Source organism: Paenarthrobacter sp. NPDC057981, from assembly GCF_042886835.1.
Taxonomy (GTDB): Bacteria; Actinomycetota; Actinomycetes; order Actinomycetales; family Micrococcaceae; genus Arthrobacter.
The window spans coordinates 1-47,552 of sequence record NZ_JBHVQI010000031.1 but is presented as its reverse complement, the minus strand read 5'-3'; the positions used below and the strand labels follow the sequence as shown (position 1 = coordinate 47,552).

The window sequence follows — 47,552 nt, the reverse complement described above, 5'->3', positions numbered from 1 at the left end:
CGACGACGGGGGGCGGGGCTGGGTGCCCCGCCCGCCGTCGTGTTTTAACCGGGCCGTCGTGGTTTAACCGGGCCGTCGTGGTTTGACGGCGCTGTGGTGGCGCGAAGGCTTCCGCGGGTTAACCGGCCGGGTCTCCCGGTGCCGTGGCTCGGGGGCTTTCGTTACGAGGCTGAGGACACGGCGTGTCGGGCTGTTTCAGGACCCCGGCGGCTGATTGGCTGGAGGCAGCCCGGCTGGAACGCGCGGCCGGATGAACACGCCACCAAACAAAACAATGTGAGGAGCGGAGCACCATGAAGCTCCTGTTGGTCAGGCACGGACAAACCCCCGGCAACGTGGCAGGCGAGCTGGACACGGCCTTTCCCGGCCCAGGGTTGACTGCGCTCGGGGAACGCCAGGCGGCCGCTCTGCCGGAAGCGCTGGCAGATGAAACCATCGATGCCCTGTACACCTCCACCCTCCTCCGCACCCAGCGCACCGTGGTTCCGCTGGCGAAAGCCACAGGCCTGCATCCGACGGTTCTGGCCGGCGTCCACGAGATCGAGGCCGGAAGCCTGGAGAAGAAGACAGATCACGAGTCGCACCTGCGCTATATGAGCACGGTGTTCGCCTGGACGGACGGTGACTTGGACGTTCGCATGCCCGGAGCGTTCAACGGACACGACTTCTTTGCCCGGTTCGACGCATCGGTGGAGGAAGTGGTCGCTGCCGGACATCAGACAGCAGTGATCGTCAGTCACGGTGCGGCGATACGTTGCTGGGCCGGGCGCAGAGCAACTGACATCGACACCGTGTTCGCGCAAACGCACCAGTTGCCCAACACCGGAATTGTGGCTTTGGAAGGCGATCCGGAAAACGGCTGGAAGGTACTGCACTGGGACCAGATCCCTGTCGGAGGCCTGGCTTTGGCGGACCAAACCGCGGAGGACCCGACAGGCGAGGCCCTCTAGAGACGTTGCGGGGCCCGCTGTGCGCCCCAAAGGCTCCGGAAAGCGCGCAGAGCGGGCCTCACAACGCAAGGAACGGGCCCGCATTTCTCCGGACGCTTACGCGAAGGAAACACCACGGTAACCCCGCCTCCCTAGGGTTAAGACGCATAGACACCTCCCAGAAACCGGCGAATCGAGGCGCAAATGCAGACCAACCCCCGGCTCAATATCCGGCAGGTCACGTGGGCCAACCCCGTGGGCGCCGACCTCCGGGCCGCGCAGCAGGCAGAACTGGATACGCGCTTCGGAAGCACTGACCATGAGCCCGGGCCGCCGCCGTCGGAAGCTGACACCGCAGTATTTGTGGTGGCGTACGAAAAATGCTCGGGCCAGCCACTCGGCTGTGGCGGGCTGAGGATGCTCGATGAAAAGACGGCAGAGATCAAGCGCTTGTATGTGGTGCCGTATGCCCGTGGATCGGGAGTCGCGAGCTCGATCCTGGCTGCGCTTGAAGCCCAGGCGCATTCACACGGGTTCAGCGTGATCGCGGCAGAGGCGGGTTCGGCCCAGTCGGACGGCCGCAGCTTCTATGAGAGCGCGGGCTTTGCTGCGGTGCCCAACTTTGGTCCTTACGTCGGCGTCGAGGAATCGTATTGCTATTCGAAGCGACTCGATTCACACAGCGCGGCACACACTGCCATGGCCTAGGAGGGATCTCCGGCGCAACATCCAGCAGGGGGTTGCGCCGGTTCGATAATCTCGGATTATGGAAAAAGCAGACATCACCTTCCGCACGCGCAAATGGGTGCGGCCCGAGGACCTCAACGCCAATGGCACGCTCTTCGGCGGCAGCCTGCTGAAGTGGATCGATGAGGAGGCCGCGATCTACGCCATCCTCCAATTGGGCAACGGCCGCGCGGTCACCAAGTACATCTCCGAAATCAACTTTGTCAGCTCGGCCGTCCAGGGTGACCTCATTGAGATGGGATTGACCGCGAAGCGATTCGGCCGGACGTCCCTGACGATGCGTGCCGAGGTCCGGAACATGATCACCCGGCAGGCCATCCTGACCATTGACGAGATCGTGTTCGTCAACCTCGGCACCGACGGGCGTCCGCAGCCCCACGGTTACACCGAAATCACGTATGACCGCGACCGGATCCCCACTCATCACTTGACCGAAACGCTCGACGAGGACTGAACCACCCGCCGTCGTAAACGTCCGGGAAATACACGTTAAAACGGGTGCTGGCGGCCGCGAATACGCGGCCGCCAGCTTGTATTTCCGGCGACGGGAGTGAGTGCCGCCGGAACCTAGGGGGCGCTGGACTGAACCAGGGTCAGCGCCGGTCGAACACCAAGCCGCCGGGGACCTGGAACGTCGGCATGAGTTCGAGCATTCCGACATTGACGTGCCGCGGGGTTTCGATCGCGTAGTCCAGGGCGTTGACGATGTCGTCGGTGGTGAGCGATTCGTAGCCTTCGTAATACGTCTTCCAGGCTTCTTCCATGGCCTCCGGCGTGCCGCCGAGGTTGCGGCCAAAGATTTCGGTCTCCACGCGGCCAGGGCAGATCTCCGTGACACGGATCCGCTTGCCGACTGTGTCGTTGCGGAGCTGGCGGGAAATCTGGTGCACGGCAGCCTTGGTGGCGTGGTAGACCGTGTGGCCGTAGAAGTTGTACACACCAGCAATCGAGCTGATGTTGATGACGTGGCCAAGGTCGCGCTCCACCATCCCGGGAAGGACCAGCCGGGTGAGCTGGAGGAGCCCGCGGAGGTTCACGTCCACCAGCTCGTCAATGTCGGCTTCCGATGAATCCAGGATGTTGCCCGGGCGGGAAACACCGGCACAGTTCACCAGGACGTCCACCTTCAGTTCACTGACGACGGCGGCCAGCGCGGCGGTGTCGGTCAGGTCCACCACGTGCGGGACTGCTCCGGTACGGTCGGCAAGTTCAGCGAGGCGTTCCTCGTTGCGGGCTACTGCGTGGACGGTGAGGCCGCGCTTTGCCAGGCGCTCCGCGATGGCTGCACCCATTCCGGTGGAAGCTCCGGTGACGAGGGCGGTGGTGTAGTCGGAAAAAGACATTGGGTCCTCCAAAGGCGGGGAAGGGGCGGGCGCCATCAGTAAGACGGCACCCGCCGGTGGTAAGAACTTAGGCGTCGCGGAGCGGTTCGTGGGCACGGTCCTTGACGGTACTCACTGCGATGAGCGTGCCGAGGGCTGTGATGACTGCGTAGAACGCCGGCATGTAGATGTTGTTGGTGCTGCTGATCAGCCAGGTCATGAGCAGCGGGGCGGTACCGCCGAACAGGGCCGAGGAGATGTTGTAGCCCAGGCCGTAGGCCGAGTAACGGACGCGGGTGGGGAAGAGCTCGACGATCAAAATGTGGATCACCGCGGTGTGTCCGGCGAAGACGATGGCCATGATGCTGGCGCCGAGGATGGCCAAGCCCATCTCACCGGTGGCGATGAGGGCGTAGGAAGGAATTCCAAGAACAGCCATGGCGATGGCGGAACCGGCGATGACCTTCTTTCGGCCAATTCGATCAGACAGGGCGCCCATGAAGGGGATGGCGATGCAGATGACAACCAGGCTGCAGGCCGTGACAAGCAGCGCCTCGCCGATGGTGAAGTTGAGTTGCTTGCCCTTGAGGAACGTGGGCATGTACGAGAACAGGACGTAGTAGCCCGAGCCGTTCATCAGCGGGATGAAGAGGGCCAGCAGCATGGCGCGGCGGTGTTCCTTGGACTGGAAGGCTTCCTTGAGCGGGTTCTTGGAGAGGCCGCCCTCTTCTTTCAGCTTTTCGAAGTTGGGAGTATCGCTGATGGCTTTGCGGATGTACCAGCCGATAATGCCCATGGGGATGGCGACCAGGAACGGGATGCGCCAAGCGAACGAACCGAAGCCGCCGCCGTCGATCGCTGCCTGGGTCAGCCACGGCGACATGGAATAGGCCACCAAAGTACCGGTCAGCAGCGCCGCGAACGAGGCGATCTGTGCATAGGAGGTGATGATGCCGCGCTTGCCTTCGGGAGCGTGCTCAGCGAGGAACGTCATGGCACCGGCAGCTTCACCGCCGACGGAGAAGCCCTGCAAGAGCCGCAGGAGGACCAGGAGAATGGGGGCGGCAACGCCAATTGCGGCGTACGGGGGCAGCAGACCGATACCGGCCGTGGCAACGCTGATCAGCAGGATCACAAAGACCAGTAGTTTTTGCCTGCCAATCCGGTCACCGAGATAGCCGCAGACCACGGCACCCAGCGGGCGGACGAAGAACGAGACCGCATACCCTGCGAACACGAAAAGCAGGGCGTTGTCCGGGTTTCCGGGGGCCAGGAAGACGAGTGCCAGCGTTCCCGCCATGAAGGCGAAAATGCCGTTGTCGTACAGTTCCACGAAGATGCCCACACAACCCGCGGTGACAACCTTGCGGGTTTGGCGGCCCGTGAGCCGCTCATGCTGCGTTGGCGCAGCGTTGGTGCTTGCGGTCATGACTTTTCCTTACTGGGATGAGCGTAGCAACGCCTACGAGGTATTACGACAGGTTCCTTAGCTGCATGCCGCAACTGGCAGGTCCTGCCACTGGGGACGGCATCCGATGCCAAGGAGTCCGAAGACGGTGTTGACGGATTCGCGGAGGGTTTCAAGCTGGGTCCGCGAGCGCCGGTGGGCGGCAGTTGCTTCTGCCACTGTGGTTTTCCGAAAACGGACTTTGTCCCCTGGCCGCGCTTGGGCCAGGACATCCAGTCCGGTGCTGGTAACCACTGCGAGAACGGGATACCCGGCGGTGACGCCGCGTCCCCGGTGCAGTACCAGCAGCTCTTCCCTTGATGGGACCTCGACGGCGCCCACTGGCACGCCGCGGGAAAGCACCTCACCGCTGGAGGTTCTTTCCGGTAGTTCCCCACCGAGCCGCAGGCCGATGTGGTTGCTGCGTCCGCTGACGGTGTACTCGGAAGTGAAGAGCAGATCACCGGAGGCGCCGAACTCGGCAACGTCCGGCCCGTCGGTCACATCGACCGACAAGTCTGAGCCCATGCTTGGCCGTTCGAGGCCAAGCCGGAAAAGGGGAAGGTCGAAGTACGGCTGGCGTACGGGACCGATGCTGCGCCGGGTGGCCAGCGCGGTGCCTTCCCTCAGCTGAAGCCCGAAGCCCACAACGGTATCCGGGGCAGCGCTGCCAAGGAGCGTCTCTGCCTCGAGGGAACCATGGACGGCCAGGTAGGCACGAAGGCCGCGGTTGATTCCACGGATGGAAACCGACTCGCCTGCGCGAACCGAGACGGGCTCCCACTGGCTGCAGGGGCGTCCACCCACTGTCAGGGTAAGTGGCGCACCCGTCACGGCGATCAGGAGGTCGGTGTTGGCTTTCATGCGGAAATCGAGCGCCGTGATCTCCACCAGGGGATCGTTGTCCAGGTTTCCAGCCAGGATGTTCGCTGCCCTTGCAGAGTATTGATCGAGGGCGCCGTTGACGGGGAGGCCGAAGCGTGGGCCACGGGTCCTGCCGAGGTCCGTGACCACGGAGTTGCCAGGCTGCTGAACCAGGATCCCGGCGCTCACGGCTGCGGCTCCAGGTTTTCCAAGGCCAGTGGCTCCAGATCCCGGCCGGCGTAGGCATTGAAGTCCTCGGCGCTGATCTGCCTGAACCTGAGGATGTCGCCTGGCTTGTAAGGGACCAAGGGTTCACGCCGGATGTTCAGAACGGACAGGGGCGTCTGGCCAATGACGCACCAGCCGCCGGGGGCGGTCGCGGGTGCGATCACTGCCTGCCGGCCGGCAACTGACACCGCACCTGCAGGAACGCTGAGGCGCGGATCCTTCAGCCGTGGTACGGGCTTGGGGAAGGCAGGTCCGTCCATCATGGGTGAGCCCGCGGGCGCGCCAAGGCAGCGCACGGTGTAGGTCTTTTCGCTATGGAGGCGGATGACCTCCTCGACGGAGATTCCCTGGTGCTCTGCGACGCGTTCCAGGTCCGGGCCGTACCCGCCTCCGTAGACGACGGGAACGTCGAACTCACGAGGTGCCTTGAGTGATTCGTCGGCGTGGGCAAGTTCCAGGAGTCCGAGTTTGACGAAGGCGCGCACCTGGCGGGCCGATACCAGGACTGGATCGAACTCCACCAGGACGGAGTCGTAGGTTGGCACGGCACCGTGAAGACCTTCGGCGCCGCAGCCTTCGAGCCAATCAGCCAGGCGGTGGACCGTCAGCCAATTGTCTTCGCTGGCCTCGGAAATGGCCACCACACGCAGTGCTGAGTCACCGGATTCGTAGACCTCGGTGGGGGCCGTTGATAGCACGGACATATCAGGCCGCCTTCTTCTTTGCGTCCATGACCTGGGCAAGGGGGGCGACACGCACACCGGCGGAGGTAAGTTCCGTTCGGATCCGACGGGCCAGTTCAACAGCCCCCGGGTTGTCTCCGTGCAGAAGGAGGGTGTCGACGTCGATATCCATATCCACGCCGTTGGCACAGCGGAGCTTGCCGTCGACGACCATGCGGAGGGTACGGTCGATGATTTCCGCGGGATCGTGCAGAACCGCGCCGGGCTGGCTGCGGGGAACCAGCGTGCCATCTTCCTGGTAGGCGCGGTCCACTATCCCCACGATCGCTACGTCCAGCCCTGCCTCCCGCGAGGCCGAAGCCAGTTCGCCGTCCTGGGCCACGACAATCAGCTCACGATCCACTCGGGCCGCCGCTTCGGCTACTGCCCGTGCGTAGTCGGGGCGGACAGCCACGAGGTTGCCAAGCCTGCCATGGGGTGCAAGGTGCGTGACCCTGGTGCCGTGGAATCCGGCAAAGCCATTCAGTGCGCCCAGCTGGTACAGGACATCGTTCTGGACTTCGCCTGCGGAAAGACCCATGTCCCGGCGGCCGAATCCACGCAGATCCGGGAAGCTGGGGTGGGCCCCAATGCCTACTCCGCGACGAACGCATTCACCCACAGTAGCCGCCATGATGTCCGGGTCACCGGCATGGAACCCGCAGGCGATATTTGCGCTTGTGACGATCTCCAGGAGTTCGGAATCGTCGCCAATGGTGTAGGCGCCAAATCCCTCTCCAAGATCCGCTACAAGATCAATAATCGGGTTCACGTGGTTCTCTTTCCGTGGATTATGCAGGGGAATTGAATTCCGGGTAAATGGCGGACGCTTGGTGATTCCAAAGCGTTGCCTGAAGTTCTTTCCAAAAGTCTCGCACCGTTCGTCCATGCGGCACAAAGACCTATTAGCTATCCCGTAATAGCTCTCCGTTATGACCTGCGCCACCCTGTACTGTGGCAGGGGTCCCATCCACCGCGCGACTAGAATTTTCCTACGCACGCCACCCGGGGACGTGGCTCTCCAGGAAGGCAGAAGCATGGACACTCGAAAGCTCGCATACTTCGTCCAGATCGTCGATTCGGGAAGCATCACCAAAGCTGCCGCGGCACTCCACGTCGCCCAACCGGCCCTGAGCCAGCAGGTTTCCGCGCTTGAAAACGACCTCAAGCAAAGGCTCCTCATCCGCAGCAAGCAAGGCGTTGAACCCACCGCCGCCGGGCATACGTTGTACCGGCACGCGCAGTCGATTCTTCGATTGGTGGAGCAGGCACGGCAGGACGTTGCGACGTCCGGCGCTGCGCCATCCGGGAGGGTGTCCATCGCAATCGCGCCCTACAGCATGGCCTCCAGCCTCACACCCCAGATCATCAGGGAAGTCGGCCGCCGTTACCCGGACATCGTGGTCCACCTGACCGAGATTTTTGGCGGTGTCCTCAGCGAGGCAATCAAGAACGGGCGCTTGGACATGGCCCTGATCTACGAGCCCGGAAAAATCCGCGGGGTGCAGTTCACCACCATGATCGTGGAGGACCTGCACTTGGTGGTCCACCCGGACCTCGATGTGAACCACGGCAAGGACACGGTCACCCTTGCCGAAGCGAGCACCGTGGGCCTCTTCCTGCCCGAGAAGAACCACACGCTGCGCCAGATAATCGAAAAGGGCCTCGCGGACCAGGACCTTCCACTCAAACTGGTGGGCGAGGTGGAATCCGTGCCGTCTTTGACCAGGCTCATCCGCGCCAACCTCGGCGGCACAGTGCTGCCCAAGTCGGCCGCGGACGCCCTCTTCCCGGACCAGGACTTCAAGGTGCTGCGGATCGTTGAGCCCGGGCTGCAGAGCAAGATCGCCCTCTGCACCCCGGACCACGAGCCCTTGTCCGAGGCAGCCTCGGCCGTGCTCCTGGTGGTCAAGGAAATGCTGCACCAACAGCTGATCTCAAAGTACGGAACGGACCCTGTGCAGCTGCCGGCGCATCCATAACAAAGTCTTATCCGGACAGACAGCATTGGTCTTATTCAAAGCCGTTTTACTTTCCTAATATCGAATTAAGAAGAAATTCGAAATACAGCCCACGGAACACCGCGGGCCTGTTCAAAGGATAGAACGGTGAAAAAGATCAGCACTTCCGGATGGGTCTCGAATCCAACCCGCGGAACGGTCAGCGCACGTACCGGCTTTCACTGCCCCCGAAACGGTTTTTGGCGGCCGGTCGGCGGCATCGGTGAACCACTGTTCGTGTTTGAAGGAAGCCTGATGCCGGCACACTCCGGGAACAGCATCGAGTGGCACCTGGTGGACACCCGCCCCGGACACTCCGGCCTGGACTGACCTGCACCCCTCCTACGGCGAGGGGACCACGCAACCCGGGTCTCCGCCGTCGTACCTCCAACCAAGCCGCAGCACCCCAAGGCGCCCTGCCCTCGTAGCAACCGCACGAGGCAAGGCGCTTTTTTGTACCCGGAGCCACGCCAAAAGGCCGGCCGCACGTCTTTCCCAGACGGACGGCCGGCCCTTAGCTAAGGGACTAGTCCTCCACAAGCAGGCCCTTCTCCTTCAGCTTCTCGGTGAGGCCGCAGAGCTCGATGGTGTTGCCGCCGTCGTGGTAGAGCTTGATGAGTTCGCGCTCGTGGTCGTCGCGGGCCTGGGACAAGGCGATGACCTCTTCGGCCTCCTCGCGGCGCACCACTACGACGCCGTCAGCGTCGCCGCGGAGGATGTCGCCCGGGTAGATGATTTCGTCGCCGAAAACGATCGGGTGGTTGATCGGGCCGAGCGTTTCCTTGACCGTGCCCTTGATGCTGACGCTGCCGGAGAAAACGGGCAGGCCGAGTTCGATCAGGTCCTGGGTGTCGCGGACGCCGGAGTCGGTGACCATGGCGGCGATCCCCTTGGCCTTCATGGCGTTGCCCAGGACGTCGCCGAACGTGCCGGCCTCGGCCATTTCCTGCGCACCGACCAGGACGACGTCGCCTGCCTGTGCGTAATGGATGGCGACCTGGAGCATGAGGTTGTCCTGCGGGGCACAGGCCACGGTTACGGCGGGTCCGCAGAAGGACATGGAGCGGTCGATGGGCTTGATCCTGGAGCTCAGCGCACCCCGACGGCCCTGGGCCTCGTGGATGGTGGCGGAGGAAAAGGCAGCGAGGCGTGCGACGACGTCGGCGTCCGGGCGCTCGAACTTGGTCTTGACGTGGATCATTTCTGGTTCCTTCTGTGAGGGCTTAGGAGAGGGCGTTGACGGCATCGCGAATGGAATCCACACCCGCGTTGATGGTCTCCAGCGAGGTTGCGAAGGAGATCCGGAAATAGGGGCCCAGGCCGTAGGCCGAACCCTGGATGACAGCGACGCGCGCTGCGTCCAGCAGGTAAAGCGTGAAGTCTTGGTCGTTATTGATGACGCGGCCGTCGGGAGCGGTCTTGCCAATGACGCCGGCGCAGTTCACGTAGGCGTAGAACGCGCCTTCCGCCGGAGCCACCGACAGTCCGGCGATGGAGTTCAGGCCCTCGACGGCGGCATCCCGGCGCTTGCGGTAGACCTCGACGCTGTCGCGGACGAAAGACTGGTCCCCGTTCAGCGCGGCGGCTGCTGCTGCCTGGCTGATCGACGACGGGCAGGAGGAGGTCTGCGACTGCAGCTTGTTCATCGCCGCGATCAGCGGGGCCGGACCTACTCCGTAGCCCAGGCGCCAACCCGTCATGGCGTACGCCTTGGATACTCCGTTGACCAGAAGGATCCGGTCCTTGAGCGCCGGAGCTGCCGTGACCAGGCTGGTGACGCGGCCTTCGCCGAAGTACACCTCGTCATAGATCTCGTCGGTGAGGACGAAGACGTGGGGGTGCTCTTCAAGCACTGACCCGAGCGCCTGCAGCTCCTCGCGGGAGTAGACAGCACCTGTGGGGTTGGACGGAGCGTTGAGGATCAGCCACTTGGTTTTGGAGGTGATGGCTTGCTTGAGAGCCTCGGGCGTGAGCTTGAAGCCGGTTTCCTCGCCGCACGGGACGATCACCGGAGTGCCATCGTTGGCCAGGACCATGTCCGGGTACGACACCCAGTACGGCGCCGGGACAATCACTTCGTCGCCTTCATTGAGCGATGCCATTAGCGCCACGTAGAGGACCTGCTTGGCACCGCCACCGATGGTCAGCTGCGCGGCTCCATAAACGTGGCCGGTGTCGCGCTCGATCTTGTTGAGGATCGCGGCCTGCAGCTCGGGGGTGCCCGTGACCGAGGTGTATTTGGTCTCGCCTGCGTTGATCGCCTCAATCGCAGCGGCCTTGATGTGGTCCGGGGTGTCGAAGTCCGGCTCTCCGACGGTGAGGTCGATGATCCGGACGCCTTCAGCTTTCAGTTCGCGGACGCGGGCGGCCGCGGCGACGCTGGCTGAGGCTTTGATGCGGGTAACCCTCGACGCCGGCAGGAACTCGGACATGTCTCCTCCAGGAATGTGGAACTCAGGACGCGCGGATTCGCGGATCCCTTTGTTCGAGACTAAGGAGGCCGGGGGTGCTCTGGATAAGACCTAATGTGCGTGGATTCATAAGGAAGTCCTATGACCTGGGGCCAGCTCATCATGAATGGGCCCTGCCAGAACACTTTTTGAGGATCATCCATGCGCTTTGCTTATGGGTTCACCGGGTATTGGTATTTCCATGCGCAGGTGAACGATGCCTAGATTCGAGTGAACAGCAGCGCCCATCCGAACCGAAAGGGAGTCAATGCAAACCCGGTCATCCACTGGACGGTACGCGTACCGGGCCAACTCCCCCGCCCGTCCAGCCACAAACCCGGACGGAAAGCACGCCAAGCTGATCCACGCGTTGGGCGTTCATCGCCAGCTCCTCACCCATGCAGCCAGCTCCATCAGGACCTTGACCGCGGCAAGGAACGACCTGATCGCCCAGGCCGTGGAAGACGGGCTCACGCTGGCCACCATCTCAGCTGTCACCGGCGAAAACCTTCGCGCAGTCCGAACCATCGCTTTGGCTTATGACGATCTCCACCTGAGCGGGCTCCCACGGCAGGCACAGTTGGAGGCGTTGAAGGCCAAAAGCGATGAGCTGAAAGCTGCGGAAGAGCATCGCGGGCGGATCACCGAACGCCGGGAAGCCCTTATCGGCATGGCGCTGCGGGCACAGGTCTGCGATGACTTGGAGCTCGCATCCCTGACCGGCCTCACCCCGGAACACATCCGCCATGCGAGCCGCAGCCACCGTTGAACCCATGCTCAGCGCACGGTAGAACGGGTATATGAGCAACGACGTGAACGCCTGGATGGACAACTACGAACGTGCGTGGACCTCGAACCAACCCGAGGACATTCGGGCCTTATTCACCGAGGACGCCGTCTACAATACCCGGCCGGACGATCCCGAAGCATGGCACGGGCACGAGGAGATCGTGAAGGAATGGTCCGGCGACTCGTCCGACAAGCCCGAGGACTGGACCTTCGAGTGGACGCTCCTGGGCCGGGATGGAGACACCGCGTTCGTGCAGGGTTTGACGACGTACCTCAACGGTCAGCCCACATATGACAACCTCTGGGTCATCCGCTTCGCCGAGGACGGCCGGGCCCGCGAATTCACGGAGTGGTACATGGCCCGGAAGGACACACCCAACTAGGGGACAGATAACGTCTCTCCCAGCGCCGGGTGCGACGTTATCTGTCCCCTAGTTGGGTGAGCCGGCGACGACGACTTCCTGCGCCTGGCGTCGGAGGGGAGCCAGATCTTCGGCGCTGAGGGCAGCGTCGGTGACGATCGCAGCCGGCACCTCGATACCGCAGATCCTCACGAACCCCACGCGATTCATCTTGCTGGAGTCGACGGCGGTAATCACCCTGTCCGCGACCCCCACCGCGGCTTTCTTCACGGCAGCGTCGTCGGCGTTCCACTCCGTGAAGCCTTGTTCCAAGGAAACACCGCTTGCAGTCATGACGTAAGCGTCGAAGTGGTGTCCCCGCAGGTAGTCGATGGTGTCTGCGCCGCTCAGGCTCAGTTCGGCGGGACGTACCGAACCGCCGGGCATGATGAGGTTTACCGACGTGGACCGTGCGAAGGCCCAGGCAATCCTGAGCGACAACGGGCACACGGTCACTTCTCGGTCGACGAGCGCCTCGGCTACAGCCAGGCCTGTTGACCCGCCGTCGAGGATGATGGTGTCACCGTCGTCAATCAACGCGGCAACCTGAAGACCAATAAGCCGCTTCTGATCAGCGTTGATCTTCTCCCGCACAGGAAATGGCGGCTCGTAGCTGCTGCCAAACGCGAGCTTTGCTCCACCATGGAAGCGCTGCAGCACGCCATCGTTTTCCAGCATTTCCAGGTCGCGCCGGATGGTCATCTCCGTGACGCCCAAGCGAAGGCCCAGTTCACTCACGGTTGCCTTGCCGGTCTCCTGCAGGATCTCAAGCACGCCTTGGTGCCGGCGTTGCTTTGCGCTGGTCATCTCTTGTTGCCCCTCTCAGGCCACGATCACTCAAGCCTCATTCAAACACTTTCCGGACACCATTGACAATCGGATTAACACAAAATATTGTCGTTCGAACATCAATAATGTTTGAATCGGTCGGCAAGGCTATCGCAGCCAGGACCGCACAAAGGAAGTTGAACCATGACTGAAGTGACTCCGTTCGAGTTCGATATCGCGGAGCAGCCCGCCGCCCTCCGCAGGCTTGCAGAGGCGGAGATCCCGCCGTTGGACACCCTGGCTGCCAGGAAATGGGACCGGATCATCCTGACCGGCATGGGCTCCTCCGACTACGTGGCCATCCCCACCTGGCGCACCCTGACAGCACTGGGACTCCCGGCGCAGCTGATCGACTCCGGCCAGCTCCTGGACAACCCGGGAGCAATCACCCCGAACACCCTCCTGATCGCCACGTCCCAGTCCGGGGCGAGCGGCGAAACCGTGGAACTCCTGAACCGCCGTGCCGCCGGGGAGATCGCACAAGCCACCCTGGTGGGCATCGCCGATCCGGAAGACAGCCCACTCGCCCTGGCAGCCGATATCTTCCTTCCCCTGCACAGCGGCCGCGAAGCCACCGTCAGCACCAAGAGCTACCTCAACTCCATGGCAGTCCACCGGCTCGTGGCCGCCGCGTTCGCCGGAGAACCGCCCGCTGCAGTACTTGCCGAGATCGCCGCCACGGCAGACACCGTGGAAAACCTCATCGAGGCCACGGACGTGAAGGACGCCGCGACCTCAACAGCCCGCCACCCACAACGCCGGCTGGTCTACGTAGGCCGCGGCGACGAATCCGCCACGTCCCTTTTCTCCGCGCTCATCACCAAGGAGTCGTCCAAAGTACCTGCCGAAGGCTTCATCGGCGGCCAGTTCCGCCACGGACCCTTCGAGCTCGCCGGCGACGGCCTCACCGCAGTGCTCTACGGCATGCGCCAGGAAACCCCCGATGAAAGCCTGCGGAGGCTCGCGGCGGACCTCGTCGCCACCGGCTCGCAGGTTGTCCTGGTGGGCGACGACCGGATCGACGGCGCCCTCACCGTCCCGGCCAACGGCACCTCCCCGCTCGGCAACCTCGCCGCCAGCACGGTTGTGGCCGAACACCTCGCCGTGAACCTGGCCCGGGCCAACGGAGTGGTCCCCGGCGAATTCCGCTACGGCAGCAAGATCACGACGGCCATCTGATGAGCGACCCAGCAACCCCGGAGACCGTCCGGATCGGCGTCGACCTGGGCGGCACAGGCACCCGGTTCGTCGCCGTTGCCGCCAATGGCGACGTCCTGTCCCAACTGGCCGTCCCCACGCCGGAAGGCTTCACGGACGAATCACCCAGCAGCTTCCTTTACCGCCGCATCCGGACCGTAGCCGGCGAGCGCACCATCAGCAGCATCGGCATCGGGGCCAGCGGACCCGTAGACCCGGAAGGCATCATCCGGAACCCGGACACCTTGCCCGCGTTTACCAACGCTCCGTTGGTGCCCGACCTCGCCGAAGCGTTCGGTGTACCGGTCGCCATAGATAACGACGCCGTCTGTGGAGCAATTGCCGAGCAGCGGGTTGGTGCCGCCCAAGGATCGCCGAGCCTCCTTCACATCACCTTGGGGACGGGCATCGGCTCGTGCTTGCTGTTGGATGGCAAGCCGCTTCGCGGCGCCGACGGCATGCATCCGGAAGGCGGGCATATCGCCGTCGGGCGTGAAACCGGGCCCTGCTACTGCGGGCGGCGGGCGTGCTGGGAGCAGGTGGCATCGCGCCAAACGCTGCAGAAGACAGCGGCGACGCTGCTCGCGCTGAAGCCGACCGACAGGACGGCATTGACGGAGCTCGCGTCCCGCGCGGAAGCCGGGGACGAGCGGGCGTTGGCCGTGTTCGAGGACTACGGGACCGCCGTCGCCGATGGGCTTGGCACACTGCTCGCCGTTTACCGTCCACACAGCGTGGTGCTGGGCGGCAGCGCTGCCGAACACTACGAACTGTTCGCTGCCAGCCTCGAACAGTCATTGAAAGCACTCGGAGTCTGGATCCATTTCGGTGAGCTCTCCAAGACAGCCATCGACGACTTCGGCGGGGCCATCGGTGCCGCCTACCTCGAAACACCCACCGCCTAAGCGGTAAAACCCATTCGCATCACGTAGTTCAAAGGAGAGCAGTATGTTGACCAGTCAAGAAGACGTGCTGCCGCCGTCGGAGAACAAAGCCTCCGACGCCGGCTTACAGCGAGGTTCCATCGGCCTCGGCGGCACCTTGATGCAGTCGATCGCACAGATTTCGCCGACCCTCGGCGTCTTCTACACCATCGCCTTCACCACGGGGCAAGCCGGAGCCTCGGCGCCGCTGACGTACCTTTCGGCGTTCCTGGTGTGCCTGGTGATCGCCGTCCCCATGCTGGGACTCGCCAGGCACCTCCCGTCGGCAGGTGGTTTCTACACGTACGTTTCCGCGGGGATTGGCCCGAAGGCCGGGTTCATGACCGGTTGGTTGTACGCCATCATGGTCACCATCGTCCCCGCGGCGCTGGCTGCCTTCACCGGTGCGGTCCTCGCGGACGAACTCGGGCCGAAATACGGCATCGGGATTCCATGGTGGGCCTACGCCGCAGCGATCCTGGTGGTCTGCTTCGCCTGCGCCTACCGGGGCATTGTCATCTCCATCAAATTCCTGGTGGTCATGACGATCTTCGAAATGGCTGTTGGTCTTGGTCTCGCCGTCACGGGCATGTTCCAGCCCGGTCCCGGTGGAGTGAACTTCGATGGCTTCAATCCCGCCAACGTCCAGAACCCGTCCGGCTTCTTCCTCGCCGTGGTCCTCTCGATCTTCGCGTTCACCGGATTTGAGAGCGCCGCTGCCGTAGGCGACGAGTCCAAGGACCCCAAGCGGATTGTCCCGAAGGCCATCTTCGGCTCGCTCCTGCTGATCGGCGCGTTCTACGTTGTCACGGCATGGGGCCTGCAGATCGGTTGGGGTACTTCGGACATCGAAGCGCTCGCTGCGTCCCCCACGGCTCCCGCTTTCGTCCTCGCTGACCGGCTCTGGAACGGCGCCTCGATCCTGGTACTCATTGCCCTGGTGAACTCCGGCCTTGGGGTGTGCGTCGCGTGCACGACCAGCGCCACCCGCACCATCTATGGCATCGCCCGGACTGGCGCGCTTCCCGAATTCCTGGCCCGGACCCAGCCCAAGCACCGCACGCCCATCACGGCCGTGTACGTTCAATCGGCTGTTGCCCTGGGGATCTGCCTGGCGGTGGGGATTCCGATCGGGCCGTACAACCTCTTCAACGTCCTGGGGACCACGGGCACGTTCGTCTACATTCCGATCTTCATCCTCATGAACATCGCCGCCTTCATGTTCTTCCGCCGAAAGCACCCCTCGGAGTTCAACATCCTGGCCCACGTCGTGGCACCCATCATCTCCACGGCTGCGCTGCTGACCATCGCCTATTTCAGCCTCGTCCCCCTCCCGGCCTTCCCTGTCCTCTTCGCACCCTTCCTGGCGCTTACCTACATGGCGCTCGGCGCGCTGGTCCTCGTGGTCCGCAACCTCCGCCCGGGTAAGCGCGACTGGATGACCCGGGCCGGTGAGCTTCCCGACGTCGACTGACGTACCGGCGTCGTGCCCCAACCCTTCCGAACCACAACGCAAGTAAACGCACTCAACAAATTCAGGACAAGATGAACACCATGGAACACCTTCCATCCTTTGCCGATACGGTCGTGATCGGCGCGGGCACCGGCGGTGCCGCATTCGCCGGCACCCTGGCCGCGCACAGCGACGAAACGGTCCTGCTGCTTGAAGCCGGCCCGGATTACGGCCCCCATTCGCAAGGCCAGTGGCCCGCTGACATGCTGGACGCCCGGTCCATCCCGCTCTCCCACGACTACGACCTCCACTCCCGCCGTTCCTCCGGGGAGGGAACGCTGGACCTGCCCCGCGCCCGGATCCTGGGCGGCTGTTCGGCCCACAACGGCTGCACCGCTTCCGTTGGTGCGCGATTCGAGTACGACGAATGGGCCGCCGCCGGGAATCCCGGCTGGGCAGCGTCCGACGTCGAACCCCTCCTTGACTGGGTCCGTGACCGTTTCCGGGTCCGCACCTACACGATGGAGGAACTGACGCCGCCGCAGCGTGCCTTCGTCAACGCCGGTGTGGCCGCGGGCTTGCCGTTCGCGGACGATCTGGACGATATCGAAGCGGCCGAGGGCATCGGTCCGATGCCGGTCAACGTTGTGGACGGCACGCGCTGGAACAGTGCTTTCGCGTTCCTCGATCCCGTTCGCGACCGCCCCAACCTGACGATTGCCGCCGGCGTGGAGGTCCAGCGGCTGGACATCGTGGACGGCGTGGCCCGTGGACTGTTCGTCCTCCATGGCGGCGAGGAGCGGTACATCAAGGCCGGGCGCGTGGTGGTCTCCGCCGGCGCCTACCACTCCCCCGCACTGTTGCTGCGTTCCGGTGTTGGTCCCGCTGATGAACTGACTGCGCTGGGCATCCCCGTCCAGGCTGATGTGCCCGGCGTCGGCAAGCACCTGTTGGACCACGCGTGTGTGCAGCTCGACTTCGCCGGCCAGCCCGGGCTTGTGGAGGAATTGTCGAAGCTGCCGTGGAACCCCGACGAGCAGACCGTTGGCCGTGCCAAGTCCAGTGTCTGTGACGACGGTCCGTACGACATCCACGTTTTCATGGTGGCCGGTGCCAACAGTGGCCACCCCGGGTTGCCGCCGATCACGCTCTACGGTGGCGCCATGCGGGCCCGCTCCGAAGGTTCCGTGACCCTCAACGCCGATCTCGACGTCGTCAACCCCGTCATCGACCACCGCTACGGCACCGACCCCGAAGGCTACGACCGGACCGTCCTTTCCGAAGCCCTGGAGCTCATGGAGTCGATGGTCAGCCAGCCTGAACTCGCGGCAGTCCTGGGCTCACGCGTGCCGGGGGCAAAGGCTCCGCTGGAGGACATCGTGAACTACTGCCACCCGGCAGGCAGCTGCAAGATGGGGCCGGCGTCTGACGCGCTGGCTGTGGTGGGCGCTGACGGCGGCGTCCACGGGGTGTCCGGGCTGTACGTTGCCGACGCTTCGATCATGCCGAGCATTACCCGCGGCAACATCAACCTGCCCACCGCCATGATCGGCGCGCGGATCGCTGCCGGGCTGCTTGGCGTGGAACCCGGTGCTGTGACGGCAGCCTCCGCGGTGTAGGCCAGCTGGGTCGCAGTTGTGCGCGCATGAGGGCTCAAAACGCGCACAACTGCGACCTGCTTTCGTCAGCGGGGGCTGATCAGCACATTGTCGTGGATCTTCGTCAGGCCCTTGAACTCCGGCCGTGAGGTGTCGGCGCCGTCGTTGACAAACGTCGACTCTGAACCGTCCACACTGGTGACAGTAACGATCCGTCCGCTCATCCCGACCGCCGCACAACCGGTCACCCATCGTTCCGGCAAGCCAGCGGGCACCACGATCAAGCAGGCTGTCCCTGCAGTGGTACTCCTGGCCGCGAAGTACTTTACGTCGTCGTAGTTGGCCAGCAACCGGGCACTCCCGGGTTCAACCTGCACGTCGACGCCGCTGAGGCTCACGGAATCCGGAAGCGTATCTTCCGCCGTCGCCTCACGGTCCAGGACCTTCGGGCCTGTGGGCTGCGGAGTACAGGCAACCAGGGCCCCGAGCAACGCGACCACAACCAACACACGGCTCTTCATAGCTCTGCCCCCTCAGGCTGTAGATCCATTGAGCCTATCGGAGGATCAGTAGCTCTCCCGCTCCGCCTTCTCCGACACCGGGATGAACTTCTCCGCGAAGGCCTCCGAAGCCCGCGCCAGCACCACCACGTCCGCACCCACCAGCGCAAAGGCCGCACCGGCGTCGAGATACGCCCGGGCAATCTCCTCGTTGAAGGCGTTGACGCCAGCGGGCTTGCCGGCGGCGCTCGCGGCAGCGAGGCAATGCTCGACGACGGCGCGCACCAAGGGATTCTCGTGCTGTCCCAGCAGGCCCATGGAGGCGGCAAGGTCGGCCGGGCCGAGGAAGATGCCGTCGACGCCGTCGACGGCAAGGATCTCCTCGACAGCTGCGGCTGCCGCTTCGGATTCCACTTGGACGGTGACGCTCACGGTGTCGTCGGCCCGGGCCAGGTAGTCGGGGATACGGTTCCAGCGCGAGGCACGTGCCAAGGCCGAGCCGACACCGCGGACACCGTGGGGCGGATACCGGACAGCTGCTACCGCTGCTTCGGCCTCCAACGCCGAATTGACCATGGGCACCAGCAGGTTCTGCACGCCGAGGTCCAGATACTGCTTGATGACCAAAGGATCGTTGACCGGCGGCCGGACCATGATCTGCACCGGGTAGCCGCTGACGCTGTGGAGTTGGCCCAGGATCGACTCGATGCCGTTGGGACTGTGCTCGGCGTCGATCAGCAGCCAGTCCAGCCCCGAGCCCGCGCAGATCTCCGCGACCAACGGACTCCCGGAGCACACCCACATGCCCACCAGCGGTCTTTCCTCGGCCTCCAGCACTGAATAGAACGTGGGATGTGGCACTGGACGGATCGACATCGCTCAGCTCCCAAAGTCCGAAACCCGCTTGGTGATACCACTGTTGTACCCCTTTGCAGGCCGGCAAAACAGACCGTAACGCAGCGCTTAGTAGCTCTGTTTCACAGCATCATCCACGGGCCGGACGAACTCCGACGCCAGCGCTTCCGAGGCCCTGGCGAGCACGGCGACATCCGCACCGACCAGCACGAAGGAGGCACCGGCGTCGAGATACGCGCGGGCGGTTTCCGGGTTGAAGGCGTTGACACCGGCTGGCTTGCCTGCCGCCGTGGCGGCCTGGATGCAGCGTTCGACGGCGGCCCTCACCTCGGGATGTTCCTGCTGTCCCAGCAGGCCCATCGAGGCGGCGAGGTCCGAGGGGCCGAGGAAGATGCCGTCCACGCCGTCGACGGCCAGGATCTCCTCGACGGCGTCGACTGCGGCGGTGGATTCGATCTGGACGGTGACGCTGACGGTTCCACCCGCCGTCGCAAGGTAGTCCGGGACACGATTCCAGCGCGATGCGCGGGCCAACGCGGAGCCGACCCCGCGCACCCCGTGCGGCGGGTAGCGAACGGCCGCAGCGGCGGCGGCTGCCTCGGCCTCAGAGTTGACCATCGGAATCAGCAGGTTCTGCACCCCGAGGTCCAGGTACTGCTTGATGACGACGGTGTCGTTGACCGGGGGCCGGACCATGACCTGGACGGGGTAGCCGTGCATGGCCTGGAGTTGGGCGAGGATCGATTCGAGTCCGTTGGGACTGTGTTCGGCGTCGATTAATACCCAGTCCAGCCCGGAACCCGCGCAGATCTCCGCCACGAGCGGGCTGCCGGAGCACACCCACATGCCGGCCATGGGCCTTCCTGCTGCAGCGAGGGCCGGATAGAAGGCAGGGCCTAGTTGAAGTGGCACGTCACAACTCCCAATGGTCCGTAGTCGGCGTGCACGGTATCGCCCTTGTAGACCCACAGGGGCCGGGTGAAGGAGCCGGCCAGGATGATGTCGCCGGCCTTCATCGAATCCCCGTGCGCGGCGATCTTGTTGGCCAGCCAGTGGACGCCGTTGGCCGGGTGGTCCAGGACCCCTGCGGCGACTCCGGTTTCCTCCACGGTCTGGTTCTTGTACAGGATCGCCGAGACCCAGCGGAGGTCGACGGCGTCCGGCTTGACGGGCCGTCCGCCCACCACCATGGCACCCATCGCGGCGTTGTCCGAGATGGTATCCACGATGGTCCGGCCCTCCATTTCGATCCTGGAGTCCAGGATCTCGAGGGCCGGAACCACGTAGTCGGTGGCGTTGAGGACGTCGAAGATCGTACAGCCGGGGCCCTTCAGCCCCTCCTTCAGCACGAAGGCCAGCTCCACCTCCACCCGGGGGTGCGTGTACTGGTCCCAGTCCACCGAACACCCGGTTTCCAGGACCATATCGTCGAAAATCGCGCCATAGTCCGGCTCCGTGATGCCCGTGGCGGCCTGCATGGCTTTGGACGTGAGGCCGATCTTCCGCCCCACCAACGTGCGTCCGGCTTCCTCGTTGCGCTGGCGCCACAACTGCTGCACGGCGTAGGAGTCCTCCACCGTCATGCCCGGGTAGCGGGCGGTCAGGCGCGGCACCGGCTTGCGGTTCCGGTGGGCTTCGAGGAGCTCGTCGGCAATGGCTTCGATCGTCTTCGCGTCCAGCATGGCTTAGACCTGCGCTCCCAGCTTGAAGCCCTCGGCCACGGCGCCTTCGGGGCGGGTGTAGGAGAAGCCGTCGGCACCGACGGTGACGGCCATTTCGGACTTGTCTTCACGCTCGATCACCGGCTGGGGGTTGCCGTCGAGGTCCAGGACCAAGGAGGCCTCGGTGTACCAGGACGGGACGACGGGGTTGCCCCACCAGTCGCGGCGCTGGTTGTCGTGGACGTCCCAGGTGACGGTGGGGTTGTCGGGGTCGCCGGTGTAGTAGTCCTGGGTGTAGATCTCCACGCGGTGGCCGTCGGGGTCAAGGATGTAGAGGTAGAACGCGTTGGAGACGCCGTGGCGTCCGGGGCCGCGTTCGATGCGGTCGCTGATGCGCAGGGCACCCATCTTGTCGCAGATCTGGATGATGTTGTGCTTCTCGTGGGTGGAGAACGCGATGTGGTGCAGGCGCGGGCCGTTGCCGCCGGTCAGGGCAGTGTCGTGCACAGTCTGCTTGCGGTGCATCCACGCGGCGTACGTGACGCCGTCGGAATCCTTGATGTCTTCGGAGACGCGGAAGCCGAGGTCCTCGAGGTACTTGCGGCCGCGCGGGACGTCCGGGGTGACCTGGTTGAAGTGGTCCAGGCGGACCAGCTCGCCGGCGGAGTAGAGGTCGTAGCGCTGGGTGAGGCGTTCGACGTGTTCGACGTCGTAGAAGAACTCGTAGGGGAAGCCCAGCGGGTCCTCGACGCGGACGGAATCGCCGACGCCCTTGGTGAAGCCTTCCTTGCGGCGCTCCACCCGGCAACCGAGTTCGCGGTAGTAGGCCTCTGCGGCGTCGACCTCGGCCGGGGACTTCACCCGGTACGCGAAGGCAGCGGCGGCGGCAACCGGGCCTTTGCGCAGCACCAGGTTGTGGTGGATGAACTCCTCGAAGGAGCGCAGGTAGATGGTGTTCTCGTCTTCTTCGGTGACGTGCAGGCCGAGGAGGTCCACGTAGAACGCGCGGGACTTCTCCAAGTCGGTGACCACGAGTTCCAGGTAAGCGCAGCGGACGATGTCCGGAGCCGGAACGCTCGGTGTCGGGATGGGGCCGGTGAAAAGGTTGCTCATGATGGTCTCTCTTCGTTGAAAGCTGGGGGTTAGGCGCCGAATTTGGGGGTGTGGACGGATCCGAGGGTGATGTGCACGGCCTGCTGGTCGGTGTAGAAGTCGATCGAGCGGTAACCGCCCTCGTGGCCCAGGCCGGAAGCCTTGACGCCGCCGAAAGGGGTGCGGAGGTCGCGGACGTTGTGGCTGTTGAGCCACACCATGCCGGCCTCGACGTTCTGCGAGAAGTTGTGGGCCCGGGTCAGGTTCTGGGTCCAGATGTAGGCCGCCAGGCCGTACTTGGTGTTGTTCGCCAAGGCGAGGGCTTCGTCGTCGTTCTCGAACGGGGTGATGGCCACGACGGGACCGAAGATTTCCTCCTGGAAGATCCGCGCGTCAGGTTCGACGTCGGCAAACACCGTGGGTGCGATGTAGTTGCCTTCGGGCAGGTGGTCGGGTCGGCCGCCGCCGGCGAGCAGCCGACCTTCGGACTTGCCGATCTCCACGTAGGAAGCGACCTTGGCGTAGTGCTCGGGGTGGACCAGCGCACCAACCTGGGTCTTGGGGTCGTGGGGATCGCCCACCACGATGTTCTTGGCCCGGGCGGCGTACTTTTCGCAGAATTCGTCGTAGATGGCGCGCTCAACGAGGATGCGGGAACCGGCCGTGCAGCGTTCGCCATTGAGCGAGAACACTCCGAACAGGGCCGAATCCACAGCGGCGTCCAAGTCGGCGTCGGCGAACACGACGCACGGGGACTTGCCGCCGAGTTCCATGGACAGCCCCTTGAGGTTGGCGGCTGCGTTGCGGAAGATCGTCTGGCCCGTGGTGGTCTCGCCCGTGAAGGAGATCAGCGGGACATCCGGGTGCTTCACCAGGGCATCGCCGGCTTCTTCGCCCAAGCCGTTGACCAGGTTGAACACGCCATCGGGCAGGCCGGCGTCCTTGAAGATCGTGGCCCACAGCGATGCGGAGAGCGGGGTGAACTCGGCAGGCTTGAGGACCACGGTGTTGCCGGTGGCCAGGGCCGGGGCCAGCTTCCAGGACTCGAGCATGAACGGGGTGTTCCACGGGGTGATGAGGCCCGCGACGCCGATCGGCTTGCGGTTTACGTAGTTGATCTGCGAGCCCGGCACCTTCATGGCGTCGTCGAACTGGGCGACGATCAGGTCGGCGAAGAAGCGGAAGTTCTCGGCAGCCCGCAACGCCTGGCCCTTGGCCTGGGTGATAGGCAGGCCGGTATCGAAGGTTTCGAGTTCGGCGAGGCGCGCTTCCTGCGCCTCAACGGCGTCGGCGATCTTGTTCAGCACGCGGGCACGCTCGCGCGGCTTCATCTTCGGCCAAGGGCCGTTGACGAACGCTTCGCGGGCCGCAGCCACGGCGAGGTCGATGTCTTCCTTCTGCCCGGCGGCTGCGGTGGCGTAGTTCTGGTTGGAGACCGGGTCCAGGACGTCGAAGGTCTTCCCGGATACGGAGTCAACGAACTCGCCGTTGATGTAGTGCTGGATGTGCGTGGGCAGATCCTCGGGGACGTAATGCTTGGTGGTTTCTACGGAGGTCGTCATCGTTGTCTTCCTTTTCATCCAACGCGGGGTCACTTATGGCCCCTTCGGAGTGGTTTTATGGGCCATAAGTGACCCCGCGTTGCTTTAAGTGGTGGTTGCGAGATAGGCGTCGAGTGTGGCGGCGCGGTGTTGGCGGGCTGCTTTTTCGATGGTGTCGGCGTCGGCCCCGGACTCGATGAGCTGGAGCAGGGCCTCGTGTTCGCGGACGGATTCCTGGGCCCTGCCGGGCACGAAGCGGAACGTGGACGAGCGCAGCGACGCCAGCCGGTTCCAGCCCCGGTGCACGAGGTCCAGGATGTGGGGATTGGGGCAGTGTTCAAAGAGGACGCTGTGGAAGTCCTGGTTCAAGGCAGTGAAACGCACGGGATCGAAGTGCTCCAGGCACTCCCGCATCTCGGCGTTGACCGCACGCGCACGTTCTATGGCAACGGCATCAACCAGCGGCGCCGACAACGCCGTCGCCGCACCTTCCACGATGCTCAGGGTCTGCATCGTATAGAGGTACTCGGTGGGGTCGATCCCGGAAACCGTGGCTCCGACGTTGCGTTCGAACTTCACCAGCCCTTCCGCTTCCAGGCGGCGGATCGCTTCCCGGACGGGAACCACGCTGAAGCCAAGGTCCTCGGCGATCTTGGCGAGCACCAGCCGGTAACCCGGCGTATAGGTGCCCTCGACGATCCGCGCTTTCACGGCGTCATAGGCCTGCTGGGACTTGCTTTGGGCGACGCTCCCGACGGCGGTTTCAGTCACCGTAGGCTCCTTCCGTGGCTTCCCAGGCCTTATAGCGGGCCTGCCATTCAGCGTTCATCGGGTACAGCCCATCGACGCTGTGGCCTTCCTGGACCATCTGGAAGATGAACATCTCTTCCTTCTCCTGGGCGATGCAGTCGTCCACGAGTTCCTCCGCGATCGCCGGCGGGATGACCAGGATGCCGTCGGAGTCGGCCACGATGATGTCGCCAGGCTGCACGGTGGCGCCGCCACAGGCGATGGTGATGTCGGTGTCCCACGGAATGTGCCGTCGCCCGAGCACTGCGGGGTGCGGGTTGGCAAAGTAGGTGGGCATCTCCAGATCGGCCACGGTGGAGTAGTCGCGGACGCCGCCGTCGGTGATGATCGCCGCGGCACCACGGACCTGGGCGCGCAGGGCCAGGATGTCACCCACCGTGCCCGTTCCCTTCTCGCCGCGGGCTTCCATGACCAGGATTTCGCCCTCGTTCACCGAGTCAATGGCTCGTTTCTGGGCGTTGAACCCGCCGCCGTGGGTCTTGAAGAGGTCCTCACGGTTGGGCACGTAGCGCAGGGTCCGGGCCAGGCCCACCACCTTGCGGTCCGGGCGGGTGGCCTGCAGGCCGTCGATACTGACGTTGTTCAGCCCGCGCTTACGGAGCTGGGAGGACAAAGTTGCCGTGGCGACGGATTCGAACTTGGCCTTCAGCTCAGGGGACAGACCAGCCGACGCCGGCGCCAGTCCCGCGGCTTCGCGGGAACCATAGGCCTCTTCGCGCTGAGTGTCATCGGTCTTGGGTTGGGCACCAAAGTCCGCGAACGGCGTCGTACCTTCCGTCACTTTGGTTGTGAGGCGGCCGGTGCTGAAATCACCGCCGGTGACTTCAATTTCGACGACGTCCCCCGGCTTGGCTACAGACGCGCCGGCCGGGGTGCCGGTGAGGATGATGTCGCCCTCTTCCAAGGTCAGGAGTTGGGACAAGTCGGCGACGAGCTGCGCGAAGGGGAAGAGCAGGTCTTCGGTGGTGTCGTCCTGGACCAGGTCACCGTTGTGCCAGGCGCGGATCCGCAGCTGCGCCGGGTCGACGGCGTCGGCAGGGATCAAGACCGGACCCACGGGAGTGAAGCCGTCGCCGCCTTTGGACCGGACGTTTGAGCCCTTGTCGGCGTAGCGGAGGTCGTAAACCCCGAGATCGTTGGAAGCTGTCACCCACTGGACGTGGCTCCACGCATCTTCCAGGCCAATGCGGCGGGCGGCCTTGCCGATGACCAGCGCGATCTCGCCCTCATAACCGAGCAACTCGCAGCCGGCCGGACGTTCAACCGTGCCCGGAGCCTCAGCCGAACCCAGCGCAAGGGAGGACGACGGCTTCAGGAAGTACGAGGGCTGGGCGGGAGTCCGCCCACGCTGCGCGGCGCGGCTGGGGTAGTTGATGTGGACGGCAATCACCTTGCGCGTCCGGTCCAGTACATCCTGGCCAAGCTCCTGCGGTCGGAACTCCACTGTCACGAGCCGCTCCCTCCTGAATAGACTCCGATATCTGATCGTCCAGCTATCGAGTACGAAATCGTATACGAAAACTATGACCCGGAAAGTGGCGCCCGTCAACCCCTTCTTCCCGCTCAAAGGGGTTCATCTTGTCAGGGGGCTCCCGTAGGGTACCGGCATGGACATCATCCTGGTACCTGGCTTCTGGTTGGACGCTTCATCATGGGAGGAGGTAACGCCGGCCCTGGAGAAGGCGGGTCACACGGTCCACCCGCTGACGCTCCCCGGACTTGAATCACGGGAGAGCCCGCGCGCGGGAATCGGCCTCCGGACGCATATCGACGCCGTCATTGAAAAGGTGGACTCACTGGAGGGCAAAGTGGTCCTGGTGGGCCACTCCGGCGGCGGGGCCATCATCCACGGCGCGCTTGATTCGCGGCCCGATCGGGTCGCCCATGCGATCTACGTTGACAGCGGGCCGCTGGGCGAGGGCGGCGTCATCAACGACGAGCTGCCCGACGACGGCGATGACATCCCGTTGCCGCCGTGGGAAGGATTCGAGGATGCCGACCTCGTGGACCTGACGGAGGAGCTTCGGGAAGAGTTCCGCGCCCGCGCCATCCCGGAGCCCAAAGGGGTCGCCTACGACCAGCAGCATATCCACGACGTCCGGCGCTACGACGTCCCGGCCACGGTCATCGCCTGCGAGTTCCCGTCATCGATGCTCAACCAGATGATGGACGCCGGCCACCCCTTTACCGAGGAACTGGCACGCATCAAGGACGTGGAGCTCGTGGATCTGCCCACGGGACACTGGCCGCAATTCACCAAACCGGCCGAATTGGGCGAGGCGATCCTCAAGGCAGTCGACCGTACAGCGTAGGGTGCGGTCCGGCGTCGAGCGTTAATGCCCGACGCCGGAGCGCACCACGCGTGGTCGGCCTACGTCACGCCTTTGGCGGCGTGTTGGTTGCGGGGCCTTCGGGGGCAGCCCCGCCTTCGCTGGTCCAATCGGTGCCCGTGGTGTCGTCATGGGCGGGATCGGACACGACATCGCCCTTTACGGTGGGCACCGTCGCAGGACGGTCATCCCCGTTCTTGGAATCCTGCCCGTTCTTCGAATCCAGGATGCCCGGAAGCGCGGCCTCGGCCTTTTCCAGGAGTTTCTTCCCTGCGGCAAACAGATTGTCGAGGATGTCAGGAACGGATTCCTGCACCGCATCTGCAGCCTGATGGACATTTTCCTTAACCTCAGGATTCTTCAGGACCTTTTCAGTACCACCGCGGATCCGGCGGTAAACCTCCGGCCAGGACTTCGACCCCCACACGTAGCCAACAGCCACGCCAACGGCGAACAATGCTTTCCCTTTCACGCCACCCACTCCTTCCGAGGTGTTTGCTATCGACCCTAATCCCGCGCGCCGGGCCCTGTCACGAGGACCTTCAGGCCCGCCAGCAGCATGTATCCGATAATAGTCAGGTTACTTGCTACTCGCTTTGGGAACAGCTAGCGTTGCAGATGTAGTACCGGACCGACACCCAATCGGCAGGATGTCCATCGACAAGAAAGCAGGAACAAAAATGGGTTTCTTTGGTTTCCTTCTGCTCGGTCTTTTGGCCGGAGCTATCGCAAAACTTATCCTTCCCGGCCGTCAGGGTGGCGGCTGGTTCGTCACCCTGATCCTGGGCGTCGTCGGCGCCCTTCTGGGCGGGTGGCTTGGCGGCTTGATCTTCCACACAGGCCTGCAGGAATTCTTCTCGCTGACAACCTGGCTGCTCGCCATCGGCGGCTCGATCATCGTGCTGCTGATCTACGGCCTGATCACCAACCGCAGGGCTACCCATGGCTGATCACCAGAACCGCGACGCCAACGGCGAAGAACTTGACGGTCAATACACCGAGGGAGATTACGGAGACGCAGGAGTGTCGCCGGAAACCCTGAAGGACGATGCCGGTGGGGACTACACCGAGGGTGACTACGCCGAGAAGACGGCCCCTTCGGCGGATGCCGAACTCGACGACAAGAACACCGAGGACACGCCGCCGGACCGCCCCTTCTCCTCCGAACCGGACGAGGAAGCATCAGGCTCAAGCCGCCCGTAGTCCGCAGAGTTCGTTGTACAAACTGAATCACCAAAGGAACCCGGAGAACTGCTGATGCAGTCTCCGGGTTCTTGCGGTACGGGGCCCTACGGCGACCGGACCAACGCCAACAGCGGATAGATTTCCTCAAGTGGCAGCACATTCTGCCGGTACTCGCGCGTCAACACCCTGAGCACCGTTTCCGCAGCTTCCGCATTTTCCGTGCCAATGGCTTCGGCCGCATAGATCACTTTGATGTTGTGGGCGAACGCGTCAGCAGCAGTCTGCGCGATGCAGTTGTGGGCTGAGATTCCGGCCAGGACCACGGTATCCACTCCCCAATTCCCCAGGCGCATAGCCAGGTCCGTGCCGAAGAACGCGCTGTCGCGGGTTTTGACCAGCCTGGGAAAGTCCGCGGTGAGCAGCCCGTGTACAAATCCGGCCTGCTCACTGCCCCTGAAGATGAAGCCTTGATCGTCCTCGAGCATGTTCAGGCTCCAAGTGGACCTGTCCCGCTCGTGCACCGTGCCCACCAGCATGACCTTGGCACCAGCATCCACGGCGGCACTGGTCAGGGAATTGCAGGCGGCGACGATTTCGTCACGGCGTGAGGCCAGGGACGGGTCCTCAAAGTAGGCATTCTGCATGTCAATGACCAGGACCGCGATCATTTCAGAGCCCCTTGCCACCCGTAACGGGCAGCACTGCTCCGGAGATGTAGGAGCCCTCGTCGGACGCGAGCAGAACATAGGCGGGAGCCAGTTCCGCGGGTTGACCGGCCCGGCCCAAGGGCGTGTCCTGCCCGAAGGAAGGCAACTTGTCAGGCCATTCGGTGGCGGGAATCAACGGAGTCCAGATGGGTCCCGGCGCCACAGCATTAACGCGGATTCCCTTGGGCCCAAGCTCCTGGGCCATGGCCTTTGTGAAAGCCACCTGCGCGGCTTTGGTCATGGCATAGTCCACCAACTGGGCCGAGGGGTTGAACGCCTGGATGGAGGCCGTGACGATGATGGAAGCGCCGGGGCGGAGATGGGGAATGGCGGCCTGGGCTGTCCAGATGAGCGAGTAAAGATTGGTCTTGAAAACGCGGTCGAACTCTTCGGTCGGGATGGTTTCCAGGCCTTCCCGGTTCTTTTGGTAAGCCGCATTCAGCACCACGATGTTCAGGCCACCGAGTTCCTGCACGGTACGTTCCACGATGTCCGCGGCGAAGCCTTCATCCCGCGCATCACCGGGCAACAGGAGAACCCGCGCCCCGCACTCACGGATCCATTCCGCCGTCGACTGTGCGTCTTCCTCCTCCTCCGGCAAATAGCTGATGGCTACATTGGCGCCCTCGCGGGCGTATGCGATGGCCACGGCGGCACCGATGCCCGAATCGCCGCCGGTAATCAGTGCCGTCTTCCCCTGCAGCCGGCCGTGGCCTACATAGCTTTTCTCGCCGTGATCCGGTTGCGGATCGAGGGGTTTGGTGAGACCGGGCTGCTGCTGCTCCTGCTGGGGGAATTCCGCCGCGTAGTATCCCTTGCGCGGGTCCGAGGGCGCGGAGGCCAGCTGGTGCCCGCCCGGTTGTGGCTTGTCGTTCGGTTGCGGATCGTCATGTGTCATGGTTCTGCCCCTTCAGATGGCCTGCACGGTTCGTTTGCCTTGTACCCAGCAGCCCGGGCGCCCAAACGACAACCGGGCGAAGCAGCGTCAGGTCCGAAGGGACTTGGCTTTGACCATCAGGAAGAGTCCGTAGGCAATCAGCCCTACGGCGACGGCGGCCAACAGGTACGGTCCATACGGTTGTTCCCGCAAAGCTTTCAAGCTCCCATCGAGGCCGGTTGATTGCTGCGGCTGGGCACGCACGGCGGCGATAACCACCAGCAGGCCAACCAGGAACAGGGCAATGCCCTTGGCGATGTAGCCCACCATGCCCACGCCGACTTGAAACTTCCGGACCGCTTCCTCCGAGGACAAGGAGATGTCACGCTTGAAGGTCTGCCGGAAGCCGCGTACGGCAAAGAAAATGCCCGTAATGGCGACCCCCACACCGATGGCGACGAGCAGGAATACCCCCAAAGGAGCACTCATGAGGGTGGCCGTAAAGTCGGTGCTGGACTCCCGGCTGTTCTTTCCCTTGCCCATGATGAACGAGACAATGGTGGCCGCAAGGGCCGCGAACACGAGGGCCTGACCCGCGGCCGAAAGCCTCTTGGTGAGCTTTTTGCTCGCGGTCCGCTCCCCCATGATCGCGTTCCCCAGTTGCCACAACGCCAGCGCCGCGCAGGCGCCAAAGCAGGCCCACAGAAGCAAAGGTCCAACGGGTTGGCTGGCAAGGGAGGCCACCGCCCCCGACACATCGGCTTCGCCACCGCGCCCGAAGGCCAGTTGAAGCGCGATAATCCCGATGAGCACATGCAGCAGGCCGCTGACGGCGTACCCGGCACGCGCAATGATCTCGAAAGTACGTGAGTTTGAGGCTTCCTCGGCCACGTCAGCGGCCTTCCTCATCTCCTCTTTGATGACAAGCCTCCTTAGTTCCGGTGGACACCATCGTCCCACCGGAGTAACGCGAAAGCCACGACCTTTAACGACGCCGGACAGGCACCTGGGTGCCTGTCCGAAGCAGTCGGAAGGGGCCTAGAACCCGACGACGGATTGGGGCCAAATACTCCGGAGTCCCCCGGCCAAGGGGTTGAACGGCTCGCGCACCGCCACACCCGCACGGGCCTGGCCCGGCACGTCCTCCGGGTGGTTTGCCGCCTCCGGGGAGCGCGTGTCCGCAGCGCTGGCGCCGTTGGCCTGGGCGGTGATGTGAGCAGTCATTTCGGTCGCCTTCCTGAAAGTTCCCATCAGCTCCAATGGCTGATGTTTCAACCATCGGGCAGGGCCCTCAAGAACGACGCCGGGTCATCTCAAGATTGGCTCAAGGTTCCGGGACCCGCTTTCAGAGCAACTTTTCCATAGCCGCGAAGCTCATCCCGGAAGCAATCGCGAGATCCGGGAGTCCCGCTCCTGCTTCCACCGCGCTCCGCATCGCCTGGGCCAGGGACTCTTCAGCTTCATCCATTTCCCACTGAAGGCTTTCCACGCGGGCCGCCGCCGTCCACACGACATCCAATAGGCCCGTCCGCTTCGTCGGAGTGGAGGGCGGGACTTCCTTTGCAATGTCCGGCAGAGCCCCGATGTTAGTCCCAGCCATAGCTACTGCAGTCACTTTTGTGCCCTTCCCTGGAGGTGTAACTCGACAAACTAGTTATATGGCAAACTAACTAAGCAAGCCAGCGTGTCAGCAAGAAAGTGACTCACATCACATAATTTCCAGCGTGAGGAATCAGCCGGCCAGCACGTCTTATTCATGACGGCGCACAGGAAGCGCCGCAAGCAAACGGACAGGAGCCATCGCCATGACGATCCAAACGCACACCCCAGCAGACGTACCGGCCAAGAACAAGCAGAACGCCGCCGTCGCGGACGCACCCATCCGGGACAAGGGCAAGGACGGCCGCGGTGCGACCACCGTCGCCGACGGCGTCGTCGCCAAGATCGCCGGCATCGCCATCCAGGAGATCCCGGGAGTGCATGCCTTGGGCGGCGGAGCGGCCCGCGCCATCGGCAACCTGCGGGAAAAAGTTGGACAGAAGGACCTCACCCAAGGGGTGAACGTAGAGGTAGGCCAGACCCAGGTAGCCGTTGACGTGACCCTGGTTGTCGAATATCCGCACCCGCTCCAGGAAGTGGCAGACAACGCCCGCGACGCCGTGTACACCGCCATCGAGGACCTCGTCGGCATGGAAGTGACCGAGGTGAACGTGACCATTACCGACATCCACGTTCCGTCAGAGGACTCCGAAGCCGATGACGCCGACCGCGAACCGAGGGTCTCATGAGCCCCACCATCGCAGGGCTGGCCATAGGAGCGGTGCTCGCCCTGGCCGGACTGGCCTTCGGATTCTGGGGCCTGCTGCTGACAGCGCTCTTCATGGGAGTCGGCGCGGTGTTGGGCCGTTCCGCCGAAGGAAAGCTTGACCTTCGCGGGGTGCTTGATGCCCTGCGGGGCAAGCGCTCCTCCTCATGAGCAGCGCGGGTGCCACGGAGCGTTTCCCGGACACGGCGGACCGGATAGGACACAACCGGCTCACCCACGCGGCGATCCGGAAAACCGTGGAAACAGTCACCGCCCAGGCGTTCCACGTTGCTACGGGCGACGTTTCAGCAACGGTGGAGGATGACGCGGGAAAGCTTGGCGTCAAGGTTTCCATCCGGCTGACCCTCCCGCCGCTGCTGAAGCAGTCCCCGACACCGCGGAAGCCGCAGCCCGGTCCGGACACAGTCTTCGGACAAGCCCGTGCCGCCCGGCAGGAAATCGTGGCCCGAGGCACGGCCATCACCGGCTTGGCCATAGGCCTGGTAGACATCCGCCTCACCGGGGGAAAGCCCGAGCGACCCAAGGAAAGGAGCGTCGAATGAGCAAGGATGCCGCCATCCGCCGTTTGGTCCGGCGCGAAACGCACTCCTCAAGGGCGGTCCCCTCCATCGTGGTCGCGTCCCTCCTGATGGCCGTTTTCCTCTGGCTGGCACTGGAATCCGTGCTGTGGCTGCTCAGAGACCAGGCCCTGCTCGCCAGCCCGGCGCAGATGTTCCGCTGGTTGATCGAGCTTCCGGCCAACACAACGCCGTCAGGCATGGTGGCATCAGGCGCAGGGCTGGGAATCCTGGCACTGGTGCTGTTCGGCCTGGCCTTCGGGAGAGGGCGACGGCCACGCCGCGCGATCGGAAGCCAGCGCGCCGCCGTCGTGGTGGATGACGAGGTGATTGCGGCAGCGGTGTCCCGCAAGGTCCGGCGCGCAACGGGCCTCGCCCCCGGGCTGGTGACCACCACCGTCGGTGGACGTTCCGTCCGCGTCCAGGTGCGTCCGACGTCGGGCGAACCGCTTGAGGCGGCAGACATCCAGGAAACGGTCGACGGCGAACTGGCAGCCTACGCGCTGGATCGGCCAGTGCGGTCGAGCGTCAGCATTCTGAACGAAGGAGCTGTGGGCCAATGAGAAAGGCGGGGCAATGAGGAACACGAATCGGGCGCTCAACCGCATCCTGCTCACCATCCTGGGGATCGTCCTGCTGGGAGCCGGCGCCGCACTGATCGCGGCCGGGACCCTGCCAGGGGTTGCAGAGTTCTGGACAACCACAGGATCGACTGCACGGGATGGACTCCGCAATCTGGTTGGCACGGCACCCTTGCCGGACCCTGTCCGGAGCTGGTGGTTGGTGTTGGGAATCGCCGTTCTGCTGGTCGGCGCCATCCTGGGCGCGGCCTGGATCGCTTCCCAAGGAGGCGGCAAAACACCTCGCTTTGCGGAGGATTCGGAAGGCAGTGCGGGCCGAACCGTGGTGGATACCGGACTGGTCTCGGCGGCCGTCAGGGAAGCCCTCAGTGGTCACCCTGACGTGCTGGCCACCTCTGTCTCGGCGTGGGAATCCCGGCGCGGCACGGCTCTGCGGCTCCGCTTGGAGGCCCGCAAAGGGACATGCCCCAGGGAGCTCGGCGACACGGCGGCCCAGTTGCTCCAGGAACTGGACACCTGGCTGGGCCATCCAGTACCCGCCCTGGTCCGAATAAACAGCGGTCCCAGAACCCGGATGTCAGGATCGCGCCGGGCCCGGTAAATAGGCGTCACCAAGTCCCTGGCCCTCCGGGATCACATGCCCGACTCACAACACTGGAAAGGCGGAAACGTGACTGGTTCACCCGCGGCCTCCGCCGCAGCACAGCAACACCTGGACGTGGTGCCGGACGCGTTGCTGGCCGGCAGGGCAGCAGATGGTGACACTGCCGCTTTCGAAGCCCTCGCCCGGCGCCACGGGCCCTTGATGCGGGCAACGGCCCGACGGTTGATGGGCACGCTGGCGGACGCGGACGACGTCGTCCAGGAGAGCCTGGTGCAGGCATGGAATCAATTGGACACTGTGCGGGACCCCGCTGCAGTGAAAAGCTGGTTGCTTCGCATCGTTGGCACGCGCAGCATTGACCACCTCCGAAAACGGCGCAACCATGCCGCCTTGGACGAGCTGGAGAACCACGCCGGGGCTCCTTCAGCTCCACGGACCCCGGATCCGGAAAGCACCGCGGTCAACGCCTCCAGGATCGACGCGTTGAAATCGGCGCTCCAACGGCTTCCCGAGGAGCAGCGCCGCTGTTGGGTACTCAAGGAATTCAACGACCTGAGCTACGAGGAGATTGCACTGACCTTGAACATCAGCCCTGACAGCGTCCGCGGCCGTCTTGCCAGAGCACGGATTGCCTTGGCGCGCACCATGGAGGAGTGGCGATGAAAACCCCTGGCGATGCCTTGGAATGCGGGCACAGCCTCGCGGAACTGAGCGCCTATTTGGACACGGGAGACATTGCCGATCCCGCACATCTGGACGCCTGCCCCGAGTGCCAGGCCGGCCTGGCTTCTTTGCGCAGGCTCTCCGAACTGGGCCACGAACTATTGGCCTCTGACGTGGCCGACGCCGGCTCGGGCAACGATGACTGGATGCAGAACATCCTGGACAACCTTCAGTTGGAGTTGCGTCCTGGCCGCAGCATCCCGCTTCGTTCGGCGGACCCGCACGATGCCCTCTGGGAGACCGAGGGCTCCGTGTCAGCGTTGATCCGCTCAGTGGTCGACTCCATGCCCGGAACAGCTGCCGGTAAGTGCCGCCTGACAGGCGACATCACGACGCCGGGAGCCGGGATCGACGTCGACGTGGAGATCGCGGTGGTCTACGGATACTCCATGGAAGAGCATGCAGCGACCCTGCGGAATGAACTGGCGGAGGTGCTGGCGGCACAGACTGAACTCACCATCCAAGCCATCAATATCACGGTCACCGATGTGCTGGAGCCTCCTGCCCCGGCCCTCACAGCGATCAAGGAGGACCAGTCATGACGGAACACGTGGAGACCGACTCCCCCGCCCTCGCCGACGAACTCCTTGGCGTCGTCCAGGCCGTTGACGGGGTCACGACCGTCTACCCTGCCCAGCCGTTGTGGCAGTCGATCGCCGGGGCGGCGGTTGCGGCGGTGACCGGAGAAGCACAGCCCCTTATCGGTCTTTCCGGGAATGGTGACGACGTGGCGGTCCGGGTCCGTATCGGCGTCGGAATCCTTCGCCCCGCCCCGGAAGTGGCCCGGGAAGTAGCCGCCGCAGTCCGCGGGCACCTGGGAAACGCGAGCGCCGTCGTCGAAATTCTGGTGGTGAAGATCGGTCAGTAGGTAAACCGGCAGCGCTGACCTCCCGGTAGTATCGGCAGGGAATTCACAAGACGCTTGGGGGTTGGTTCAATGACGGAAATTCAGGGACAGCTGTCTTTCACTACGGACGTCGGCCGGGACAGGGAGCTCCAGGAATACGGCCTTGATCCTGCCTTCGACTCGACGCTCCTTCCCAACGACGCCGTCTTGAGCGCCCTGCAAAACCTCGTACGGCTGGCCACCGAGCTGTGTGGCGCCCCGTTTGGCGTGGTCAACATCATCAGCTCCAAGTACCAGCACCAGATCGGGGCCTGGGGCGTGGAACCCGGGGTCTGCTCCCGTGAGGATTCGATGTGCGCCAAGGTCTTCCTTACCCGTGAGCGCACCGTGGTGCCTGATGCTTCCCGGGATCCGCGCTTTGCCGATAACCCATTTGTGACCGGCGAAATCGGCAACGTCCGGTTCTATGCCTCTGTGCCCCTGCAAACGAAATCGGGATTCGTGCCGGGAACCCTGTGTGTCTTTTCGGACCAGAGCAAGGAGCTGAGCCAGGAGCAGGTAGGCATGCTCGAAGTCCTGGCCAAGCAGGTGGTTGAGCTCCTGGAACTTCAGCACCGCACCGCCCAGCTGGACCGCACTTACTCAGAACTCAGGGCCAGCAACGCCAAGCTTGCCGGATTCGCGGGCCGCGTCAGCCACGACCTCCGCATCCCCTTGACCACCATCCTGGGGTACGTGGAGCTGGTGGAGGACGACCCCGATATCGAGCCAAACAGTCCTGCCGCACGGTATCTGGATCGCATTGGCGCCAGCGGACGGCGCATGCTGGGGATGCTGGAAGACGTCCTCAGTTACTCCCGTGTTGGCGGCGGCATCCAGCCGGCACGGGTCACTCTTCGTGAGGTCACCGAAGAGGTGGTCCGCGACCTCGGAATAGAGAACGAGGGCATCGTGGATGTCCGTGACATCACCGTCCACGCTGACCCTGGGCAAATGAGGACGCTCCTGCAGAATCTCATTTCCAACGCCATGAACTACCGGAGCCCGGAGCGGGCACTCAGGGTCAGCGTCAGCGGTATTTCGAACTACCATGGCGCAACGGTGTACGTAGCGGACAACGGCAAGGGCATCAAACCCGAAGACCGCGAGAAGGTCCTGGAGCCCTTGCTTCGGCTGCGCCGCGATGGGGACGGCCCAGGCACCGGCCTCGGGCTGGCCACCTGCAGCAGTATCGCCAAAGCCCATGGCGGGGACCTCAGCATTTCCGAGACCGCTGGCGGCGGCACCACTATCGCGGTGAGCTTTCCCGCCGGAACGTAGCGGCCCGGCCGAGACTACTTACCGCCCTTCTCCGGCTTCTTGTCGTTCTTGCCATCGCTCTTTGTCTTGGCGATGTCCGGGCCCTTCATATCGGACGGTGGCCGGACCGGCTGTTTCTGGGCGGGTACGTTCTGGACCGGCACGTTCTGGACGGGGATGTTCTGCACAACCTGCGCGGGCGTCGGCGCCTCAGGAAGGTCAACTGCCTCCGCCGGCACGGCCCCGGCCGGGGAGGAAACTGCCGGCGTCGGGAGGACCGGAGTGGCAGGCTGCGGATCGGCCTGGGATACCCCGTTATTGGGAGCATGCGAAGGATCGCTCGTACTTCCGGCCGATGAAAGCCCCTGGGTAAGGGCCAGCAGGGCAAGCGGGATAGCTACGGCCGCAGCCGCAACCCCACGCGCCGTCTTGGGCCGGCGTTTGCTGAAGTCGCGGATGCCGGTCAGAGTTGCCGTTTTCCTGGTCCGCGGCCGGATTGGCACAGGCCGGGCAGCACGGCCGCGGGCGCTGGGTGTCCGGGCCGTCGTCGCACTCAGCGGAGTCCGCTGCGGGACGGGAGGAAGTATCGCGGTCCTGCGCCCGGACTGGACGCCTTCCTCCGAAAGCGCCTGCTCCACCTCCTGGGCTGCAGGGCGCTTTTCCGGATCCATGTCCGTCATGGCCTCCAGGAGGGTGCGCAGCGGCGCAGGCAGTTCACACGGTACCTGCGGCGCCCTGTGCAGACGGGCCGAAGCTGTTTCTACGGGCGTCCCCGGGTACTCCGCATGGCCCGTCAGGCATTCCAGGAGCACCAGGCCCAGCGAGTAGATGTCGCTCTTGGGCGTCAGGTGCAAGCCCTGCGCCTGCTCAGGGCTGAGGTACTGGGCGGTGCCCACGGTGAATCCCGTAGCCGTCAGGCGGTTGTCGTTCATCACCAGCGCGACCCCGAAGTCTGCCAGCTTGACCGACTGCGCCAGCCCGTCGGCGTCGGATACCAAAATGTTGGCCGGTTTGATGTCACGGTGGATGACGCCATGATCATGCACCTGCGCCAGCGCTCCGGCGATCCTGATCCCGATGCGGGCGGTTTCGGGAACGGTAAGCGGCCCGTCGGACAGTACGGCACGCAGATCCCGCCCCTCGGCGAGCTCCATCACCAGGTAGGCACGTTCCTCGTCGTTGCGCGTATCGACGCCCGCGTCGAAGGCTGCCACAAGACCCGGGTGGTCGAAAGCGGCGAGGAGCCTCATTTCGTTCTCCTGCCGTGCACGGAAGGAATCGTCGCCCGAGCCGGGCAGGAAGATCTTGACTGCAACCTCTCGGCCGAGGACCAGGTCCGTCGCCCTGTAGACAGCAGACATGGCACCCCTGCCCAGGAGCGGTCCCAGCTCGTAGCGGCCATCAAGTGCGCCGCTGCCATCCGCGCCGTTCACGGAATCGGGGGCGCCCGCGCCCCCGGTTTTGTCGTTGTAGCCCACGATTGTCACGTCCTTTGGGACTACCTGGCGCGTCACGGACCCAAACACTATCCGTCGGTACCAAGTAATGCCGTCAATAACATTTCACGTTGCCGCTTGACCGATTGCTTCAGCCCCGGCGGCTTGAGCAAGTCAGCTCAAACAGCATCATCCGGTGTCACCAGATAAGTCATCAGGATACTGATTAAATCACACGAAGGACAATGGGCAGTTCACGTTACGTGACGCAGGAAACTGCGGCCGGCCGGACTGCAAGGCACAATGGAAGGCATGACCCTTACGACTTTCGCCCTCGTCCGCCATGGCCAGACCGATTGGAACGCGGAGCGCCGGTTGCAGGGGTCCACCGATATTCCCTTGAACGACGTCGGTCGTGGCCAGGCGCGCGACGCCGTCGCCTTCCTGTCGGGTCAGCAATGGGACACCGTGGTTGCGTCGCCGCTCAGCCGCGCAGCCGAAACGGCAGAAATCATCGCCGAAGGGCTGGGGCTCACCGTGGCACGGCTCGTCCCGAACCTAACGGAGCGCAGCTTCGGGCCGGCAGAAGGATTGCAGGCGGGGGCAGAGCTGGAAGCGTTGCGCATCCCCGGCGGCTTCCGTGGCGGCGAGAGCGATGACGACGCTGCGGCGCGGGGGATCGCCGCGCTGGAGGAACTGGCGCAGGAGTTCGCCGGCAAGCGTGTGCTGGTGGTGGCGCACGGCACCCTGATCCGGCTGACCCTTAGCCGTGCAATTGGCCGCACCCTGGACAGTGTCCAGAACGCGGTGCTGAACCTTGCCCACCACCACCCGACTGACGGTTGGCAGCTGGAGTATTTCAACGGCGAGCGCATCACCGCGGACGTTCAGGCCTGAACTGGCTTTCCCTGCGCGAGTCTCCTGACTTCCTCCAGCAAACCGGACACCCATTCGTCCATGGCCCCGCTGAGATGGCGACCTACGAAGGTTCCGGCTCCGGGGATGTCGAAGACCGCGACAGCCTGGTTCCCGCCTTGCCCGGGACCGGCGAAAATAGTGACCTTGCCACGGTGGATCCCCGCGATGTCGAAGCAAAGCTCCGTCCTGGACTGCAGGGACGACGCCCAGGCCGCGATCGATTCAGGTGTGTAGGTATGGATGGCCGCTACTCCCTCGAACGCCGGCTGACATGACGACGGTTAAGTAGCGGAATAGCCCTGATCGTGACGCGGAAGAGCTACCGGGCTTGGAGTCGCTGCTTCAGTTGCTCGGTGTAGTCCGTGTAGGCGGCGGCAATTTCCTCAAGGTCCACAGTCTGAGGGAAGTCGATGACTGGCTGGTGCTCGGCCAGGTACGCGGTGGTTTCTTCCACGATGAGCTGCTCGTCGTAGCCTTCAAGCCCGGCTTCGGCCAGAAACTCCGGATTCGTGTGGACCAGTGATTCCCCGGACTGCCCTTCCGATGCCCATCGCACCAGGTACTCGTTCTGATTCACCAATTCGATGTCGAATGTCTGCTCCATGGAAGCAGCCTACGCTGTCGGGCGGCCGGGCCCGAACCTCGCCTGAGGCAAGAAACGCACGACGGCGATGACCCGCCGTCGTGCGCTTCCAGCGTCTGTTGCGGCGGCTAGATTTCCGGGCGCCGCTCCACGACGGTGTGGGGATCGCCGCGCCGTTCGACTACTGTGCGGCGGGTCCTGTTGGACATGGCAATCGAAACGATGAGGCCGATGATGCCGACCGCGATCAGGATGTAGCCAACCAGGACCTGGTCAAGGAAGGGGATGATGCCCGGGGCGAGCGCGAAAGCCAGAATAGCTCCGATGGCGATCAGGGCAATGGAAGAACCGATTCTCATAGCGTGCTCCTCATGTTTGTCCGGCGCATGGTCAGGGGCCGCGCCGGTGCGTATCATCAGGATACTTACGATTCACCTCGCCCGCCAGCCGCCGAGCAGCCGGAATTAATGGCCGCACCCCTCGGCGCCAGCGACGGGACCGCCCCCGTGTCAGTGGCCGTACCGCTCGGCCACCCGGCCGATGGCGTCCTCAGGCGTGGGCGCCGGACCGAACACCTGCTCCTGCCGGGAAGTGTCCGCAACGTACTTCCCCGTCTCGAACCACGCCACCATGCTGGCCATATCCGACACCAGGGGAAGGACCTTGGCGGTCGCCTTGCCGAGCCCTGTAATTGCGCCAGTGGGCACGGACATGACTTTGACCGGCTTGCCGGCCCGCCTGCCCGCGAGCTCCGCGGCTTCCTGCATGCTCACCGGCCGCGTCCATCCGATGTCGATGCGCTCACCGTCAACGACGTCGGCATCGACGGCGGCCGCCAGGTAGCCAGCGAGGTCGCTCGCCAAAACGAATGTCAGCCTGGCCTCCTTGGAGCCAAGCCACACAAAGCGGCCCTTCGCGAAGGGATCGCCACCCATCCCCACGGCCTGGTCGAAGAAGGCACCCGGCCGCAGCGCGACGAACGGAACCCCGAGCTCCTCGAACTTGTCTTCAGCCAGCTTTTTATTCCAAAAGTGCGGGATCTGGGGTGTCTGGTCGCACGTGAGGATACTGATCAGCACAAATCGTGGGACGGCGGCATACTTGGCTGCGACGGCCAGGTTGCTGTTTCCGTAGCTGTCGATGAGCTTGGCGTTCTTGTCATTCCTTGTGTAGCCGGCCGCGGTCGAGATCGCTCCGGAAACACCCGTCATGGCCGTGATCAGCGAGGCCGTGTCCAACATGTCTCCGCGGGCAATTTCCACGCCTTTGGCCTCAAGCTTGGCGACTTTCGATCCAGGCCGTACCAGCGCCCGGACCTTCTTGCCGCGTTTCAGGAGTTCATCCACCACTTGGCCGCCCAGGAATCCGGTAGCGCCAACAACAAGGACAGGCAGATCTTCGGCCACAACATCTCCTCGGGTTTGTTCCTACGTCAGTGGTAGCACGCACCCGGAAACGAGACCAGACCCAAGCCGCCAAGGCGAGTGCCGCCGTCGAGCCTCTCCCGCAGCTGCCAGCGACGCAGACTAGGATCTGTCCCATGGCGAGGATCGAGGACTACGCAATCATCGGGGATTTGAACACTGCGGCCCTGGTAGGACAAAGCGGGTCCATTGACTGGATGTGCCTCCCACGGTTCGACTCGCCCGCCTGCTTCGCGGCGTTGCTGGACAAGCCGGAGGCGGGACGGTGGCTTCTGGCGCCTTCCGGGACTCCCGACGGCGGCACCTGCACCCGCCGCCAGTACCGGGGAGACACCCTCATCCTCGAGACGGTGTGGGAAGTGGCCGGCGGCTCGGTGAAGGTAATCGACTTCATGCCGGTACGCGACGACGCTGTGGACCTGGTGCGGATCGTCGAAGGTGTGTCCGGCGAGGTGGACATGCACATGGAACTGGTCCTGCGGTTCGACTACGGCAGCGTTATTCCCTGGGTGCGGCACAGCAAGCACGGCATCAGCGCGGTGGCAGGGCCAGATTCAGCCTACGTAACTACCCATGCCCCGCTTGTTGGGCGGGACAACCGGACCTACAGCGACTTCACGGTCCGCGCCGGAGACAAGGTTCCCTTTGTCCTTCGGTGGGCTCCGAGCCACGAACGCGAGCCCCGCCGCATCGACCCGCTGCGGGCGCTCAATGCGACTGAGTCGTATTGGCTGGAGTGGATCGGCCGGAGCAAGATCGTGGGCAAGTACAAGGAGCCGGTGGAAAGATCCCTCATCACCCTCAAAGCTCTCACATACGAACCCACGGGCGGCATAGTGGCCGCCGCCACCACGTCCCTGCCCGAGCAGATCGGCGGACCACGGAACTGGGATTACCGGTTCTGCTGGCTGCGGGATGCGACACTGACGCTGCAGTCGCTTCTCGCCGCCGGATACACGGAAGAGGCCTCCGCTTGGCGGGATTGGCTGCTCCGCGCCATCGCGGGCGCCCCGTCCCAACTCCAGATCGTTTACGGACTCGACGGCGCCCGGAGGCTTCCGGAGGCGAGCATCCCGTGGCTTGCCGGTTATGAAGGGTCCATGCCCGTACGCACGGGGAATGCGGCCGCTCCGCAGCTTCAGCTGGACGTCTGGGGTGAAGTCCTGGATGGCCTCTCGCTGACCCGGGCCGCCTCCCCTGACGGCACGGTGGACAATTCCTGGGACATCCAGGTGGCCTTGATGGAATACCTTGAAGGGGCCTGGAACCAGCCGGACAACGGGTTATGGGAAATGCGCGGACCGCGGCGCCACTTCACGCATTCCAAGGTCATGGCCTGGGTAGCGGCAGACCGCATGGTCAAAGCCGTACGGACCTCAGGCCTGCCTGGCCCGCATGACCGATGGGCGGCGCTTCGCAGCGAAATCCATAACGACGTCATGACCAAGGGCTTCGACGAGGACCTCAACAGCTTCGTTCAGTCCTACGGCAGCAAGGAACTGGACGCGAGCCTGCTGCTGGTGCCCCGCGTGGGCTTCCTGCCGCACCGGCATCCGCGCGTTGCCGGGACTGTGGAGGCTATTCAAAAGGGACTCACGGAGGACGGATTGGTTCTCAGGTACCGGACCCAATCCGGACACGACGGCCTGCCCGGGAACGAGGGGGTATTCCTGGCGTGTTCGTTCTGGCTGGTGGATGCGCTGCTGGGTATCGGCCGAAGCGATGAAGCCAGAGAACTCTTCGAGCGGCTCCTAAGCCTGCGCAATGACGTGGGCCTTCTCAGCGAAGAATGGGATCCCCGCGCACGGAGGCAGCTCGGAAACACTCCCCAGGCGTTCAGTCATTTCCCGCTGATCCACAGCGCCTTGCAGCTGCACCACGGGGAGGCCCACAAGAGCGACACCCCGTTCGGCAACGGTGGACACTCCGGCGCATCTACCCTTCGGAATGATCCACGCCTTCAGTAGTTTCACCCTTATGGCGGGCTTCTTCAAGGTGGATATCCAGCTTCCGTTCCGCTTCGCGCCGGCGCTGCCCGACGGTCCGAAGTTGCTGCGTTGTTGGCGCGCCCGCGTCCTCTGCCGCAATCCCTGCCGGCTCGGAGGGCTGGTGTTTCTCTTGTTCGCCCATATGAAAATCGTCCCATCGTCGCCGCTTTTGCGATAGCGGGAGTTGCTTCGCTGACTGCGGTTCCTGCACCCGCCGGTGGGTTGACGTCGGTGGGTTGACGTCCGACGGCGACCTGCCGCCGTCGGGTATCGCCCGGGCGTGTGGCGGTCGCCGGGTCCCGGCTTCGTTCCAGTCGCTGGTTCGGGAAAGCTTCAACCCGTCAGCTTTGAGGAACACCAATGCCATAAGCATGCTTACTGTTTTCTTCGCAAGTCTTTTTGGGAAATTCCCAACTATGGCTGAAGGACATCCCGACCGCCTTCCGAGCCGTTTCCCAGGATTCTTGGAGCTTAGGCCGTTGAACGTACAGGAGGCTTGGGTGGACGACCCACGCCGGGTAGCGTGAGCCGCAGACGAGTAGCCCCGCGCGAACGAATCCAAGGAGCTGGCCCATGAGCAGAGCCCACCGCACGTCCCACCACGAGCCGGACACCGCCGTCGAACTCAATCCCTTGTTCAGCAGGCCCGGAGAATCCACCATCTTTCCCCGCTTCACCCTGCCCGAAGGCGAATCCCTGCCGGCTACCGCCTACCAGGTCGTCCACGACGAAGCGATGCTGGACGGCAATTCCCGCCTGAACCTGGCAACGTTCGTGGGGACGTGGATGGAAACCGAAGCGTCCACCCTGTACGCGGAAACGTTCGACAAGAACATGATCGACAAGGACGAATACCCCCAGACTGCACTCATCGAAACGCGGTGCTGGCGGATGCTCGCCGACCTGTGGAACGCGCCGGATCCTTCGAAAAGCATCGGCACGTCCACTATCGGATCCTCGGAAGCATGCATGCTGGGTGGCCTGGCTTTGAAGCGCCGCTGGCAGCACTCCCGCCGCGCAGCAGGCAAGCCAACGGACAAACCCAATCTCGTGCTCAGCTCCGCAGTCCAGGTTTGCTGGGAAAAGTTCTGCAATTACTGGGAAGTCGAACCGCGCTTTGTCCCGGTCACCAGCGAACATCCCACGCTGGACGGCCATGACCTGGACCAGTACGTCGACGAGAACACGATCGGCGTCGTCGCCATTCTGGGCGTCACCTACACAGGGCTCTACGAGCCTGTAAAGCTCATCTCGGAAGCGCTGGACGAAATCCAGGCCCGCCGCGGCCTGGACATCCCCATTCACATCGACGGCGCGTCGGGTGCGATGGTGGCACCGTTCCTCCAACCCGAATTGCTATGGGATTTCAGACTGCCCCGCGTAGGATCGATCAACACCTCCGGCCACAAGTACGGCTTGGTGTATCCGGGCCTGGGCTGGGTGGTCTGGCGCGACTCGGACGCCCTTCCGGAGGATCTGATCTTCCACGTCAGCTACTTGGGCGGCGACATGCCCACCTTTGCCCTAAACTTTTCCAGGCCCGGCGCACAGGTGCTCCTGCAGTACTACCTGTTCCTGCGGCTGGGCTTTGCCGGGTATAGATCCGTCCAGGCTACGTCCCGCGATGTGGCGCTCTACCTCTCAAGCGAGATCGGAGCCATGGACGCTTTCACCCTATGGAGCGACGGTTCGGACATCCCCGTGTTCGCCTGGCAGCTCACCGAGGGTTACACAGAGAACTGGAACCTCCACCACCTTTCCGAACGCCTGCGCATGAACGGATGGTTGGTGCCGGCCTACCCCTTGCCCGATGGATTGAGTGAGGTAACAGTCCAGAGAATTGTTGTCCGGAACGGTTTCACCCGCGACCTCGCCTCCAGCTTCCTGGCCGACCTCACCAAAGCAGTGGACTACCTGGACAGCCTCACCTCGCCCATGCCCACGGACAGGCAGCCCGAGGGCTTCCACCACTGATTCACGTCTGACTCTTGCGACAGGAGGCCGCAATGTGCCGACTCTTCGGGCTGCATGCCGGCGCCCACCCAGTCCGCGCCACGTTCTGGCTGCTGAACGCGCCGGACAGCCTCTCGATGCAGAGCCGTAAGGAACCTGACGGCGCAGGAATAGGGACCTTCGATGCGGCAGGTAACCCCCATGTGGCCAAACAACCGCTGGCAGCATGGGAGGACCACGCCTTCGCCCGCGAAGCCCGCGACCTTAAAAGCACCACCTTCCTGGCACACGTGCGGTACGCCAGTACCGGCGCCCTCACCCTCGTCAACACTCACCCTTTCGAGCAAGACGGCCGGATCTTCGCCCACAACGGGGTGCTCCGGGGGCTGGAAAAGCTAGATGCCCGCCTGGTTGAGCTCGGCGCGATGGACCTGGTGCAGGGCCAATCGGACAGCGAGCGTCTTTTCGCCCTGATCACTGCGGAGACCCGAGGCGCGGACGGGGATGTGCGCGCGGGGATCCTGGGCGCCGTCAGGTGGATCGCCAGGGAACTGCCGGTGTTCAGTCTCAATTTCATCCTGACGACGGCCACCGACATGTGGGCGCTCAGGTACCCGGCGACGCACGAATTGTTCATGCTGGAACGGCATCCGGCCGAACCCAGCCCGCTCGACGCACGAAGTGAGCGCATCCGCTCCCGCAGCACCGAACTCTCCCGGTCCGCGCATGTCCTCTTCGCCACCGAACCAATGGACCACAATCCGGGCTGGCGGCCCCTGGCGTCCGGCGAATTGGTGCATGTCGGACCGGATCTGGAGGTCACTTCCAGCGTCGCTTTCCCCGATCCCCCGGCCCACCTCCTCACTCTCGATGACCTGGAACCAGCAGCGGCAGCTTCGCAGGCACCGTAAATCCCGCCACCTCAGGCGAGCAACGCACCTCAGCCGGGCAACGCCCCTCAGCCGAGTACCGCACGACGGCGACCTGGCGCCTCTGGCGGGACCGGCGTCGTGCGGTTGGGGACGGCGCCGTGCGGTGGGGTGCCGCCGTGCGGTGGGGGCCGTCGTCGTAGACATGCCGTTCACGGGGGTCCTGCGTCCCTCAGGCTTGCCGCCCGCCGACGACCGCATTGATGGCTTCCGCGGCCGTCGGAGCAACCAGATCCGGGGCGGCAAGGTCCAGGGAGCCAGTGTCCCCGGCCCAGGTTTTGCCTCGCGAGACCCAGGCCGTTTTCAGTCCCGCCCGTCGGCCGCCCGCGATGTCTGCGGTTGGGTGGTCGCCAACCATCCACCCGGCTACTCCGGTTGCGCCGGTTGCGCCGGTTGCGCCGAGACTGGCGGTGGCAATTCGGAAGATTTCGCGGTCTGGTTTCTTCACCCCCACGGCCTCGGAAATAATGACGGCATCCACAGAGGCTTCGAGACCGAGCCGACGGATCTTGAGCGTTTGCTGCTTTGTCGCGCCGTTGGTAACGATGCCTATTTTCCAGCCCGCTTCACGGGCATTTCCCAGAGCGGATGTGACGCTTTGGTCCAGGGTCATCAGGGACACGTGGTCAAACAGCAACATACGCCTGATTTCCCCGGTATCCGGTGCCGCCTCGAATCGCTGCCCGATGGCACGGGCAAGGGAATCCCGGGACTCGTAGCCGTCTTGATCCGCGTCGATGAGCCACGCTGCGTCAGCCGCGGATCCCCCCAATGTCCCGATGAACGAGCGTGCCCAAGCATTGAAGGCCGCGGCCCTGTCGACCAAGGTGTTGTCGAGGTCCACAAGCAGCAGCATGGCTCAAGAATACGCACGCCAGGTGGCGGGTGCGGCGAAAGCGGCCGTTGTCCACATAAGGTGGTTTGTCCACATACGGGGGTTGTGGGCTTATGGGGTTTCTGCGGGGGTGACAGGCTTGATTCATGGATGGGACGGGGCAGCTTGTTGCACCCGGGACGGTGTTTCCCGGTCGCGGAGAAGCGCCCTTCGTGGGGCTTGATGAAGCTATGAGGGCCTCCCCTGTGCTGAGCCCGCCCACCGATGGCTCCGCGGACTCCCTGCCAGCGGATCTTCCAGACGGTGCCCGCATCCTGCCCCGGATTAGTGACAGGGACACTCCAGGCTTAACCGCAGCGTCCGACCGCGTCCTGGAGGTGGACTCGGTCCTGGATGATGCGGTGGAGGTGTTGGCGAGTTTGCGGGGTGCTGCTGTGGCAGATGCCCGGTTGTTGGGGTTCGTGGAGGCTGCGGATTTCGCGGGCAGGGTCGAGGACCTGGCCCGGACGCTCGAGTACGTCCAGATCATCGCGGCCCAAGCCGTGGAACGGACCCGGAACCAAGCACAGGCGCAGCATTCACCGGCCCGGACCCGGCAGGCACGCGCGTCAGGAGCAACGTCGGCTACGGCAGTGTCAGCAACAACCGGCACCGAGTGGCTGACGGGCTGGACCGAAGCAGCCTCGAGCGCGGTATCGGATCAGGATGACACCGCCAATCCGGACACCACCGGCACAACTGGAGGTTCCAGTGCTGCGGGCGCGGATGGAGCTACTGTCGGTCCGGGCGGTGCGGGTTCGGGCGATGCGGGCGCCGGGAGTGTGCTTGATGATGGGTACCGGAACCCGGCAGAGTTCCTGCGGGCCCGGCTACGGATCGGGATCGGTGAAGCCCGACGCCGCCTCGCCCTCGCCGCGGATGCCCTGCCCGGGGAGGGAATGACCGGGCAACAGGTCCCGGCACGGCGCGAACACCTCGCCCAAGCCCTCGCTCAGACTCAGGTACCCTCCCGGTCCGCCACGATCATCGCCACCGCCCTGGACAAGATCCAGCACCTGACCGACGCGGACACCCTTACCCGGATGGAACAGGC

General features: G+C 64.1%; 56 protein-coding genes and 1 pseudogene. 29 read left to right on the top strand and 28 right to left on the bottom strand.

What is annotated here, in order from left to right:
• Positions 1-293: 293 nt before the first annotated feature.
• From ACFVSI_RS19965 to ACFVSI_RS19955, 3 genes are all read left to right on the top strand, one after another.
• A complete protein-coding gene (locus ACFVSI_RS19965; protein WP_387827577.1) occupies positions 294-950 on the top strand; it encodes a histidine phosphatase family protein in 657 nt (218 codons plus the stop codon).
• 183 nt (positions 951-1,133) lie between these two features.
• Positions 1,134-1,637, top strand: coding sequence for a GNAT family N-acetyltransferase (locus tag ACFVSI_RS19960; protein ID WP_262276433.1), 504 nt, complete (start codon positions 1,134-1,136; stop codon positions 1,635-1,637).
• 58 nt (positions 1,638-1,695) lie between these two features.
• On the top strand, positions 1,696-2,130 hold the full coding sequence (locus ACFVSI_RS19955) for an acyl-CoA thioesterase (protein WP_387827574.1): 435 nt from the start codon (positions 1,696-1,698) through the stop codon (positions 2,128-2,130).
• A gap of 139 nt (positions 2,131-2,269) precedes the next feature.
• Here the strand turns inward: ACFVSI_RS19955 and ACFVSI_RS19950 are convergent, their stop codons facing one another.
• The 5 genes from ACFVSI_RS19950 to ACFVSI_RS19930 form a co-directional block, all read right to left on the bottom strand.
• On the bottom strand, positions 2,270-3,019 hold the full coding sequence (locus ACFVSI_RS19950; protein ID WP_387827571.1) for an SDR family oxidoreductase: 750 nt from the start codon (positions 3,017-3,019) through the stop codon (positions 2,270-2,272).
• Between the two features lie 67 nt (positions 3,020-3,086).
• Complete coding sequence (locus tag ACFVSI_RS19945) at positions 3,087-4,427, bottom strand: MFS transporter (protein ID WP_387827568.1); 1,341 nt, start codon at positions 4,425-4,427, stop codon at positions 3,087-3,089.
• Positions 4,428-4,484: 57 nt separating this feature from the next.
• Positions 4,485-5,498 carry a biotin-dependent carboxyltransferase family protein gene (locus tag ACFVSI_RS19940; RefSeq protein ID WP_387827565.1) on the bottom strand — a complete coding sequence of 338 codons (1,014 nt, stop codon included), beginning with the start codon at positions 5,496-5,498 and terminating at the stop codon, positions 4,485-4,487.
• Positions 5,495-6,241, bottom strand: coding sequence for an allophanate hydrolase subunit 1 (locus tag ACFVSI_RS19935; RefSeq protein ID WP_387827562.1), 747 nt, complete (start codon positions 6,239-6,241; stop codon positions 5,495-5,497). Before ACFVSI_RS19935 ends, ACFVSI_RS19940 begins: the two co-directional genes overlap by 4 nt.
• Before the next feature lies 1 nt (position 6,242).
• The gene (locus ACFVSI_RS19930; RefSeq protein WP_387827560.1) at positions 6,243-7,031 is read right to left on the bottom strand and encodes a LamB/YcsF family protein; all 789 of its coding nucleotides are present in this window, start codon (positions 7,029-7,031) and stop codon (positions 6,243-6,245) included.
• 265 nt (positions 7,032-7,296) lie between these two features.
• Here ACFVSI_RS19930 and ACFVSI_RS19925 point away from each other — a divergent pair, with 265 nt between their 5' ends.
• Both ACFVSI_RS19925 and ACFVSI_RS19920 read left to right on the top strand, forming a co-directional pair.
• Complete coding sequence (locus ACFVSI_RS19925; protein WP_387827557.1) at positions 7,297-8,241, top strand: LysR substrate-binding domain-containing protein; 945 nt, start codon at positions 7,297-7,299, stop codon at positions 8,239-8,241.
• A gap of 126 nt (positions 8,242-8,367) precedes the next feature.
• The gene (locus ACFVSI_RS19920; RefSeq protein WP_144662079.1) at positions 8,368-8,589 is read left to right on the top strand and encodes a hypothetical protein; all 222 of its coding nucleotides are present in this window, start codon (positions 8,368-8,370) and stop codon (positions 8,587-8,589) included.
• Positions 8,590-8,785: 196 nt separating this feature from the next.
• Here ACFVSI_RS19920 and ACFVSI_RS19915 read toward each other — a convergent pair whose 3' ends face one another.
• Together ACFVSI_RS19915 and ACFVSI_RS19910 are read right to left on the bottom strand one after the other, a co-directional pair.
• On the bottom strand, positions 8,786-9,460 hold the full coding sequence (locus ACFVSI_RS19915; protein ID WP_144662078.1) for a 4-carboxy-4-hydroxy-2-oxoadipate aldolase/oxaloacetate decarboxylase: 675 nt from the start codon (positions 9,458-9,460) through the stop codon (positions 8,786-8,788).
• A gap of 22 nt (positions 9,461-9,482) precedes the next feature.
• Entirely contained in the window at positions 9,483-10,691 is a 1,209-nt protein-coding gene (locus ACFVSI_RS19910) for an aspartate transaminase (protein ID WP_387827548.1), read from the bottom strand.
• Positions 10,692-10,977: 286 nt separating this feature from the next.
• On the opposite strand from ACFVSI_RS19910, the gene ACFVSI_RS19905 reads away from it, so the two are divergent.
• The gene (locus ACFVSI_RS19905; RefSeq protein WP_387827546.1) at positions 10,978-11,478 is read left to right on the top strand and encodes a hypothetical protein; all 501 of its coding nucleotides are present in this window, start codon (positions 10,978-10,980) and stop codon (positions 11,476-11,478) included.
• Positions 11,479-11,509: 31 nt separating this feature from the next.
• Positions 11,510-11,881, top strand: coding sequence for a nuclear transport factor 2 family protein (locus tag ACFVSI_RS19900; protein ID WP_387827543.1), 372 nt, complete (start codon positions 11,510-11,512; stop codon positions 11,879-11,881).
• A gap of 48 nt (positions 11,882-11,929) precedes the next feature.
• Here ACFVSI_RS19900 and ACFVSI_RS19895 read toward each other — a convergent pair whose 3' ends face one another.
• A complete protein-coding gene (locus tag ACFVSI_RS19895; RefSeq protein ID WP_387827540.1) occupies positions 11,930-12,706 on the bottom strand; it encodes a DeoR/GlpR family DNA-binding transcription regulator in 777 nt (258 codons plus the stop codon).
• Between the two features lie 165 nt (positions 12,707-12,871).
• On the opposite strand from ACFVSI_RS19895, the gene ACFVSI_RS19890 reads away from it, so the two are divergent.
• The 4 genes from ACFVSI_RS19890 (at position 12,872) to ACFVSI_RS19875 (ending at position 17,919) form a co-directional block, all read left to right on the top strand.
• Positions 12,872-13,906 (top strand): SIS domain-containing protein, encoded by a 1,035-nt coding sequence (locus ACFVSI_RS19890; protein ID WP_387827537.1) that lies wholly within the window; start codon positions 12,872-12,874, stop codon positions 13,904-13,906.
• Positions 13,906-14,829: an ROK family protein gene (locus ACFVSI_RS19885; RefSeq protein ID WP_387827534.1), complete on the top strand. Its 924-nt coding sequence runs from the start codon at positions 13,906-13,908 to the stop codon at positions 14,827-14,829. Before ACFVSI_RS19890 ends, ACFVSI_RS19885 begins: the two co-directional genes overlap by 1 nt.
• Positions 14,830-14,872: 43 nt before the next feature.
• Positions 14,873-16,321, top strand: coding sequence for an APC family permease (locus ACFVSI_RS19880; RefSeq protein WP_387827531.1), 1,449 nt, complete (start codon positions 14,873-14,875; stop codon positions 16,319-16,321).
• 80 nt (positions 16,322-16,401) lie between these two features.
• Positions 16,402-17,919: a GMC family oxidoreductase gene (locus ACFVSI_RS19875; RefSeq protein WP_387827529.1), complete on the top strand. Its 1,518-nt coding sequence runs from the start codon at positions 16,402-16,404 to the stop codon at positions 17,917-17,919.
• Positions 17,920-17,984: 65 nt separating this feature from the next.
• Here the strand turns inward: ACFVSI_RS19875 and ACFVSI_RS19870 are convergent, their stop codons facing one another.
• The 8 genes from ACFVSI_RS19870 to ACFVSI_RS19835 all read right to left on the bottom strand — a co-directional run bounded on the left by ACFVSI_RS19870 (position 17,985) and on the right by ACFVSI_RS19835 (position 25,807).
• Entirely contained in the window at positions 17,985-18,419 is a 435-nt protein-coding gene (locus ACFVSI_RS19870; protein ID WP_387827526.1) for a hypothetical protein, read from the bottom strand.
• A 45-nt stretch (positions 18,420-18,464) separates the two neighbouring features.
• A complete protein-coding gene (locus ACFVSI_RS19865) occupies positions 18,465-19,274 on the bottom strand; it encodes an aldolase/citrate lyase family protein (RefSeq protein WP_387827523.1) in 810 nt (269 codons plus the stop codon).
• Positions 19,275-19,361: 87 nt separating this feature from the next.
• Positions 19,362-20,165 (bottom strand): HpcH/HpaI aldolase/citrate lyase family protein, encoded by an 804-nt coding sequence (locus ACFVSI_RS19860; RefSeq protein WP_387827521.1) that lies wholly within the window; start codon positions 20,163-20,165, stop codon positions 19,362-19,364.
• Positions 20,150-20,935 carry a 2-oxo-hept-4-ene-1,7-dioate hydratase gene (hpaH, locus tag ACFVSI_RS19855; protein ID WP_306842768.1) on the bottom strand — a complete coding sequence of 262 codons (786 nt, stop codon included), beginning with the start codon at positions 20,933-20,935 and terminating at the stop codon, positions 20,150-20,152. Before hpaH ends, ACFVSI_RS19860 begins: the two co-directional genes overlap by 16 nt.
• Before the next feature lie 3 nt (positions 20,936-20,938).
• Complete coding sequence (gene hpaD / locus ACFVSI_RS19850) at positions 20,939-22,027, bottom strand: 3,4-dihydroxyphenylacetate 2,3-dioxygenase (protein WP_387827517.1); 1,089 nt, start codon at positions 22,025-22,027, stop codon at positions 20,939-20,941.
• A gap of 29 nt (positions 22,028-22,056) precedes the next feature.
• A complete protein-coding gene (gene hpaE, locus ACFVSI_RS19845; RefSeq protein WP_387827515.1) occupies positions 22,057-23,568 on the bottom strand; it encodes a 5-carboxymethyl-2-hydroxymuconate semialdehyde dehydrogenase in 1,512 nt (503 codons plus the stop codon).
• Positions 23,569-23,652: 84 nt separating this feature from the next.
• On the bottom strand, positions 23,653-24,318 hold the full coding sequence (locus ACFVSI_RS19840; RefSeq protein WP_306842770.1) for a GntR family transcriptional regulator: 666 nt from the start codon (positions 24,316-24,318) through the stop codon (positions 23,653-23,655).
• Positions 24,311-25,807, bottom strand: a complete 1,497-nt coding sequence (locus tag ACFVSI_RS19835) for a fumarylacetoacetate hydrolase family protein (protein WP_387827511.1) — start codon at positions 25,805-25,807, stop codon at positions 24,311-24,313. Before ACFVSI_RS19835 ends, ACFVSI_RS19840 begins: the two co-directional genes overlap by 8 nt.
• Before the next feature lie 157 nt (positions 25,808-25,964).
• Between ACFVSI_RS19835 and ACFVSI_RS19830 the strand changes: the two genes are divergently transcribed.
• A complete protein-coding gene (locus ACFVSI_RS19830) occupies positions 25,965-26,669 on the top strand; it encodes an alpha/beta fold hydrolase (RefSeq protein WP_387827508.1) in 705 nt (234 codons plus the stop codon).
• A 64-nt stretch (positions 26,670-26,733) separates the two neighbouring features.
• Here the strand turns inward: ACFVSI_RS19830 and ACFVSI_RS19825 are convergent, their stop codons facing one another.
• Entirely contained in the window at positions 26,734-27,159 is a 426-nt protein-coding gene (locus ACFVSI_RS19825) for a hypothetical protein (protein WP_387827505.1), read from the bottom strand.
• Between the two features lie 208 nt (positions 27,160-27,367).
• Here ACFVSI_RS19825 and ACFVSI_RS19820 point away from each other — a divergent pair, with 208 nt between their 5' ends.
• Both ACFVSI_RS19820 and ACFVSI_RS19815 read left to right on the top strand, forming a co-directional pair.
• Positions 27,368-27,637, top strand: a complete 270-nt coding sequence (locus tag ACFVSI_RS19820) for a GlsB/YeaQ/YmgE family stress response membrane protein (RefSeq protein WP_144662066.1) — start codon at positions 27,368-27,370, stop codon at positions 27,635-27,637.
• Entirely contained in the window at positions 27,630-27,890 is a 261-nt protein-coding gene (locus tag ACFVSI_RS19815) for a hypothetical protein (RefSeq protein WP_387827502.1), read from the top strand. Before ACFVSI_RS19820 ends, ACFVSI_RS19815 begins: the two co-directional genes overlap by 8 nt.
• A gap of 86 nt (positions 27,891-27,976) precedes the next feature.
• Here ACFVSI_RS19815 and ACFVSI_RS19810 read toward each other — a convergent pair whose 3' ends face one another.
• The 5 genes from ACFVSI_RS19810 to ACFVSI_RS19790 all read right to left on the bottom strand — a co-directional run bounded on the left by ACFVSI_RS19810 (position 27,977) and on the right by ACFVSI_RS19790 (position 31,071).
• Positions 27,977-28,540: a cysteine hydrolase family protein gene (locus ACFVSI_RS19810; protein ID WP_387827499.1), complete on the bottom strand. Its 564-nt coding sequence runs from the start codon at positions 28,538-28,540 to the stop codon at positions 27,977-27,979.
• A gap of 1 nt (position 28,541) precedes the next feature.
• Positions 28,542-29,477, bottom strand: coding sequence for an SDR family oxidoreductase (locus ACFVSI_RS19805; RefSeq protein ID WP_387827496.1), 936 nt, complete (start codon positions 29,475-29,477; stop codon positions 28,542-28,544).
• 87 nt (positions 29,478-29,564) lie between these two features.
• Positions 29,565-30,365: a DUF1206 domain-containing protein gene (locus ACFVSI_RS19800; protein WP_387827493.1), complete on the bottom strand. Its 801-nt coding sequence runs from the start codon at positions 30,363-30,365 to the stop codon at positions 29,565-29,567.
• Positions 30,366-30,494: 129 nt separating this feature from the next.
• Positions 30,495-30,680, bottom strand: coding sequence for a hypothetical protein (locus ACFVSI_RS19795; protein WP_387827491.1), 186 nt, complete (start codon positions 30,678-30,680; stop codon positions 30,495-30,497).
• A gap of 121 nt (positions 30,681-30,801) precedes the next feature.
• The gene (locus ACFVSI_RS19790) at positions 30,802-31,071 is read right to left on the bottom strand and encodes a hypothetical protein (RefSeq protein WP_387827489.1); all 270 of its coding nucleotides are present in this window, start codon (positions 31,069-31,071) and stop codon (positions 30,802-30,804) included.
• Positions 31,072-31,261: 190 nt separating this feature from the next.
• Here ACFVSI_RS19790 and ACFVSI_RS19785 point away from each other — a divergent pair, with 190 nt between their 5' ends.
• The 9 genes from ACFVSI_RS19785 to ACFVSI_RS19745 all read left to right on the top strand — a co-directional run bounded on the left by ACFVSI_RS19785 (position 31,262) and on the right by ACFVSI_RS19745 (position 36,414).
• Positions 31,262-31,744: an Asp23/Gls24 family envelope stress response protein gene (locus ACFVSI_RS19785; RefSeq protein ID WP_387827486.1), complete on the top strand. Its 483-nt coding sequence runs from the start codon at positions 31,262-31,264 to the stop codon at positions 31,742-31,744.
• Positions 31,741-31,932: a DUF2273 domain-containing protein gene (locus tag ACFVSI_RS19780; protein ID WP_018779796.1), complete on the top strand. Its 192-nt coding sequence runs from the start codon at positions 31,741-31,743 to the stop codon at positions 31,930-31,932. Before ACFVSI_RS19785 ends, ACFVSI_RS19780 begins: the two co-directional genes overlap by 4 nt.
• Positions 31,929-32,324 (top strand): hypothetical protein, encoded by a 396-nt coding sequence (locus ACFVSI_RS19775; RefSeq protein ID WP_387827483.1) that lies wholly within the window; start codon positions 31,929-31,931, stop codon positions 32,322-32,324. The genes ACFVSI_RS19780 and ACFVSI_RS19775 overlap by 4 nt, the downstream gene beginning before the upstream one ends.
• Entirely contained in the window at positions 32,321-32,902 is a 582-nt protein-coding gene (locus ACFVSI_RS19770; protein WP_387827481.1) for a hypothetical protein, read from the top strand. The genes ACFVSI_RS19775 and ACFVSI_RS19770 overlap by 4 nt, the downstream gene beginning before the upstream one ends.
• 13 nt (positions 32,903-32,915) lie before the next feature.
• A complete protein-coding gene (locus ACFVSI_RS19765) occupies positions 32,916-33,521 on the top strand; it encodes a hypothetical protein (protein ID WP_387827478.1) in 606 nt (201 codons plus the stop codon).
• A 69-nt stretch (positions 33,522-33,590) separates the two neighbouring features.
• Positions 33,591-34,187, top strand: a complete 597-nt coding sequence (locus tag ACFVSI_RS19760; protein WP_387827475.1) for an RNA polymerase sigma factor — start codon at positions 33,591-33,593, stop codon at positions 34,185-34,187.
• On the top strand, positions 34,184-34,789 hold the full coding sequence (locus ACFVSI_RS19755) for an Asp23/Gls24 family envelope stress response protein (protein WP_387827472.1): 606 nt from the start codon (positions 34,184-34,186) through the stop codon (positions 34,787-34,789). The genes ACFVSI_RS19760 and ACFVSI_RS19755 overlap by 4 nt, the downstream gene beginning before the upstream one ends.
• Complete coding sequence (locus ACFVSI_RS19750; protein WP_387827469.1) at positions 34,786-35,115, top strand: hypothetical protein; 330 nt, start codon at positions 34,786-34,788, stop codon at positions 35,113-35,115. The genes ACFVSI_RS19755 and ACFVSI_RS19750 overlap by 4 nt, the downstream gene beginning before the upstream one ends.
• A gap of 69 nt (positions 35,116-35,184) precedes the next feature.
• Positions 35,185-36,414 (top strand): ATP-binding protein, encoded by a 1,230-nt coding sequence (locus tag ACFVSI_RS19745; protein WP_387827466.1) that lies wholly within the window; start codon positions 35,185-35,187, stop codon positions 36,412-36,414.
• Between the two features lie 14 nt (positions 36,415-36,428).
• On the opposite strand, the gene ACFVSI_RS19740 is transcribed toward ACFVSI_RS19745, so the two are convergent.
• Positions 36,429-37,907 carry a protein kinase gene (locus tag ACFVSI_RS19740; RefSeq protein WP_387827463.1) on the bottom strand — a complete coding sequence of 493 codons (1,479 nt, stop codon included), beginning with the start codon at positions 37,905-37,907 and terminating at the stop codon, positions 36,429-36,431.
• Between the two features lie 225 nt (positions 37,908-38,132).
• On the opposite strand from ACFVSI_RS19740, the gene ACFVSI_RS19735 reads away from it, so the two are divergent.
• Together ACFVSI_RS19735 and ACFVSI_RS19730 are read left to right on the top strand one after the other, a co-directional pair.
• Positions 38,133-38,726, top strand: a complete 594-nt coding sequence (locus ACFVSI_RS19735) for a histidine phosphatase family protein (protein WP_387827460.1) — start codon at positions 38,133-38,135, stop codon at positions 38,724-38,726.
• A gap of 74 nt (positions 38,727-38,800) precedes the next feature.
• Positions 38,801-39,022, top strand: a complete 222-nt coding sequence (locus ACFVSI_RS19730) for a hypothetical protein (protein WP_387827457.1) — start codon at positions 38,801-38,803, stop codon at positions 39,020-39,022.
• Positions 39,023-39,066: 44 nt separating this feature from the next.
• Here the strand turns inward: ACFVSI_RS19730 and ACFVSI_RS19725 are convergent, their stop codons facing one another.
• The 3 genes from ACFVSI_RS19725 to ACFVSI_RS19715 form a co-directional block, all read right to left on the bottom strand.
• Positions 39,067-39,351 carry a hypothetical protein gene (locus tag ACFVSI_RS19725; protein ID WP_387827455.1) on the bottom strand — a complete coding sequence of 95 codons (285 nt, stop codon included), beginning with the start codon at positions 39,349-39,351 and terminating at the stop codon, positions 39,067-39,069.
• A 107-nt stretch (positions 39,352-39,458) separates the two neighbouring features.
• Positions 39,459-39,689, bottom strand: a complete 231-nt coding sequence (locus ACFVSI_RS19720; RefSeq protein ID WP_144662048.1) for a DUF6458 family protein — start codon at positions 39,687-39,689, stop codon at positions 39,459-39,461.
• A gap of 150 nt (positions 39,690-39,839) precedes the next feature.
• Entirely contained in the window at positions 39,840-40,736 is an 897-nt protein-coding gene (locus ACFVSI_RS19715) for an SDR family oxidoreductase (RefSeq protein ID WP_387827451.1), read from the bottom strand.
• A 134-nt stretch (positions 40,737-40,870) separates the two neighbouring features.
• Between ACFVSI_RS19715 and ACFVSI_RS19710 the strand changes: the two genes are divergently transcribed.
• Positions 40,871-42,721, top strand: a complete 1,851-nt coding sequence (locus ACFVSI_RS19710; RefSeq protein ID WP_387827448.1) for a glycoside hydrolase family 15 protein — start codon at positions 40,871-40,873, stop codon at positions 42,719-42,721.
• Here ACFVSI_RS19710 and ACFVSI_RS19705 read toward each other — a convergent pair.
• Positions 42,690-43,115, bottom strand: coding sequence for a hypothetical protein (locus ACFVSI_RS19705; RefSeq protein ID WP_387827445.1), 426 nt, complete (start codon positions 43,113-43,115; stop codon positions 42,690-42,692). The two genes, ACFVSI_RS19710 and ACFVSI_RS19705, sit on opposite strands and share 32 nt — an antisense overlap.
• Before the next feature lie 200 nt (positions 43,116-43,315).
• Here ACFVSI_RS19705 and ACFVSI_RS19700 point away from each other — a divergent pair, with 200 nt between their 5' ends.
• Positions 43,316-44,716, top strand: a complete 1,401-nt coding sequence (locus ACFVSI_RS19700; RefSeq protein WP_387827442.1) for a glutamate decarboxylase — start codon at positions 43,316-43,318, stop codon at positions 44,714-44,716.
• Between the two features lie 32 nt (positions 44,717-44,748).
• Positions 44,749-45,606, top strand: coding sequence for a class II glutamine amidotransferase (locus tag ACFVSI_RS19695; protein WP_387827439.1), 858 nt, complete (start codon positions 44,749-44,751; stop codon positions 45,604-45,606).
• Between the two features lie 190 nt (positions 45,607-45,796).
• Here the strand turns inward: ACFVSI_RS19695 and ACFVSI_RS19690 are convergent, their stop codons facing one another.
• Positions 45,797-46,480, bottom strand: coding sequence for an HAD family hydrolase (locus ACFVSI_RS19690; protein ID WP_387827436.1), 684 nt, complete (start codon positions 46,478-46,480; stop codon positions 45,797-45,799).
• Between the two features lie 209 nt (positions 46,481-46,689).
• On the opposite strand from ACFVSI_RS19690, the pseudogene ACFVSI_RS19685 reads away from it, so the two are divergent.
• A pseudogene (locus ACFVSI_RS19685) lies at positions 46,690-47,552 on the top strand (hypothetical protein); the annotation flags it as partial.

Excerpts from the sequence above, each read along its gene's own strand:
- ACFVSI_RS19965 (WP_387827577.1), top strand. The coding sequence starts at position 294 with ATGAAGCTCCTGTTGGTCAGGCACGGACAAACCCCCGGCAACGTGGCA.
- ACFVSI_RS19960 (WP_262276433.1), top strand. The coding sequence starts at position 1,134 with ATGCAGACCAACCCCCGGCTCAATATCCGGCAGGTCACGTGGGCCAAC.
- ACFVSI_RS19955 (WP_387827574.1), top strand. The coding sequence starts at position 1,696 with ATGGAAAAAGCAGACATCACCTTCCGCACGCGCAAATGGGTGCGGCCC.
- ACFVSI_RS19950 (WP_387827571.1), bottom strand. The coding sequence starts at position 3,019 with ATGTCTTTTTCCGACTACACCACCGCCCTCGTCACCGGAGCTTCCACC.
- ACFVSI_RS19945 (WP_387827568.1), bottom strand. The coding sequence starts at position 4,427 with ATGACCGCAAGCACCAACGCTGCGCCAACGCAGCATGAGCGGCTCACG.
- ACFVSI_RS19935 (WP_387827562.1), bottom strand. The coding sequence starts at position 6,241 with ATGTCCGTGCTATCAACGGCCCCCACCGAGGTCTACGAATCCGGTGAC.
- ACFVSI_RS19925 (WP_387827557.1), top strand. The coding sequence starts at position 7,297 with ATGGACACTCGAAAGCTCGCATACTTCGTCCAGATCGTCGATTCGGGA.
- ACFVSI_RS19915 (WP_144662078.1), bottom strand. The coding sequence starts at position 9,460 with ATGATCCACGTCAAGACCAAGTTCGAGCGCCCGGACGCCGACGTCGTC.
- ACFVSI_RS19910 (WP_387827548.1), bottom strand. The coding sequence starts at position 10,691 with ATGTCCGAGTTCCTGCCGGCGTCGAGGGTTACCCGCATCAAAGCCTCA.
- ACFVSI_RS19905 (WP_387827546.1), top strand. The coding sequence starts at position 10,978 with ATGCAAACCCGGTCATCCACTGGACGGTACGCGTACCGGGCCAACTCC.
- ACFVSI_RS19900 (WP_387827543.1), top strand. The coding sequence starts at position 11,510 with ATGAGCAACGACGTGAACGCCTGGATGGACAACTACGAACGTGCGTGG.
- ACFVSI_RS19895 (WP_387827540.1), bottom strand. The coding sequence starts at position 12,706 with ATGACCAGCGCAAAGCAACGCCGGCACCAAGGCGTGCTTGAGATCCTG.
- ACFVSI_RS19890 (WP_387827537.1), top strand. The coding sequence starts at position 12,872 with ATGACTGAAGTGACTCCGTTCGAGTTCGATATCGCGGAGCAGCCCGCC.
- ACFVSI_RS19885 (WP_387827534.1), top strand. The coding sequence starts at position 13,906 with ATGAGCGACCCAGCAACCCCGGAGACCGTCCGGATCGGCGTCGACCTG.
- ACFVSI_RS19880 (WP_387827531.1), top strand. The coding sequence starts at position 14,873 with ATGTTGACCAGTCAAGAAGACGTGCTGCCGCCGTCGGAGAACAAAGCC.
- ACFVSI_RS19875 (WP_387827529.1), top strand. The coding sequence starts at position 16,402 with ATGGAACACCTTCCATCCTTTGCCGATACGGTCGTGATCGGCGCGGGC.
- ACFVSI_RS19870 (WP_387827526.1), bottom strand. The coding sequence starts at position 18,419 with ATGAAGAGCCGTGTGTTGGTTGTGGTCGCGTTGCTCGGGGCCCTGGTT.
- ACFVSI_RS19865 (WP_387827523.1), bottom strand. The coding sequence starts at position 19,274 with ATGTCGATCCGTCCAGTGCCACATCCCACGTTCTATTCAGTGCTGGAG.
- hpaH (WP_306842768.1), bottom strand. The coding sequence starts at position 20,935 with ATGCTGGACGCGAAGACGATCGAAGCCATTGCCGACGAGCTCCTCGAA.
- hpaD (WP_387827517.1), bottom strand. The coding sequence starts at position 22,027 with ATGAGCAACCTTTTCACCGGCCCCATCCCGACACCGAGCGTTCCGGCT.
- hpaE (WP_387827515.1), bottom strand. The coding sequence starts at position 23,568 with ATGACGACCTCCGTAGAAACCACCAAGCATTACGTCCCCGAGGATCTG.
- ACFVSI_RS19830 (WP_387827508.1), top strand. The coding sequence starts at position 25,965 with ATGGACATCATCCTGGTACCTGGCTTCTGGTTGGACGCTTCATCATGG.
- ACFVSI_RS19820 (WP_144662066.1), top strand. The coding sequence starts at position 27,368 with ATGGGTTTCTTTGGTTTCCTTCTGCTCGGTCTTTTGGCCGGAGCTATC.
- ACFVSI_RS19815 (WP_387827502.1), top strand. The coding sequence starts at position 27,630 with ATGGCTGATCACCAGAACCGCGACGCCAACGGCGAAGAACTTGACGGT.
- ACFVSI_RS19810 (WP_387827499.1), bottom strand. The coding sequence starts at position 28,540 with ATGATCGCGGTCCTGGTCATTGACATGCAGAATGCCTACTTTGAGGAC.
- ACFVSI_RS19805 (WP_387827496.1), bottom strand. The coding sequence starts at position 29,477 with ATGACACATGACGATCCGCAACCGAACGACAAGCCACAACCGGGCGGG.
- ACFVSI_RS19800 (WP_387827493.1), bottom strand. The coding sequence starts at position 30,365 with ATGAGGAAGGCCGCTGACGTGGCCGAGGAAGCCTCAAACTCACGTACT.
- ACFVSI_RS19795 (WP_387827491.1), bottom strand. The coding sequence starts at position 30,680 with ATGACTGCTCACATCACCGCCCAGGCCAACGGCGCCAGCGCTGCGGAC.
- ACFVSI_RS19785 (WP_387827486.1), top strand. The coding sequence starts at position 31,262 with ATGACGATCCAAACGCACACCCCAGCAGACGTACCGGCCAAGAACAAG.
- ACFVSI_RS19780 (WP_018779796.1), top strand. The coding sequence starts at position 31,741 with ATGAGCCCCACCATCGCAGGGCTGGCCATAGGAGCGGTGCTCGCCCTG.
- ACFVSI_RS19775 (WP_387827483.1), top strand. The coding sequence starts at position 31,929 with ATGAGCAGCGCGGGTGCCACGGAGCGTTTCCCGGACACGGCGGACCGG.
- ACFVSI_RS19770 (WP_387827481.1), top strand. The coding sequence starts at position 32,321 with ATGAGCAAGGATGCCGCCATCCGCCGTTTGGTCCGGCGCGAAACGCAC.
- ACFVSI_RS19765 (WP_387827478.1), top strand. The coding sequence starts at position 32,916 with ATGAGGAACACGAATCGGGCGCTCAACCGCATCCTGCTCACCATCCTG.
- ACFVSI_RS19755 (WP_387827472.1), top strand. The coding sequence starts at position 34,184 with ATGAAAACCCCTGGCGATGCCTTGGAATGCGGGCACAGCCTCGCGGAA.
- ACFVSI_RS19750 (WP_387827469.1), top strand. The coding sequence starts at position 34,786 with ATGACGGAACACGTGGAGACCGACTCCCCCGCCCTCGCCGACGAACTC.
- ACFVSI_RS19745 (WP_387827466.1), top strand. The coding sequence starts at position 35,185 with ATGACGGAAATTCAGGGACAGCTGTCTTTCACTACGGACGTCGGCCGG.
- ACFVSI_RS19735 (WP_387827460.1), top strand. The coding sequence starts at position 38,133 with ATGGAAGGCATGACCCTTACGACTTTCGCCCTCGTCCGCCATGGCCAG.
- ACFVSI_RS19730 (WP_387827457.1), top strand. The coding sequence starts at position 38,801 with ATGGCGACCTACGAAGGTTCCGGCTCCGGGGATGTCGAAGACCGCGAC.
- ACFVSI_RS19725 (WP_387827455.1), bottom strand. The coding sequence starts at position 39,351 with ATGGAGCAGACATTCGACATCGAATTGGTGAATCAGAACGAGTACCTG.
- ACFVSI_RS19720 (WP_144662048.1), bottom strand. The coding sequence starts at position 39,689 with ATGAGAATCGGTTCTTCCATTGCCCTGATCGCCATCGGAGCTATTCTG.
- ACFVSI_RS19710 (WP_387827448.1), top strand. The coding sequence starts at position 40,871 with ATGGCGAGGATCGAGGACTACGCAATCATCGGGGATTTGAACACTGCG.
- ACFVSI_RS19705 (WP_387827445.1), bottom strand. The coding sequence starts at position 43,115 with ATGCTTATGGCATTGGTGTTCCTCAAAGCTGACGGGTTGAAGCTTTCC.
- ACFVSI_RS19700 (WP_387827442.1), top strand. The coding sequence starts at position 43,316 with ATGAGCAGAGCCCACCGCACGTCCCACCACGAGCCGGACACCGCCGTC.
- ACFVSI_RS19695 (WP_387827439.1), top strand. The coding sequence starts at position 44,749 with ATGTGCCGACTCTTCGGGCTGCATGCCGGCGCCCACCCAGTCCGCGCC.
- ACFVSI_RS19690 (WP_387827436.1), bottom strand. The coding sequence starts at position 46,480 with ATGCTGCTGCTTGTGGACCTCGACAACACCTTGGTCGACAGGGCCGCG.